Here is a 55,882-nt window from a genome sequence, read left to right as displayed (position 1 = left end):
CGTTTTGATGTTCTGATTGTTCAAGTGCACGTTGAATATCGCGAATGGAATATCCAAACGTCATTTCTAGATGAGGATAGTCGACAAAATGATTCCAATCTCCACCCCACACAAATCCTAGGTCTTTTGCCATATCTGCAACTTCAAACCAATCGGATTCGCCATTTTGATTGCCATCATACTCGATATCCCAAATCGGTTGACCATCGCTATTTAACAACGCATAATCAACAGCTAAACCGAAATTATGGAAAGACTCGCCTCCTGAAACATTGGTGACGATATTTCCGCTTGAAGATCGACCTTGTTGATAAAGCTCATCTTGCTCTTCAAAACTTCGAAATCCATCTGTAATAATGATATCTATGCCATTATCAGCGGCTTGTTCAATTAATGTTTCGGTTTTATCTGCGACTTTTGGATGAAGTTCTTCTGCGTATATCACTTCTTCAATGGGTACTTCCGGCTCCTGAACTACATATTTATCTGCCAATGTCCCTTCAGCATGATCTATAGTAAAAAAGAATCGATCGTTCATTAAGGCATAGTAAGAAATAATGAAACCAAGTGTAAGGAGACAAGTAAAAATAAGTAAGAATGATTTCTTAAATTGTCGCACATAAACCTCCCTTAATCATGATACGACAAATTTGTAGAATGTTATCGTAATTCATCGTTTTTCATTACTCTCCATCTTACTTGTTCTAACGTATGATTTCAATTATTAAGTCGATGCAAATTTTTTCCTGCGAAAAATGAAATAAAGAAGACCGAGTAACATCCAGCTAACGCCAATAATAAGCGCATTCGTTTCGATTGAGTACAATAAGAACAAACAAAACAGAGCACCTAAGAGCGGAATGAGCAAATTTAAAATGATTCCTTTTAAAGAACGTTGCTTTTGTCGAATAAAATAATGAGCGATAACGGAAGCATTCACGCTCGTGAAGCCAATTAAAGCACCAAAACTTATAAAGGAATAGATGATTTCTAGTTCACCGAAGATGGCTGTTAACGATAAGGCTCCAATAAGAACAATGTTAAATACAGGTGTTTTAAATCTCGGGTGCAAATAACCGAAAAAACGCTTTGGTAATGTTTGGTCTCTTCCCATTGCAAATAAGAGTCGAGAGGCACTTGCGTGAGAAGACATAGACGATGACACAACAGCTACCATCGTTCCGGCAAGGAATAAAGAGTAAAGAAATGCGCCGCCAACATAATGGGCAATCTCTAATGATGCAGCTTCAGCAGATACAAACGTTTCATAGTTTGGGTAGACAAGCTGCATGAGATAGGATACACCTACAAACAGTCCCCCACCAATCAACACTACTAAAATAATCGCAAGTGGTACTGTTCTTTTTGGGTTTTTTGTTTCTTCAGAAAGGGTCGAAATCGCATCAAATCCGAGAAAAGAAAAGCAGAGAATGGCTGCACCAGTAAAAATGGTCGTCATTTCCAAAGAAGTGCTGTAAAACGGCATCATGGATAAAAGTTCGCCAGTCCCGAACCCATTATTTAAACCGCGGACAATAAAGAATACAAATATGCCAGCAACGAGAATTTGGAACGCGACAAAAAGTCCTGTAACGTTTGCAGTGAGACGAATGCCAAGAATATTAATTGTGGTAATCGCTGTAGCTAAAAGAACAACCCAAATAAATGCAGGAATCTGTGGAAAAGCAGCTTGTAAATAAACCATGCCAATGGCGAAGTTAACCATTGGTAAGAATAAATAATCGAGCAAGAGCGTCCAGCCAGCTGCAAATCCGACGTTAGGATGAATGCTTTTTTGAGCGTACGTATACGCTGACCCCGCTTTTGGAAAAGCCTGAACCATTCTGCCGTAGCTATAGGCTGTTAAGAGAAGTGCAGCAATGGTAAATAAATAAGCTGTTGCGACATGTCCCTCGGTTAATTGAGCGACAATGCCATACGTATCAAAAACGACTAACGGGTCCATATAGGCTAAGCCAATGACTAAAAGCGGTACCAGCGTAAGCGTACGTTTCAGTTTTGTTTCATGTTCTTTCTCCAAGTGAACCACCCCCATAAAATATAAATTTTATTTTAATGTTTTCAGAAAGCTGTCGCAATATGTAGTTTAAAAAAGGACAAAAAACGAGGACTTTCTATCGATATAATTTGCGCATTCTGTCTATCCATACTATAATTTGAATGTAATTGAAAATCTTTATCAATAAAGAGAGGGATAAACAAATGAATTGGTTTAATAAATGGTCGCTCGGTGCGGTCGCGTTTAGTACGATGGCGTTAGCTGCTTGTGGCAATGGGGAACAGGATAATACGGGTTCAGAAGCAGATGAAAATGGAGAAGCAACGGAAGAAACCATTTCATATGAGGCGATGAATGGCATGCAGGAAGTGCCTGCTAATCCAGAGCGTGTTGTCTTATTAGCAGATGTTTATTACGGTTACTTACAAGAATTAGGAATTGATGTAGCGGCAACGACTGACTATGTGTTTGAAAGTCCTTTTCTAGAGGAGCACACAGACGGTGTTGAAAATCTAGGTGACGCAAGCTCTGTTTCTATCGAGCAAATTGTTGAGCTTGATCCTGATTTAATTATTGCTTACGGCTCTTCTGAAATCCTTGATCAATTAGAAAGTGTTGCCACAACTGTAGCGGTTGATTATGCCTCGTTAGGATATAAAGAGCAATTAATGGAATTTGGTGAAATGTTCGGAAGAGAAGATGCAGCACAAAGCTGGATCGATAGTTGGGATGAGCAAGTAGAATCGTTAAAACCAGAAGTACAAGAAGCAGTGGGTGAAGACACGATTTCAATCCTACAGCCAACTGATAGCGATGTTTACTTATATGGAAGCGGCTGGGGTCGTGGTGGCGAGATTATGTACGAGGAATTCGAACTAAATATGCCAGATGCAGCGGTTGAATCCGTTGGAACAGATGGCTTTAACAACCTAGCATTAGAAGCGGTTCCAGAGCATGCTGGAGATTATATATTAACAGCACCTTGGACTGTGAACCTAGATGGAAACTTCCTGTATGAAAGCTCAATCTGGGAAGGACTTGATGCGGTAGAAGATGAGCGAGTGTTTGAAATGGACCCGATTGGCTATTACTTTAACGATCCCATTTCAGTAGAACAACATCTTGATGAAATTTCTAATTTTTTACTAAACAACTAAGGATTGATTCGAAGCTTGCTACTCTCATCAAGAATCCGGTGAAGGTGGCAAGTTTTTTATGTGTACACTCAAACGTTAAGGAGGAAGAAAAATGATTATATCTGTTGATACCCTTAAAAAGTGGTTAGATGAAAAGAAAGAGTTCGTTTTAGTAGATGCACGGCATGATTTAAAAGATGAACAAAAAGGGAGACGTCAATATGAAGAAAGCCATATTCCGAACGCAATTTTTGTTGATATGGCTAATGACCTTGCAGACCGCTCTTTAAAGCAAGGCGGACGTTATCCGATGCCGCGCCCTGAACAAATTGCGGAAATGGCGGAAAAAAAAGGGATCAATGAAAACAGCGTCGTCGTGATTTATGATGAAGGAAGCGGGGGTATGGCTGCAGGCAGAGCATGGTGGATGCTTACGTACATCGGAAATGAATCCGTCTACCTTTTAGATGGAGGCTTGCAACAATGGAAAAAACGTGGCTATGAAACAACTGCCACCCAACAAAATCCGAAACCAAAGACATTTCATCCACAGTTAAATAGGAATATGCTCGTGACGCATGAAGACGTTCATCAGCGACATCCTCGCACATCGTTACTTGATGCACGGTCGTATGATCGATTTCTTGGTGAAAACGAAGAACTTGATGCAAAGGCAGGCCATATTCCTGGTGCCACGAGTTTCTTCTGGAAACATGTGTTGCAAGAGAATGGACTGTGGAAAGATCAACAGAAACTAGCAGAAATGTTTGAATCAATAGGTTCCAAGGAAGATGAAGTCATTGTCTATTGCGGCTCTGGGATTTCGGCATGCCCTCTTTTTGCAGGGTTAAAGCAGGCTGGTTTTAAAGATGTAAAATTGTATCCAGGTTCTTGGAGTGATTGGATCACCCATGATTATCCGACAGAAAAAGGGGAATAGGAGAGAAGCGTGTTGCAAAAAAAGCAATGCGCTTTTTTACTACGTATTAGAGGAGCGAATAACATGGCTGTTCACATTGTGTGGTTTCGAAGAGATTTACGCTTGAGCGATCATCAAGCGCTGGCAAAGGCAATTGAAAATGCGGATCAAGCGGGTGATACGATTTTAGGAGTCTTTCATATTCATCCAGCACTCACGGATTCGTTCACCGTTCGGCATGATTACTTTTATGAAACATTAAAAGCGTTTGTCGACCACACGAACCGCATCAAGTTCCAGGTCGTGTTTTTATATGGTGAGCTAGAGGAGAGTTTTGATCAACTTCTTTCTTCTATAGATAACGTAAAGGGCATTTATTTTAATAAAGACGAAACAGGTTTTGGCAAAACCCGTGATGACGCATTTGAATCATGGGCTGAGCAAGCGAGCATTCAGACATATTCCTTCATTGATCATCACTTACATGGGGCGTATGAGCTGTTAAAGGGCGATGGCGAGCATTATAAAGTATTTACACCATATTATAAGAAATGGCGCCAATTAGGTAAACCTGAAGCATGTTCCATTGATGAAGACGTATTAACGAAGCGAAGTGCCACACAAAGTAGCGTTCACGAAGCGGGTGATGAAGCGTATAAACGAATCATGCAGCAGAAAACAGGAAAATGGAAAGACGAGGCTGGTGAAAAAGCAGCCCATGATTATTTGGCGACCTTTTTAGACGACCGTATAGAAGCCTATGAAAAAGACAGAGATTTTCCTGAGTACGATGGGACAAGCCAGTTGTCGAAATTTTTAAGGACGGGCGCACTTTCTATACGAACAGTTTTTCATGCCGTGCAGGAAAAAAGAGACCAGATGCATAACGATGCAGGCGCGGAGACCTTTATCCAGGAGTTAGCGTGGCGTGATTTTTACAATATGATCTATGCCCACTACCCTAGTAGTCACGATAAAGAAATTAAAGAGCAGTACCAAGGCATTGAATGGCGAACGGATGAAGAACAGTTGGAGGCATGGAAAGAAGGAAAAACAGGCTACCCACTAGTAGATGCCGCTATGCGTCAACTTAATACAACGGGGTGGATGCACAATCGTTTGAGAATGGTCGTGGCATCGTTTTTAACGAAGCATTTGCTAATCGATTGGCGCTTAGGCGAACACTATTTTGCGGAGCGGCTTATTGACTATGATCCAGCATCGAACATTGGTGGCTGGCAATGGGCGGCTTCAACTGGAACGGATGCGGTTCCGTATTTTCGGGTTTTTAACCCATATCGTCAGGCAGAGCGGTTCGACCCTCATGGTCGTTTTATTCGCTCGTACGTTGAAGAGTTGAGGGATGTACCAACGGCATCGATTCATAAACCTTATGAAATGGATAAGGATAAGCAAAAAGAGTACGGCTCTGATGGCTATCCTGCACCTATTGTCGATCACCAGCGTGCACGTCAACGAGCATTAGAAGCGTTCGGCGGGTCATAATTCGTGCCGAGAGGAAGGCGGAAGTTTGCTATACTTAGGAGAAGGAACTAAAGAGAAAGTAGGGTTAGCTATGTCCGATGCATATAAACAATTTCTAAATCAGACCCATAGCCATTTAGATTCGTTCGCAGAAAGTTTAGGAAAACTCCTCGCTTGCCCCATTACGATTGAAAACAAACATCACCATCTATTGGCATATTCGGAACACGGTGAAGGAACGGATTCCGCTCGAGTCTCGACCATTATTGGCAGAAAAGTTCCTGATAAACTGATTCATCGTTTTTGGAAAGATGGAATTATGACAGCATTAAATCAATCACCAGAACCACTCGTTATTGCCGGAATTGAAGAATTTGGACTTGGACGGCGTGTCGCCTTATCGATCCGGGATGGGGCGAATGGTGTGATTGGCTATATATGGGTTTCAGAAACGATTCGTTCATTAACGGTATTTGAGCAACAATGGTTAAAAAAAGTTGCTGTTAAAGCAAGTGGTTATTTTTCTATATACGACCGCGAGCATTTAAAGCCGACTAAAGAAGAGAAGCTGTGGAAAATCATTACGAATACCTATACGACAACGGATTTGCCAGCATCATGGTTAAGTGCAGATACAGAGAAATGCATTCTTATGGTTGATTTGCAGAATTTTGCAGAAAATCTAATAAAAGTAGAACAATTGATTCAGTCTTTCAGTTCGATATATATGTTCGATGGGCGTTATTTCATTGCTATTTTTGTTCATTCAACTGTGGCGGAACCAGTTGGGAAGGTACATCAATCTTTACATAACGAGATTCCAGTTGCATGTGGGAACCCATTTACGCAATTCGAAAGCATGGCAAAATCGTATGAACAGGCAAAAATGATGCTCGCACTAAAAAAACGTTTCAAAGATGAATTAAGTAAAGAGCTATTTTATTTTCAAGCAGGAGCAATGCGGTATATTGTCCCTTACGAGGAAAAAGCGTACGTCATGAGCAAGCATCCTGCTTTGCGCGTATTGGAGAAGTATGATGAACAAAATCAAACCTACTTACTAAAAACGTTAGACGAATTTTTGAAGAAAGATGGGCATCTTGCCATGACGGCAAAAGCACTTCATATTCATTCAAATTCTTTACAGTATCGGATGAAGCGGATTTCTGAATTAACGAATCTTGATTTAAAAAAGCCAAATGAGCGCATTGGGTTATATTTAGACTTGCGAAATCAAGGAGAGTAAAAAGAATTATCAAATCATTTGTGTTATTTGCACAAATGAAGAGGGGAATTTTTAGCTAACTAAAATGAAGAGAATCGCGCTATTTGTGGATATACTACAAATAGAATCGGTCGTAGGAGGTTAGAAACCATGATAATTGGTGTTCCGAAAGAGATAAAAAGCTACGAAAATCGTGTCGCGATTACACCTGCTGGGGTCATGACGTTAACGGTAAGCGGGCATTCTGTCATTGTTGAATCTGGTGCAGGAGACGGCAGTGGGTTTACAGATGAAGAATATCAGCAAGCTGGTGCACGAATGGAAGCGAAAGCAGTTGATGTATGGAAGAATGCGGATATGATTATGAAAGTGAAGGAGCCGTTAGAGCCTGAATTTGCTTATTTTCGTGAAGGATTAATCTTATTTACGTATTTACATTTAGCCGCAGAGCGTTCTTTGACGGAAGCGCTCATTACTAAAAAAGTCACAGCTGTTGCTTATGAAACGGTGGAACAGTGGGGGACTCTCCCTCTTTTAACACCAATGAGTGAAGTTGCGGGGAGAATGGCTACACAGATGGGCGCTCGCTTTTTAGAAAAAACAAATGGAGGAAAAGGGATTCTTTTATCTGGTGTACCCGGAGTGAAAAGAGCAAAAGTAGCGATTGTCGGTGGTGGAGTCGTAGGGACGAACGCAGCAAAAATGGCGATCGGTTTAGGGGCACAAGTTACACTACTTGATGTAAGCGCAGAGCGATTGCGTCAGCTTGATGATCAGTTCGGCAACGATATTCAGACGATGATGTCGAATCCACTTAATATTGCTGTTGCTGTAGAAGAAGCAGACCTCGTCATTGGGGCTGTTCTCATACCAGGAGCGAAAGCGCCAAAACTTGTTACGGAAGAAATGATCAAAGCGATGAAAGAAGGAAGCGTAGTGGTTGATGTAGCAGTTGATCAGGGAGGAATTATTGAGACAGCTGACCAAGTGACAACACACGATCAACCGACCTATGTAAAACATGGCATTATTCATTATGCTGTAGCAAATATGCCAGGTGCGGTTCCTCGAACGTCAACGATTGCTTTAACAAATGTAACCATTCCGTACGCGAAGCAGATTGCAGATCAAGGAATTAAGCAGGCGCTAAGTAGAAATCCTGCTTTAGCAAAAGGATTAAATACAGCTGCTGGCTTTGTAACGTACGAAGCGGTCGCTCGAGATTTAGCGTTTGACTACAAACCTACCGAAGAAAGCTTACTGCTCATATAAAAAAAGAAGCGCTGAAGAACTTATCTCAGCGCTTTTCTGTATTCTTTATTAAATAGAATCTTGTACAAAAACAACACAAACGGGATAAGGGACCGGGATGTCTTTTTCAATTAAAGTCAAATGCCCTGATGATTGATTACGTTCATACATTGTCATGTTGCCAGATTCTTGGTTAGATGCAATCAAAAAGCTACCGGACGGATCGAGTTGAAAATCACGAGGCCAGTTTCCTTCCGTACTGATGATTTCAACTAGTGTGAGCTCGCCAGAAAGTTCGTTCACAGCAAAACTTGCAATTGAGTTATGACCGCGATTGGCTACGTATACGAATTTCCCGTCACTTGAAAGGTGAATCGCGCTACCATAGCTTTCCTCAACAAAGCCTTCTGGAAGAGTAGAAATCGTTTGAACTTCAGTAAGTTCACCAAGTGACGCATTGTATTCGCACACAATCACTTCATTCGATAGCTCTGTCATAATATAGGCATACGCTTCGTGAGGGTGAAAAGCGATGTGTCTAGGGCCTGCTCCCGGCGCAACGTTTAATGTGAAGTGACGCTCTAACTGACCTTTCTCGTTTTTATAAAGAATCACTTCGTCTGTTCCTAAATCAACAGCCACAGCAAACTGTTCGTCTGGCGTGAATCCTGAAAAGTGAGCGTGTGCTTTTTCTTGACGGTCTTTATTTGGCCCGCTTCCCTCGTGGGTTACGCTGGAAAGAATCTCGCCTACTGACCCATCTTCTTTTAGTTGATAAGAGAAAATGGAACCACTATGGTAGTTTGCGGACAAGGCGTTTAAGTTGTCTGAACGAACTGCAACATGACAAGGGCCGCCATCTGACGTAATGTTTCTGTTTAACGGTGTGAGCGATCCGCTTTTAGGATCGAGGTCAAACGCGTGAATACCACCTTCTGAACCCTCTTTCATTACAGCATAAAGTTTATTTGTATTCGTAACCGCTACAAAAGTTGGATCTTTCAATTCTGCCGCTACGTCCAACTGTTGCAGGCTTTTCGCTTCGGTATCTAAAGTAAACGTATAGACGCCTTTGCTATCTCCTTTTGAATACGTACCGATATAGCCACGATAGGTTGTCACGTTTTATCATTCCTTTCCATTCGTTTGTCATTGCTAGTATACATGAAACGTCGTCATCGTTCATGTAATCGGGCATGTTTTGATTTTTTACGTTGTGAAAATTTTGAGGAGGTAAATGTAATAAGTCCAATCCAAATAAAGAAAAATGCAAGAAACTGGACATACGAGAATGGTTCTTCAAACACGAATATGCCGAGAATTAACATAGAAGTTGGCGCAATATATTGTAGAAAGCCAACTAAGGAAAACGGAATATGTTTGGCGCCATAGGAAAATAACATCAAAGGCACCGCTGTAAAAATGCCTGCACCTGCAAGTAAAAGCAGTGTTGAAGGTGTAAATTCACTAAATGCATAAGACGTAAACAGAAATAAATATAGAAGTGCAATCGGTGTAACTAATAATGTTTCAATAAAAAGACCTGCAGTAGCAGATATGGAAACGGAACGCTTTATAAAGCCGTAAAAACAAAAGCTTAACGCCATCCCAAAAGCTGCCCAAGGAATGGTGCCGTTAAAGAGAATTAAGGTAAGCACGCCAATACCTGCGGCGGATACAGCAAATTTTTCAGCAGTGCTTAGCTTTTCTTTAATAATTATGGTTGCCAATACGACATTAAGAAGAGGGTTAATATAATAAGCAAGACTCGCTTCTAGTACCATATTGCTGCTGACAGCAAAAATAAATAAAAACCAGTTTATACTAATAAACACTGCTGCGAAAATCATTGGAATCAGCTGTTTCGACTGACTAAAGACCGTTTTAATCTCGCGTATGTATAAGGTTTTCTTTTTAGCGAAAATGAGGAGTGCGATCATAAAAAGGAAAGCGAATAATATTCGATACATTAATACATCTAAAGCGGGAATAAATGAGAGCAATGCCCAATAGAGTGGAAGCAAGCCCCAAATTAAATAGGATATAAGCGTTGTTGTAACACCGGTACGAAAATTTTGCTCATTTTGCATAAATCATTCTCCAATTCATAATAGTAGCTTTATTTTAGACGATTTAGCCTAAATAGAAAACGAATCCGACTTTCACTCCAAGAATTATATAAAAAGACAGAATGTAAGGAAAGTTGACAATTTTTATGATTCACTTCTTCTTTTCAGCAGGAAAACTGGCAACCGTTACGAATAAGTAAAGATACATCATGATTTGTAAAGGAGCGTAAAGAAGATGAAGATTTATGCATCCGTTGATATGGAAGGCATTACCGGTTTAGTTGATCATCAGTTTGTGACGCCTGGCGAACGTTTTTACCCAAGGGGACAAATGTTAATGACACAAGAAGTCAATCATGTTGCAGAAGCCGCATTTAAACATGGTTGTAAGACCTTTGTGGCAAACGATTCACATGGAAAAATGAATAATTTACTTATTGAAGCACTACACGACGAGATTCAGCTTATCTCTGGCGAAGTAAAGCCATATTCGATGATGCAAGGCTTGGATGATACATATCAAAGTGTCTTCTTCATCGGCTATCATGCACGAGCCTCTATGCCGGGTGTCATGAGTCATACGATGATTTTTGGTGTCCGTAATATGTGGTTAGATGGTGTCTTAATCGGTGAACTTGGGTTAAATGCGTTTCTTGCAGGCTATTATGACGTGCCGGTGGCGTTTGTAGCTGGGGATGAAGGCGCTTGCAGAGAGGCGGAAGCGCTTCTTCCAGGAGTGGTGACGGCTTCGGTTAAAGTAGCTCAGTCTCGATCTTCTGCTTTATGTTTATCGCCGAGTGAAAGTCAAAAGCTGCTTCAGGAAAAAACGCATTTAGCGTTACGAACACCGACAGCCTCTCCGTTAAAACGAAAAGGAGCACCGACCTTACATATTGAATTTGCGAACTATGGCCAAGCTGAGTGGGCAGCGCTAATGCCAGGCGCATTTATTGAAACGGGGACAACGGTAGGATTTAAAGCGAAAGATGTAAAAGAGGCATATCAAGCAATGCTGGTGATGACGGAGCTGGCTATGCAGACGACGTTTTGTTAAAGAGAGGCGATATTCATGCTTAAATATGTCAGTCGTCGCTTTTTAGCGATGGTCATGACGCTATGGATTATTATTACGGCGACATTTTTTCTAATGCATAGTGTGCCTGGTTCGCCATTAAATGGCGAGCACAATACAAGTGAAGCGGTTCAAGCAAATCTTGAAGCGTATTATGGTTTAGATCGTCCAGTTCTCCTGCAATACGTTGATTATTTAGGCTCAATCATCCAGTTTGATTTTGGCCCATCGATCTCTCAACCGGCCGTATCCGTTAACGATTTAATTTCAAGAGGATTTCCTGTTTCGCTTGAACTAGGCTTATATGCGTTAGGGTTTGCTCTTATTTCAGGTGTGACCTTAGGCGTACTTGCTGCTTTAAGAAGAAATGGCATGATTGATTATCTATTAATGACATTAGCGGTTTTAGGGTTATCCGTACCAAATTTCATTTTAGCCGCTTTGCTTATTCAGTCGTTTAAAGACTACCTACCGGTTGCTTTATGGCACGATTGGACACATATGATCTTACCTGTTTTTGCTTTAGCAACATCACCGATGGCAATCATAGCACGGTTAACCCGCTCGACAATGGTGGATGTGCTCACTCAAGATTACATACGAACGGCTCAAGCGAAAGGACTTTCACCTTTTGTTGTCGTGACAAAACATGCGTTAAGAAATGGATTAATGCCAGTGGTCACGATTATGGGAACGCTCGTTGCTGGGGTTTTAACAGGGAGTTTTGTAATTGAAAAGATTTTTGCTATTCCTGGAATCGGTCGTTATTTCGTTGAAGGCATTAACAATCGAGATTACGCCGTCATTATGGGTACAACCATTTTTTACAGTGCGATCTTGCTCGTTATGCTGCTCATTGTTGATATTATCTATGGCTTCCTCGATCCAAGAATTCGCCTGGACAAGAAGGAGGCAAAATAATGGCTTTGCTCGATTCAAATGGTCAATCAGTGAAAGACGAATTGTTTCAACGGAATACAGAACAGATAAATGCTGAACAAGTATCAAGGCCATCTCTTTCTTATTGGCGCTCGGTCTGGATGCGACTAAAACAAAATAAGCTTGCTATGTTTGGTTTGGTTACGATGATCGGTTTAACCATTATGGCGATTATTGGACCGTGGATCTCACCACACTCAATCGCATCACCCAATTATACGATGGTCAATCAACCTCCATCGAGTGAATATTGGTTTGGCACAGACGCTCTAGGACGAGATATGTTTGCAAGAACCTGGTATGGTGCGCGCATTTCGCTATTTGTTGGATTAGTAGCGGCATTAATTGATTGTATGGTCGGCATTATTTACGGTGGCGTTTCTGGCTATAAAGGTGGAAGAACCGATTCATTTATGATGAGAATTGTCGAGATTTTATACGGTCTACCTTACTTACTCGTCGTCATTCTACTAATGGTTATTATGGGTCCAGGCTTACTAACGATCATTATTGCATTAACCATTACCGGTTGGGTTGGCATGGCACGAATTGTGCGAGGGCAAGTGCTTTCGTTAAAACAAAATGAGTATGTACTTGCTTCTAAAGTTTTTGGGGCGAGCACAAGTCATATTATTCGAAAAAGCCTACTCCCAAATACAATGGGACCCATCATTATTCAAATGACACTAACGGTACCTACAGCTATTTTTGCGGAAGCATTTTTAAGTTTTCTTGGCTTAGGCATTTCCGCACCTTATGCTTCATGGGGATCGCTTGCAGAGGACGGCCTTTCTTCCATCTTAACAGGGAACTGGTGGCGTTTATTCTTTCCTGCATTTTTTATCTCGCTAACGATGTACGCGTTTAACGTATTTGGTGATGGTCTACAAGATGCCATTGATCCGAAGACGAGGGGGAACTAACATGTCGCTATTGGAAATTAACGATTTACATATAAATTTTAAAACGTATGGTGGAGAAGTCCAAGCTGTTCGGGGTGTGAATTTAAAACTTGAAAAAGGAGAAACCCTTGCCATTGTAGGAGAAAGTGGTTGTGGGAAAAGCGTAACGGCACAAAGCATCATGCGCCTGCTTCCAAAAGGAATTTCTAAAGTGAAGCAAGGCGAAGTTTGGTTCAATGGAACGAATTTGCTTACGTTGTCAGATAAAAAAATGAGAAAAATACAAGGAAATGATATCTCAATGATTTTCCAAGATCCGATGACGTCTTTAAACCCGACACTTAGCATCGGAACTCAGCTAACAGAAGGCATTCGCAAGCATACATCCATTTCCGCATCAGCAGCCAAAGCAAAGGCGTTGGAAATGTTGACAATCGTCGGCATTTCAAATGGAGAAGATCGCTTAAAGCAATATCCACATGAATTTAGTGGCGGTATGCGTCAGCGTCTTATGATTGCGATGGCGCTTATTTGTGAACCGGACATTTTAATTGCTGATGAGCCAACCACAGCACTAGATGTCACGATTCAAGCGCAAATCCTATCGCTCTTTAAAGAAATTCAACGTAAAACAGGCGTCGCCATTATCTTAATTACCCATGATCTTGGGGTTGTCGCTCAATTAGCGGATCGCGTTCACGTGATGTATGCAGGAAAAGTAATTGAATTAAGCGATCGTCGGGGGCTTTTCTATCAGTCCGCTCATCCTTACACAAAAGGGCTGTTACGTTCTATTCCCCGATTAGACGATGCAAAAGAGGAACTTGTGCCAATTTCCGGGACACCACCAGATTTGTTTTCACCACCAACAGGCTGTCCGTTTGCGGCTCGTTGTCACTATGCGATGGATGTTTGTCGTCATCACATGCCTGAGATGACAAAAGTGTCCGAGACTCATCAAGCGGCATGTTGGTTGCTTGATGAAAGGTCAAAGCAAGTATTTAAAGAATTAGCATAAAAAAAGGGGGAAACAAAATGAAAAAGAAATGGTTTTTAGGAACTGTTGCGGCCACGATGATGCTAAGTGCTTGTACAACAGGTACGTCAAATGATAACGAGCCAAACGAGAACGAGGGAACCGAAGAAAATGAAACGGGTGACAACGTGCTAATTGTGAACAATGGTGCTGAACCAGTTAGCTTGGATCCACAAATTGCGTTCGAAACAGTTTCGAGTGCACCGTTAAATAATATTATGGAAGGGTTAATGCGACTAAATGCAGATCATCAGCCTGAAGAGGCAGTGGCAGAGCGGTACGAGGTATCAGACGATGGGTTAACCTACACGTTTCACCTTCGAGAAAATGCAAACTGGTCGAATGGAGATCCTGTGACAGCTGAAGATTTTGAGTATGCCTGGAAACGACTTGTTAATCCAGATACAGGTTCGCCAGCTGCTTTTTTAGCAAATTTGATTGATGGCGCAAATGAATTTTATGAAGGTGAAGGTTCTGAAGATGACGTGATGGTGACGGCTGTTGATGAAAAGACGTTAGAAGTTGTTCTCAATAGTCCGCAACAATACTTTTTAAACTTAGTAACCAATCCTTCTTTCTTTCCCGTTCATAAAGCGACTGTAGAGGAAAATGATTCATGGCATCAAGAAGCAGATACGTACATTAGCAATGGACCATTCGAATTAACTGGCTGGGATCATAATACGGAACTACGAATGACTCGTAATGAAGAATACTGGGATGCAGATTCTGTTGCCCTTGATGGAGCGACTTGGCTCATGGTAGAAGATCAAAATACGGCCTACAGTTTATTTGAGCAAGGCGGACTTCATTCAACAACGCCTCCAGCAGATTTGGCAGAAGAGTTAATTGCTAGTGGAGAAGTAGATTTATATGATCAAGCGGGAACGTATTTTTATCGATTCTTAACGACAGAAGAACCATTTCAAAATAAAAAAATTCGGAAAGCATTTGCTAAATCTGTTGATCGACAAACGATCGTGGATAGCGTAATTCGTCAAAACCAAAATGTTGCAAATGGCTTTGTGTCCTATGGATTTCCGGAACCTTCTGGTGAAGATTTTAGAGAGGTAGGCGGTGACTTATTTGCATACGATGTAGAAGAGGCAAAGCAGCTCCTTGCTGAAGGAATGGAAGAAGAAGGGTATGATGAGCTTCCATCTATTACAATTTCGTATAGTTCTGGACCTCCTGAACATGAGCGGATTGCAGAAAGCTTACAGCAGATGTATGCCGAAAATCTTGAGGTTGATGTAGATCTAGAAGTAGTAGAAGCGAGTGTATTTTTAGATCGGCAACGTGGGTTAGAAATGCAAATGTCTCGTTCCTCTTTTGTGGCAGACTATGCTGACCCGATTAACTTTTTAGAAAGCTTTTTGACAGATAGCTCCATGAATCGCACAGCCTGGTCAAACGAAGAGTATGACCAATTAATTGCTGATTCTAAAGCTGAAGGAGATGAAGAGCGGAGATTTGAACTTCTGCACGAAGCGGAAGCATTAGTATTAGAAGAAATGCCGTTCTTTCCACTTTATTTTTATAACCAGCCAGTATTGGAAAATGAAGCCGTTTCAGGCATTGTTCGCCACCCAGTTGGGTATACAGAGCTAAAGTGGGCAGATGTAAATGAATAAATCATTAGGGGGAGAAGTTTTAGCTCTCTCCCTTTTTCCATTTGGAGGGTGACATGAAGACCATTTATCCGAAGGCATTACAAAAAGGCGATACAATTGGAGTAATCGCGCCAGCTAGTAAGCCACTTCAAGCAAATATTGAGAAGGCTATGAAAATATATGAAGAGATGGGGTTACAAGTACTCCTATCTGAACATTTAACAGATGGTTTTGGGTATTTAAGTGCAGAAGACTCCCATCGTATTAAAGCGTTAGAAGAAATGTTTTTAAATGATGAGGTAAAAGGCATTTTTTGCGCGTGCGGTGGCTACGGAACACCAAGAATAGTCGATCAAATTCGGTACGATCTCATCAAGGAAAACCCAAAAGTTTTTTGGGGCTATAGCGACATCACGTGTCTGCACACAGCGATTTACCAGCAAACAGGTCTCGTAACCTTTCACGGACCGATGATGAGCTCTGATTTAGCAAATGAAGTTGATTCCTTAACAATGGCAGGATTAAAACAAATTATGTCCCCTACAGCACTTACGTTGGAGGAGCAAGATCAACCAGTAACGAGTTTGCAAGATGGCTACGTGAAAGGACCTCTTATTGGAGGTAATCTTACTTTGTTATCCAGTTTAATTGGTAGCCCTTACGAAATAAATGCGAAAGGTGCTCTTTTGTTTCTTGAAGAAATTGAAGAGGAGCCATACCGGATTGATCGAATGTTAAATCAGCTAAGACTTGCAGGCATACTTGATGATGCAGCTGGTTTCGTAATCGGTGATTTTAATCAATGTACTCCTAAAAAGCGTCATCGGTCTCTTCGTTTAGAAGACGTATTCGATCACTATTTAAATCGTAGTGGAAAACCATGCATAAGAGGGTTTCCAATTGGTCATTGCATGCCAGTGTACTCCATACCGTACGGGGCTCAAGCAACCCTTGATACACATAAAAAAACAGTAACGATAGAAGCGGGAACGAGGGAGTGAGAATATGATAGAAAAGCGCGTAAGTGTGCCGGTATCAACAGTTTGGACGACAAACACATCCCCACGACCAATTGATCAACTGATTACAGAAGAGCCTTATCGAATAGATGTGTATTTAGCTACTATGTCATATGAAGACCGTCTGCAGCTGTGCACAGATAATCTCGCACAGACACAACTTTTATTTAACGATCGAGTCGAAGTGTTAAATGAAGAAAACGGCTGGTCCGAAATTATCATCCCTGATCAACCGACAGTGAAGCATGTAAATGGATACCCAGGTTGGGTGCCAAGCCGTCATCTTGCTGCTTCAAACCATGTCAACAGTGAGCAAAGCGTACTGATTACGAGTCAAACTGCTTGGCTTTATACGCTACAAAAACAGCGTTGGCTCCACCTTAGCTTTGGAACAACGTTTGAAGTAACAACCGCTGAAGATGACTGGATTCGTGTGCGCACGCCACTTGGAGAAGGGTATATGGAGAGGATGGAGGTTTCGTTTCAGCAATTTGAAAAGAATGGAACGGCCTTCTTAACAAATGCAAGGCGGTTTCTCGGTCTTCCTTATCTCTGGGCAGGCATGAGCGGTTTTGGGTTTGATTGTTCAGGTTTTGTTTATCGAATGTATAAAAGTAGCGGCATCATTCTTCCTAGAGATGCATCGAATCAATTTCAAACAGGGATTGTGATTAATGAAAAGGAGATGGAGCAAGGGGACCTGCTTTATTTTGCTTATGACGAAGGGGCAGGTGGCGTCCATCACGTAGCGATGTACGCTGGAAACGGAAAGATCATTCACGCACCTAAAACGGGGAAAAACGTTGAAGAGATTGCGCTAAGCGGGACGATTTATGATAAAGAATTGTGTGGCGTTAGAAGATTTAGTAGTTCCTCATTATGGGAGGTGAATGCGTCATGAAAAAAGATGAGATGATGATAGAATTACGAGATGTGAAGAAACATTTTCATATACGAAAAAATCAAACGCTTAAGGCAGTGGACGGCGTTTCATTTTCAATAAAAAAAGGTGAAATGTTTGGCTTAGTTGGTGAATCGGGATGTGGAAAGTCGACATTAGGACGGACGATATTAAGACTCTATGAACCGACAGACGGATCGATTACGTTCAAGGATCAAATTGTTCATCAAGCAAATGCCAAGCAGAAGAAAGAACTGGACCGAAGCATGCAAATGATTTTTCAAGATCCGTATGCCTCGTTAAACCCTCGGTCAATGGTGATGGATATTATTGCTGAGGGGCTGGATGTTCACCGGCACTTAAGAGGCAAGGAAAGAAAGGAACGGGTATGGGAGCTGTTAGAAACAGTAGGTTTAAATAAAGAACATGCCAATCGGTATCCACATGAATTTAGTGGAGGACAGCGTCAGCGTATTGGAATTGCACGGGCACTTGCTTTACAGCCAGAGTTTATTGTAGCAGACGAACCGATTTCGGCACTAGATGTATCCATTCAAGCACAAGTCGTAAATCTTTTGCAAAAGCTTCAGCGGGAGCAAGGACTAACGTTTTTGTTCATTGCTCATGACCTTTCGATGGTACGCCATATTAGTGATCGAATTGGTGTGATGTATCTAGGGAAATTAGTTGAATTAACAACAAGCGAACAACTTTATAAAAGACCGCTTCATCCTTATACGGAAGCGTTATTATCGGCGATCCCTATTCCAGACCCTGATCTTGAAGATGAACGCGAACCGATTCTACTAAAAGGAGAGATTCCTAGTCCTATATCACCACCTAGCGGATGTGTGTTTCGGACAAGATGTCCCAAAGTAATGGAAAAATGTGCTATGATGGTACCAGAAATAAAGGAGTATGAACCTGGTCATTATGCCGCATGTCACTTGTACGATGAGAGATCGAACTGGGACCACGATGAAGTAGCGATGACTAGAGATTAGCGTTGGAAGGGGAAACTTGAATGAAGCGAACCACTCCTACTTTTGGTTTTATCGCTGTCCTTTTTTTTATGACTGGTTGCGACTCAGGAGTAGAGGCGACTTCAACGGAAATGACGTCTTTAGGAAAAATGGAGTATGTTGAAGGAATGGAGCGAACCGCACAAGCGAACCGCTTTTACCAAACCACAACAATACGTGCAGTAGGCGATATATTAATCCATGATCGTGTTTATGACGATGCTAGAATAGAAGATGGCTTTGATTTTACGCCGATGTTAGAAGACGTCGCTCCTTATTTACAAGAGGCAGACGTAACCATTGCGAATCAAGAAACGATGATTGGTGGTGAAGAAATCGGATTATCTGGATACCCTGCTTTTAATTCTCCGTTTGAAGTCGGAGATGCGTTAAAAGAAGCAGGTGTTGATGTTGTTACATTAGCAAATAATCATACGCTAGACCGTGGGCCTCAGTCCATCATGAATGCGCTTCAATACTGGGATGAACTAGATATGGTATACATAGGATCATTTCGAGATGAAGAAGATGCAAGCGAATTACGGATTGTTGAAAGTGAAGGCATATCGATTGCTGTATTAAGTTATACATATGGGACAAATGGAATTCCTGTTCCGGATGGAAGGGACTATCTTGTTAATCTTGCTGATCCCTCTCTTATGGCAACCCAAATAGCAGATGCTAGCGAGAAGGCGGATGCCGTTCTTGTTGCTTTACATGCAGGAGATGAATATGTAGACTATCCTAATCAACAACAACGAGATTGGGTACAAATTGCTGCGGATAATGGAGCAACAGCCGTAATTGGTCATCATCCACATGTTCTTCAACCTGCAGAATGGATTGAAGGGAAACATAAACACGAGATGCTTGTTGTCTATTCACTTGGGAATTTTTTATCTGGTCAATATGACCACCCGAGACGTGTTGGTGGCATCTTTCACTTTGAGCTAGAGATGGTTGAAGGTGAAAAAGCTAGAGCTGTAAACCCTGCCCTTCTCCCTACTTATGTTCAATTTGAAGAAGGTGATCGCAATTATCGTGTGACGCCTATGAAAGACTTAACTGATCGTGAATTACCAGATGTTAATACACATCTTGAAGATGTCGAAGCGCATATGAGCCAATGGCTACCAGAGTTAGACGTCATGACAGAATAGGAGTAATTGGCTATGTTACGAGTTATTGGACTGTATGTATTTGCCCTATTGTTTTTTATGGCAGGTATTGGTCATTTTGTTATTGATTCATTTTTCATTGAAGCGATGCCTGAATGGGTTCCGTTTCGCCCATTTATTGTTTATGCTTCTGGGATTGTTGAGATGGCACTCGCCGTCTTACTTGTGTATAAGCCGACTCGTTCAAGAGCCGGTATATGGACAACGATCTTTTTAATCCTTGTTTTCCCAGTCAATCTTTATATGGCATTTGTTCCAGAACAATTTAGTTTGCCTACTTATGCTTTATGGTTAAGACTGCCATTACAGTTTTTGTTAATTTGGTGGGTTTTAAAAGTAACGAAACCGTAATTATGAAACGTATACGAACAGATTGAAAAGACGATTGATCCACTAGGATCAATCGTCTTCTTTTCTTGCATTGAGCCTCTTTTATTGCTCTTTCGTCTGCGGGAACATGAGGTCTAAATGTTTAATATGATTCGATCCCCAACTGTGCATTGCATCAAGAATCGGTTTTAGACTTTCACCGTAAGGCGTCATAGAGTATTCAACTTTTGGCGGGATTTGTGGATAAACTTCACGCTGAATAATGTCGTTTTGTTCAAGTTCACGTAGTTGCGATGTAAGCATTTTTTGTGTAATACCAGGAATTGCTCGTTTTAACTCATTAAACCGCATCACATCTTGGTGTAACAACTGAAACAAAATTTTATGCTTCCATTTGCCAACTAAAATTTCAAGAGCCGTATCTACTTGACAAGAATTCTCCATATCATCCACCTCGTATTTAGTATCTTTTTATATACTATAGTACAAATAAGTGCGTACTTCCAATAATTAAATTGACCGTATACAATTTTCTTAACGTTGTATTCTATAAAACAAGGAGGCATCTATAGTGATGTATGAACGAATGAGCTTAGGTGAAGTGGAGTTAACTGTAACAAATTTGGAAGAGTCTTTGGATTTTTACCGTGACATAATTGGGTTTAAAGAAATAAAGGTGGAAGGACAAAGGGCAGAACTTTTTACGAACGAAGGAGCCAGTCTTTTAATTTTAAATGAAAACCGTGATGCTAAAAAGAACCCAGGTCAACTTTATGTAGGTCTGTATCATTTTGCTTTATTGTACCCTGACCGTGCTTCGCTTGGGGCCCAGCTTCTCCATCTACAAAAAAAACAAATCGAAATCGGTGGTGCTGACCATTTAGTGAGTGAAGCAATTTATCTAAATGATCCAGATGGAAATGGGATTGAACTTTATTGCGATCGCCCCCGAAACAGTTGGACGTATTCAGAGGACGGGTCTATTCGGATGGATACGATTCAACTGAATGCACAGAGTCTCCTTGATCTAGCTGAGGACTGGAACGGTATACCGAATGGATTAACAATGGGCCATGTTCATATGCATGTAAAAGATTTAGCAGAAACGGAACAATTTTATAAAGACGTACTCCAATTTGATACAATGACGCATTTTGGGCAGCAGGCACTCTTCATGTCAGGGGCAGGCTATCATCACCATTTTGGATTTAACACGTGGGTAAGAAATAAAATCACCGCGCCAGAACCATTTGTTGGGATGAGTCGGTATACGATAAGAATGCTCGACGAGAAAGAGTTCTATGCTATACGAGAGACGCCAGCTGTTAAAGCTGTTTTAATTGAAGAGGATGAGACATCGTTTACAATACAAGATCCTTCTGAGATGTTCATAAAATTTACACAAGAATAAGAAGGCCGTTTTCTTGAGATCTCTATGTGCGCTCTGTAAACTAAGTAATTAGAAGTACAGATTGAAAGGGGAAGTGCTATGACAACTTTTTTTGAAGCGATTCAAAATCGACAGGCGTATGTAGATCTTTCTGCCGAAGCGGTTGTGCCAAAAGAACGTATTATTGAAGTGATTGAACATGCGATTAAATATGTACCCACACCGTTTAATTCTCAGTCAAGTAGAGTGTGGCTCATCACAGGTGAGCGGCACGAGCAATTTTGGACGCATGTGAAACAATTGGAGACCATTAGTGAGGAAGAACGTAAACAGGTGTATCAGTATGAAAAAGGATACGGTACTGTGCTCTTTTTTGAAGATTACGCAGCCATTTCAGAGGCACAAAGAAAGAACCCAAAATACCTTGAATATTTTCCGACTTGGTCAAATCAATCGTCGGGCATGCTCCAGTTTACGGTGTGGAATGCACTACAGGTTGAAGGATTTGGTGGAAATTTAACACATTACGAGGCATGGACCACTGAATCGGAAAAAGGTAAATGGTCCATTCCAGCTACATGGGAACTAAAAGCACAGCTTCCATTCGGAAAACCAAATGGAGAAGCTTTAAATAAAGTAGAAATCGATATGGAGAAGCAATTTAAATCGTTTGGATCATAAAATGAAAAGCGCAAAGGATGGGCTATACGATAAACCATCTTTTGCGCTTTTTTCATTATTTCTGCAGCTTTTCTTCTTTTAGAGTCGGATAAATTTTCGTCGGCTCCGTTACACGATCGTCTGTAATGTGCACTTGAATCATTTTGTTGTGCTTCATAAATTTAAAGATCCCGTTATTGAAATCTGTGCCGGTTTCTTTAAAGAAGATGCCTTCATACTTTGCCGTACTTGAGTGTGAAAACATGAGTGCATAGCCTTCCTCGTCTTCTACGAGATACGCGCGAACTCCTTTTTCAAAATGACCTTCCAGCCCTTTAATGGCGCGATCACAAGATACAACGTGGAAATCAACAAATGGAATTTCTCTTAATAAGACATTCATAAACGAGCCTTTTGTAATTTCTTCCCATCTACTCTTAGCTGTTTGACCAATAATAATTTGAGTAATATGGTGTTCTCGAGCAATTTCTGCGATGACTTTTACAGACGGTTTCTTTTCATTGTCACGAACAATAAATTCTTCCGCATCGCATTCTTCCGCAAGTTCCTTCCAACGATCAACGTAAGCTGATTTTTCAGCATCTAATTCATCGTAAGGTAGTGCATCTACCGTTAATATATAGAGTGGACAGTCTAGCATTGTAGCGATTTTTGCGCCTCGTCTAATAAGGCGTTCGCCGTTTGGACCATAATAGACGCAAACTAAAATGCTCTCATCCATACGTCCTTTAGCTTTTTTCATGAAAGAGTTCACCTCAGCTTAATAATATAATTCTAAGAACATAGAAATTGTGAATATGACGGATCGTAGTCACTCCCTCAGCTGCTCTTAGCGACTGAGGCATTGTTGAAACTAGGTTATTATATAACGTGATTCCATAAATTTCAATTGCTTTCCGAAAAAAGTTTGAACTATTTTTCATCTATATAAGATGCCGCGAATTCAATTTTGATTGGACGCTTTAAAATGTGACGATTTGGACACAACTATTAAAAGTGGAAGCATATTCGGTGCATCGCAACTAAAAATAGTATATACTTTTCTATAGAAAGTAATCATTTACTTAGGCATGTGATCGATTCCCTTCAATAAAAACCCTCCTAAATAACGATGATGGATGTACAATGCACTCGTCTACATAGATTTTAATCGATACGGTTTGGCGCGCAGTCAGGTTGCAAAGCTGCGCGATTTTGGTTTGTCATACCGTTTTCAATAAGTCATTGTCCCCATCTTACACCCACATAATACGAAGCACAAGCATTGGTTAGCATTGTTTTCTAAGGGTAAACTTGTAAGGATTTATTAAAGCGATATGTATGTTTTTATAGATGATTCGATGCTGTTGTAGAGGAGGTTTTTGTGTACATGTTAAATCTTGCTATTGTTTTACCATTTATTGTAGCGCTCATTGTGCCGTTATTATATAAAACACTAAAGCGCGTACATACAGGTTGGTTTGTTTTACTCGTGCCAATTGTACTTTTTATTTACCTTGTCCAATTTATTCCTAATGTTGCTAGGGGCGAAGTGCACTTAAGCGAAGTTCCTTGGATTCCGTCATTAGGGATTAACTTTACGGCCTATTTAGATGGTCTAAGTTTGATTTTGGCTTTACTTATTACTGGAGTAGGGAGTCTTGTAGTCCTGTATTCCATTTATTACTTATCGAAAGAACGTGAGTCGTTAGGTCATTTCTACGTGTACCTCCTTATGTTTATGGGGGCTATGCTAGGCGTTGTCTTTTCAGATAATTTAATGGTGCTCTATCTATTTTGGGAATTAACGAGTATTTCATCGTTTCTTTTGATTGCGTATTGGTATCATCGACGTCAATCACGTTATGGTGCACAAAAGTCAATGTTAATCACCGTAACAGGTGGAATTGGGATGTTAGCCGGTTTTATTATGCTCTCCACGATGATGGATACGTTTAGTATACGAGAAATTATCGCAAACGTTTCACAATATACCGATCACACGTTATTCATTCCAGCCATGTTATTAGTGTTATTAGGCGCATTTACGAAATCAGCCCAATTTCCGTTTCATATTTGGTTGCCAGACGCGATGGAAGCACCGACGCCTGTTAGTGCGTATCTTCACTCTGCGACTATGGTTAAAGCAGGGATCTACTTAGTTGCGCGGTTCACCCCGGTTTTCGGTGGTGATGCAGTGTGGTTCTGGGTTGTAAGTATTGTTGGGATTGTTACGTTATTCTGGGGTTCCTTTAATGCTGTAAGGCAAACGGATTTAAAAGCGCTTTTAGCATACTCCACGATTAGCCAATTAGGCTTAATTATGAGTTTGCTCGGAATTGGTTCAGCAGCGATGTACTTTGATGTTGCAAACGCTGAATCAGCTGTTTATTCAATGGCTATTTTTACCGCTTTGTTTCATTTAGTGAACCATTCCACTTTTAAAGGTGCACTCTTTATGGTCGTTGGAATTGTCGACCATGAAACAGGGACACGTGACATCCGAAAACTTGGTGGCTTAATGGCAATTATGCCAGTTACCTTTACGCTTGCAGTCGTTGGAAGTTTTGCGATGGCTGGTTTACCCCCGTTTAATGGTTTCCTAAGTAAAGAAATGTTTTTCACAGGCGTACTTGATGTGACACAGCTATCGTTTTTCTCTATTGATACATGGGGAATGTTGTTCCCGGTTATAGCTTGGATTGCCAGTGTCTTTACATTTGTATATAGCATGATTCTCGTCTTCAAAACGTTTCTTGGCAAACATCAGCCAGAAAAACTGGAAAAAACAGCCCACGAGGCTCCAATAGGTATGTTAATTTCCCCAGTTATTTTAGCAAGTTTAGTCGTGGTGTTCTTCTTTTTCCCGAACGTCATCGGGGACTATCTCATTCAACCAGGCTATGCAGCCGTCATGCCTGCATTTGTTGGTGTTGAAGGTACAGAAACCATGTTTAATATCTCTGCTTGGCACGGAGTGAATACAGAGTTACTCATGACGTTAGGTGTAATTGGTTTTGGTATAGTGCTGTATCAGCTATGGCCAAAATGGCAGGGCGTTTACGCATTGTTCCCGAGAAAGTTAACGCTAGACAATTTATACAATTATTCATTGATTACGGTTGAAAACCAATCAACAAAAATGACAAATCGCTACATGACAGGAAACATGTATCATTACATGGTATATATTTTCATTGCGATTATTGTCGTCGTGACAGGTGCTGTTGCCTACACTGGTGCCATTCAAATTGATATATCTGACAATGCACCGATTAGCATTTACGAAGGATTTTTAGCAGTTGTTATGGCGGTTACAGCTTTAGCGATTCCGTTTGCAAAATCAAGGTTAACTGGAATTCTGTTAAATGGTGTATTAGGGTACTTGCTTGCATTATTCTTTGTGTTTTTCCGTGCTCCAGACTTGGCGTTAACTCAGTTAGTTGTTGAAACCGTTTCGGCAGCACTATTCTTATTATGTTTCTATTTCTTACCAGAATGGGAGAAAGAAAAACGTAGACCACGAATTAAAGTGATGAATGCCATTATTGCGGTGTCAGTAGGAACATTAGTAACGGTATTAGCGCTTTCTGTGCAAAGCAATCGTTTCTTTGAATCAATCTCGTCCTTTTATGAAAATGCGTATGAGCTTGCTGGCGCGCAAAATATTGTCAATGCGATATTAGGTGATTTTAGAGCATTTGACACAATGCTAGAAGTGGTTGTCCTTCTTATTGCTGGTCTTGGCGTATATGTATTAATCAAGTTGAAGCCGAAAAAAGATGAGAGGGGGCAGGACGTTGAAGGCGAATGACGTAATTGTTCAGACCGTTTCTAAAATAGCCGTATTTATTATTTTAACGTACGGTGTCCATTTGTTTCTTGCTGGTCACTATGAGCCTGGTGGGGGCTTTGTCGGTGGATTAGTCCTCGCCTCAGCATTTGTTTTATTGTTGCTTGCATTTGATATTGATACGGTTCGAAAAGGGATGCCGATTGATTTTAAAGTACTAGCGGCAGTAGGGGCGTTTCTCTCAGTCGGAACGGGCTTAGCCGCACTTGCCTTTGGTGTTCCATTCTTAAGCCAAACGGAAGTATCTGCTACGTTACCAATCCTAGGAGAAATCCCCTTGGCTTCCGTTGTCTTATTTGAAGCCGGCGTGGCGTTAGCTGTTATTGGGACCGTAGTAACGATTATTATTAGTATAAGTGAGGATGTATAGCTTATGGAAACGATGATGTCGATCTTAGTTGGGATCTTAGTCACTGTCGCAACGTACTTAATCCTCTCTAAAAGCTTACTACGAGTCATTTTAGGAACAGCTATTATGTCTCACGCAGTCCATATGTTGATTCTCATAATGGGCGGCTTTTCTAGAGATTCGAGTGCACCTTTACTTGGAGAAGATGCTGCATCGTATACAGATGCATTGCCACAAGCATTGATTTTAACAGCGATTGTCATTAGCTTTGGCGTAACCTCTTTTTTCCTCGTATTGGCATATAGAACGTATAAAGAGTTAAAAACAGATGATCTCACAAAATTGAGGGGACATGATAATGATGAGTAATTTATTAGTAATTCCAATGGTCCTCCCATTGTTTGTAGGAATCATATTAATCTTTTTAAGACCTTTCGTAAAAACTCAAAGAGTGATCAGCCTTATTACAATGGTTGTCACTTTTGGTGTGAGTACGTATTTATTGATTGACGCGCAGGCGAACGGTATCCAAACGTTAGATTTTGGTGGCTGGGCTGCGCCTTATGGGATTACGTTTGTAGGGGATAGCTTCTCGTTGTTGCTTACTGCAACAGCTTACTTTATCGCAGCAGTCGTATTAATCTATGTGTTTTCAACAATCGGTGAAGACAAAGAAAAAATGTTTGTCTATCCGTTAATTCTCTTGCTTCTTGCAGGGGTTGCATGTTCATTCTTAACCGGTGATCTATTCAACTTATATGTTGGGTTTGAAGTGATGCTTCTTGCTTCATATGCGTTAATCGTTTTAGGAGGAGAAAAAGGACAACTACGAGAGTCCATTAAATATGTATTGGTAAACGTATTCTCGTCTTTCGTCTTCTTAATTGCGATTGCTTATATGTATGGCGCACTGGGTACCCTTAATTTTGCGCAATTGTCGTTACGTATCGCAGAAGCAGGTCAACCGGCATTGTTAACAACCATTGCAATAATCCTTTTATTGGTATTTAGCTTGAAAGCAGGTCTTCTTCTGTACTTCTGGTTACCAGGTTCTTATGGTGCACCTCCAATGGGCATTGCGGCTTTATTCGGAGCGCTTTTAACAAAGGTTGGGATTTACGCGTTATTTCGTGTGTTTACACTCTTGTTCTATCACGAACCGACGATTACGCACTCGTTAATTGGAATCATGGCAATTTTAACGATGATTGGCGGGTCGATTGGAGCGATTGCGTACAATGATCTTCGGAAAATTATTGCTTATAATGTCGTCATTGCGGTAGGTTTCATCTTGAGTGGCTTAGCGATTTTTAATCAAGCTGCTGTTGAAGGGGCTATTTACTACCTGATTCATGACATGATTGTGAAGGCATTGCTCTTCTTATTAATTGGTGTAACGATTTATTTAGCCAACACCGGTAGGCTTGATCGAGTAAGCGGCATGATTCGTCATTACCCATTACTTGGCTGGCTGTTCTTTATCACGATGATTGCCTTAGCAGGGATTCCTCCGTTAAGTGGCTTTATTGGAAAAGTGTACGTCGCCCAAGGAGCTGTAGAAGCTGGGGCTTACGTTTTACTGGCATTCACTCTTATTTCAAGTATCTTTGTTTTATACTCGTTGCTACGTATCTTTAAAAACGTGTTCTTTGGTGAAACGACCATTAGTAAAGATCGCGCGCTACCAATGAAAAAAGGTATGATCATTCCATGTGCGTTGTTTGCAGTTGCTTCTCTGGCACTTGGTTTGGGCGTAGAAGGAATTGCAGGAATTGTAGGCGATGCTGCTGAAACATTAATGAACCCGGATATCTACATTGATGCAGTGTTAGATCAAGGAGGGGCTTAGTATGAATCAAGCTTTCAATAGAAAAGGGGGGAATCAACAATGTTTGGTCAACTCCTATTAAATATATTAATTGCCTTCCTATGGGTCTTACTACAAGATGAAGATTCATTCGAATTCTCGACGCTATTTGCTGGTTTTCTAATTGGTATGGGGATTATTTATGTAATGAGACGGTTTTTCTTTAAAGAATTTTACTTAAAGCGAGCGTACTCGGCATTTAAATTGTTGCTCATTTTTATAAGAGAATTGCTAAGTTCAAGCATCCTTATTATCCGGCAAATTTTATCACCAAAACTTAATCTAACACCGGGTATCTTTACGTACGAAACGAAATTAAAAGGGGATTGGGAAGTAACCGCATTGGCCTTACTGTTAATGCTGACTCCTGGTTCTGTTGTACTAGAGATTTCCCCTTCGAATAATGTCTTTTATATACATGCTATGGATATACCAGACTCCAAAAACGCTGTTTTACGAGCAATGACAAAGTTTGAAAAGGCGATCATGGAGGTGACACGATAATGTTCCAAACGATGTTAATTATTGCGCTGTTTCTTTTTGCTACGGCAATTGGGATTGCTGCTTATCGGATTATAAAAGGACCAAGTATGCCTGATCGGGTTGTTGCATTAGATGCCATTGGGGTAAACCTTATTTCAGTTGCCGCTGTGGTATCAATCGTGTTAAATACAAGTGCTTTTCTAGAAGTGATATTAATTATTGGGATCTTAGCGTTTATAAGTACGATTGCTTTCTCTAAATTCATCGAGAGGGGTGTTATCATTGAGCGCAAGCGTAACAGGTGAAGCCCTAGGTGCGATTTTCATTTTAGCAGGTGCGATTATGGCTGTTATTAGTGCCATCGGGATTATCAGGCTGCCAGATGTATATACCCGTTCTCACGCTGGAACAAAAAGTGCGACTCTAGCCGTTTTATTAACGTTAACAGGGACCTTCTTTTATTTTTGGCTGACCGATCAATATGTAAGCATCCGATTAATTTTGGGGATTGTGTTTGTCTTCCTAACAGCACCAGTAGCAGGTCACTTAATTGCACGAGCTGCTTATCGTTCGAAAGTTCCTTTAACGGATACGAGTGTGGAAGATGAACTAAAAGACGTGCTGGAACAAAAAGATTATCATGACCCTTCGAAAAGTCCAGGGGAAGAAGAAAAAGAAGAAGGCCGTTAGCCTTCTTCTTTTTTTCGTTCCCAATAAGGAGTCAACTGATAATGAGCAAACAACGCTTTTTCAGTCTCGGCCGTGATGGTTTGTTCTGTTGTATATTCTTCCGCTTCTTCGATTTTTTCCTTATCCAAGTCAATGATTAAACTGTTGTCAAACCAAGTAACTTCTTTAACCGTTTGCATAGGAACAATAACAGGTTCTTTTTGCATAAATCCTCCAACGTCGACGATCATATAACGAACGCTCCAATTTTCGGTTTTTAGGTTTTTATCAAAGTGCAGGACAAAATCTAACACTTTACCTACTTCGCCGCCTTTTGCATGAACGTGATACCCTTTTAGTTCATCAAGGCTAAATAAATGAACGTGTTGTTGAAACTTCTCTTCTATCTTTTGTTCTTCTGCACCAGTTCGCATCGCTGCTTTTGTATCTTCAGTAGTCTCGGTAGGACTTGGCGTGTACACTGGCGGGATGAGTGGCGCACCTGCTGCAGTCGTTGTGCCGTAACCGGAGGCAGCTGGAACTGCTGGGACAGACCAATACGCAGGCCATCCATAGTGTTCACTTAACTCTTGTTCATAAAAACGATTAATCGGTGCAGCGTCATCTGGTTTAGGACTGTCTTTAATTTGTTCTTTTGTAGCGTTAACCGATATGTGTTCTTTATCAGGATCAATGTCTGTAAAAGCATCAACATTTAATAGAACCTTTCCTCCGAAGAACCACGTCCTTGTATCACCGACAAAATACCGAACGTTTAATGAATGAGAGTCTATATAGAAATCATCTAGCTGTCCAAGCTCACCATCTGTTGCATTCATATTAAACTTACTTAATGACTTCGCATGAATTAACATTGTCATTCCTCCATTGTCATGATAATAATGCTATAACCGTTTTAAAAAAACTAAAACCACGAAGATGAGTGGTTTTGAATAACGAAAATGAAGGAATAAAAATAGCAAGGAGGCGCTAAGATGAAAATTGCAGCAGTAACAGGAGCCAACTCAGGCATGGGGCAAAGTATTTCACTTGTACTCGCAAACAGTGGAATGCACGTCATTCTTTTGTGTCGTAATGAGAAAAGAGGAAAAGAAGCACTTGCCAATATCGAAAAACAGAAACAGAACGGCAGTGTTGAACTGCAGCTTTGTGATCTTGGTTCATTGGAAAGCGTTAAACGAGCTGCCGAAGCGATTAAAGCAAAGCATAAAACCATTGATATTTTAATTAATAATGCCGGAGTCGTAACCCCTAAAAGGCAAGAAACAGAAGACGGTTTTGAAATGCAAATTGGGGTTAATCACTTAGGTCATTTTTTGCTGACAAATCTGCTGTTAGACGCTATAAAGCGTGCCGACGATGGAAGAATTATTGTCGTCTCTTCAGGAGCACATGAATGGGGTAACTTTTATGAAAAAGACCCTCATCTTCACGAGCACTACAATGTGTTAAAAGGCTACGGGCAGTCAAAATTGTGCAATTTGCTTTTTGCTCAAGCGTTATCAAAAAAATTAGCTGAAACGAATGTATCTGTTTTTGCGATGCACCCAGGCGCTGTGTCGACCAACCTTGGCGTAGATCGTGATTCGGGTTTTGGCGCGACCATCCACAAGCTACTACGTCCATTTTTCCAAACGCCGAGGGAAGGTGCGGATACGACTTTATACTTAGCACTGTCAGAGAAAGTAAAGGCAGACGCAGGGAAGTATTTTGTGAATCGGAAAGTAACGAAGACCGCTAAGCAAGCGCAAGATGTTCAACTGGCTCAGAAATGTTGGGAATGGAGCGAGAAACAAACAGGTCTTCAAACGTTATGAGAGCGGCTTAGGCTGTTTTCATAACTTTTTTTAAAAAAAGGGTTAAAATCTTAAAGCAAAAGCAGTACAATAAAGAGGAACTTTCATAACATAATATGAAATCGATCTCATAGGAGGAACTAAAATGAAACTTGGTGTCTTTACCGTTTTATTTTCGGAAAAACCTTTTGAAGAAATGCTCGATCATGTAAAGAGTCTCGGGTTAGAAACAGTAGAAATTGGAACTGGTGGCTATCCTGGGACGGCTCATTGTGATCCTGCCGAACTTTTAGCTGATGAAGCAAAAATGAAAGCGTTTAAAAAAGCGGTGGACGATCGTGGGTTGACCATTTCAAGTTTAAGCTGTCATGGAAACGCCATTTCTCCGGATGAAGCTTTTGCAAAAGCTTCACACGAGTCGTTTGTGGATACAGTAAAACTAGCAAAAAAATTAAATGTGTCTACTGTAACAACGTTTTCAGGCACCCCGGGCGCATATGAAGGCGACAAACAGCCAAATTGGCCTGTTGCAGCTTGGCCGAATGAATACAGTGATATTTTAAAATGGCAGTGGGAAGAAAAGCTGATTCCTTACTGGAAGGAAATGGCGGCGTTTGCAGAAAAACATGACGTAAAGATTGCTTTAGAACTTCACGGTGGTTTTCTCGTTCATTCGCCAGCAACGTTGTTGAAGTTACGTGAAGCGTGTGGTCCAGCAATCGGAGCGAATGTCGATCCAAGTCATTTATGGTGGCAAGGGATTGATCCAGTAGCAGCAATAAAGATTCTTGGAAAAAAAGATGCCATCCATTTCTTCCACGCGAAAGATACGTATTTAGATCAAGAAAATATGAATATGCACGGTGTGCTTGATATGCAGTCATATGCAAACCTCCAAGATCGTGCGTGGTATTTTAGATCAGTTGGATATGGGCACGACTTAAAAACGTGGGCTGATATGATTAGCGCTCTACGTCTAGTTGGCTATGACGGTGCCATTAGCATTGAACATGAAGATGGGCTTATGTCCATTGATGAAGGGTTTCAAAAAGCAGTAAGCAATTTACAACAAGTCTTAATGAAAGAGCCAGCTCCTGAGATGTGGTGGCTTTAAGGAGGAAAACAACATGAGTAAAGTAAAAGTGGCTGTAGTAGGCTGTGGGTCGATTGCGATTCATCGTCATGTTCCAGAGTACGCAGCAAATCCCAACGTTGAGCTCGTTGCTTTTTGTGATTTAAATCAAGAAGTTGCCCAGCAAATGGCAGATCGCTACGGGGTAACGAATGTGTATACATCACATAAAGATCTTTTAGCTGAAGTTGATGTTGATGCCGTGAGCGTCTGTACACAGAATGTTGATCATGCAAGTGTCTCTATTGATGCGGCAAATGCTGGTTGTCATGTCCTATGCGAAAAACCGATGGCTACTTCTCTGGAAGAAGCGAGAGCGATGATTGAAGCGGCTACGAACAATGGCGTAAAGCTCATGATTGGTCATAATCAACGATTAATGCCTCCGCATATAAAGGCAAAGGAAATTTTATCATCTGGAAAAATTGGCAAGCCGCTAACGTTTAAAACAACCTTTGGCCACGGTGGCGCTGATTCTTGGAGTATTCAAGGAAAAGATACGTGGTTCCTTAAAAAGGACAAAGCCTTTGTTGGAGCAATGGGCGATTTAGGTGTTCACAAGATTGATCTTATGCGCTGGTTATTAGATGAGGAAGTAGATGAGGTAGCAGCTTTCGTCAATACGCTTCATAAGCAAGCAGATGTGGATGATAATGCAACCACGCTTTTGAAAATGGAAAGTGGTGCGATTGGTACGATGGCTGCGAGCTGGACGTATTACAAAGGTGAAGATAATACAACCACTGTTTATGGAGAAAAAGGTGTGCTAGAAATTCACGATCATCCGGATGTACAGGTCGTTGTGAAATTAATAGACGGCAGTGTAGAACAATATTCGGTTGGAGCTATCGCAACAAATGAAGCTGGTGGTCAAGTAGCAAGTGGAGTTATTGATGAATTTATCTCATCTATTACCGAAGATCGTACCCCTTCTATCAGTGGAGAAGAAGGAATGAAATCACTCCAAGTAGTATTAGCAGCATTAAAGTCATCAGAATCAAAGTCGTTTGTTACTGTAAAATCAGTTAATTAAGGAGGACGATCCGATGAATGTAGGGCTTGCGTTGTATACGTTACGAGATGATATGGATAAAGATTTTAAAGGAACGTTACAAAAAGTAAAAGAAATCGGTTATACAGGTGTTGAATTTGCGGGATTTAGCAGTTATTCTTCTAAAGAAGTAAAAGCGATGCTGGATGAAATTGGTCTTGAACCATGGTCGAGTCATGTTCCGCTTGAAAAATTGCGGAATGAACTTCAAGATGTCATTACGTACCATAAAGAGTTAGGTGTGCATTATATCGTTTGCCCTTATCTAACTGAAGACGAACGAGGAACAAAAACCGATTACTTTAATCTAGCAGAAGAACTGGAAACGATCGGCAATGAAATCAGAGAAGCTGGAATGCTCTTGCTTTACCATAATCACGACTTCGAACTTGAATCATTTGATGAAGAATTGGCGTTAGACCTCTTGTTACGTAACACAAGGACATGTAATATGGCGCTGGAATGCGATACATTCTGGGTTGAATATGCAGGTCATAAAGCGACTGATTACTTAGCGAAGCATAAAGACCGTGTACCTGTTATTCACGTTAAAGATAAGAAAGACGGAGATATTCCTTTTGCTGAGGTAGGCGAAGGGACGTTAAATATTAAAGAAATTATTGAGGCGGCTAAAAGCGTGGGGACACACTATTTTATTGTGGAACAAGACGTTAGTGAGCGTACGCCACTTGAGAGTATTGCCATTAGCTATAAAAATATTAAGGCAATGGCATAGCAATAAAGGCGAGTGAGGGAATTCAAATCCTTACTCGTCTTTTTTGTTTTTATCAGAATAAAAACGGGAACTAGAGAGCTAGTAAAGGAGGATTTCACGTGAAATCATATGATGTCATTATTATAGGTAGCGGTCCTGCTGCAATGGCTGCAGCATTTCCATTGGCCGAAGCAAATAAAAAAGTTGCGGTTATTGAAGGGAAACGCTTTGGAGGGACGTGTCCAAATTTTGGATGTGACCCGAAAAAAATCCTCTATACGAGAAGTGAAGCGGTTTGGCAAGCGCAAAAGCTGACTGGTACAGGTGTAAGTGGTGAGATCGAATTTAATTGGGAAGATGCGATGCAAGAGAAAAATTGCTATACTGAATCGGTTTATTCAGATATTGAACAATCGATGAAGGATTCAGGCATTGACACGTATGTAGGCTATGCGACGTTTATAGGAGAAGAGACGATTCAAGTAAACGACCAGCACATGAAAGCCGATTATTTTATTATTGCGACAGGATTAACGCCGTCTGATTTGCCGTTTTCTGGTTCAGACCAATTGCTTACTCATGAAGACTTCTTACATTTATCGGCGTTACCAGCAACGATTGCATTCATTGGAGCTGGCTATATTTCGTTTGAATTTGCTCACCTTGCTGCAAGAGCAGGTGTTGACGTTCACATTATCGATGCTGGAGATCGACCTTTAAAAGCGTTTGATCAAGATCATGTGCACGAACTTGTCAAACAATCAGAGCAGCTAGGGATAACCTTTCATTGGAATGCGTCCATTCAGTCAGTTACTGCGAACGGCGATCAATACGTAATTAAAACAGAAGAAGAAACCGTAACCGTGAATAAAGTTGTCCATGGTGCTGGTAGAAAGCCAAATATCGCGAAATTGAATTTAGATCAAGCAGGGGTTGAAACAGGAGAGGGTGGCATCATTGTCGACAACACGCTTAGAAGTGTCTCGAATCCAAAGGTGTATGCAGCTGGGGATGTGTCGTCCACCCAATCATTACCGTTAACGCCACTTTCTGGACAAGAAGGCGGGCTCGTGGTAAAAAATATTCTGAATGACAAAAAACAAGAGCTCGATCAAGGTGCGATGCCATCAGTCGTATTTACGATTCCGAAACTAGCAAGAGTTGGATACACAAAAGAAGAATTAGACAAGCAGCAAGTGGCATACGATTTGCATGATGTTGAGATGACAGAGTGGTTAACATATACCATGATTAAAGAAGACAAAGCGTTAGGAAAGGTTTATATTGATCAGAAAACAAATCAAGTGCTCGGTGCAGAGTTTCTGACCGTTTATGCCGATCAATGGGTAAACTATTTCTCAACGGCCATTCAACTCGGTTTAAAAACAGATGCACTGTCTTCTGTTCATTTTACTTATCCGTCTGTTCTAGGTGATAGTAGTAACTTAATTTAACGTTAAAATGAGAAGGTGTCAGCGTACATGGGAAAACAAAAATATGAAAATCCAAACGGGGTCCGGAACACGCATCGGATGAAAGATTTTTTTCAATGGTACCGGGAACGAGTAAGTAAAAGTAAAGATTTGCAAACAACCATTCCAATCCAAACGAAGCCAGATTATCAGCTCTTTCATAATATGAACGTCGATAGCTTAACGTGGATTGGTCATGCCACATTTTTATTGCGTATGAACGGGGTTACCGTATTGACTGACCCTGTTTGGGCTAATTTTATGGGTACAACGAAGAGAGGTGTACCCATAACAATTCCTGTTCATTCGTTACCGCCAGTTGATTTTGTTGTCATTTCGCATGGACATTATGATCATCTAAATTTTCAAACGTTAAAAAAACTGCCAGGAGATCCTGTTTTTCTTGTGCCGAAAGGATTAAAATCGCTTTTTTTAACGAAACGATTTTTAAGCGACCGTGTGATAGAGCTCGAGTGGTGGGAACAATGGTCTAGTCAGTCCCTTTCGTTTACGTTTGTTCCCGCCCAACACTGGGTGAAAAGAGGTTTATTCGATACAAATACTTCGAAATGGGGAGGCTGGGTGATCGAAGCACCACCGAAACGGTCTGTTTATTTTGTAGGGGATAGTGGTTACTTTGATGGCTTTACGCAAGTAGGGCAAGAAAAGCCAGAAATCGATTATGCGATTTTTCCGATTGGAGCATACGAACCCGAATGGTTTATGGAACTTGACCATATGACGCCTGAACAAGCGGTTCAAGGCTTTCGAGATGTAGGTGCAAAGCACTTTGTGCCGATGCATTATGGAACCTTTCGATTAGCAGATGATACCGGACCTGAAGCCCTAGAACGTTTTGAGCAATCTTGGCGTGAGCAAGGGATGTTAGAAGAGCAAAAAAGTGTCCTCCCAATAGGGGGAACACTTCGATTGGATTCAAAAACATAATTAGGCTGCTTGGCTTTTTTGTCTTTCTTCATTGCGTACAAACCCTGTATGAGAAAACCACATGAGTAGGAAAACAGGAATGGAGACGCCGAAGAAAGGCAAGACGCCAGGAAATTGAAACATAAGAAAAACAGAGGCAACAAAGCTTGTCATCATACCAACGCTTAAAAACGGGCGAACCACTGTATGTAGCGCAGCATGTTTTAGTAGTTTAAAAACAGGTAACTCATAATGAACAAACGCGCTGAATGCATAAAAACAAGTTAATGCGTAAATGAGCGTTAAAATGAGCAGAGGAAACGTTAATAGCTGTACGAATGAATTTGTCGATTGGTAAATAAACAAAAGATCAATATAGAGAATAAACCCAATCAATGTTAATGAAAAGCCCATTATTTGAACTTTCCAATAATCTTTCTTGAAATAATGCAAGAAGGTTTTGAAAATAGGTAAATCGGTTTCTCCACGTATCCATTGTCTAGTCATTGCAAAAGTGGCTTGAGTAGCCGGAAATAATCCACCTACAATTAATCCGCCTACTGTAAAAGCGATCCAAAGCAAATTAATGGCTGCTAAGCGCATAATCCATTCTGTTATACGATAGACGCCACCCATAAGTCCGTTCATTTCCATCTGAATGATCACCTCTTTAAATGAAAGCGTTATCGTAATTGTACCATAAAAAAGAGCGTATCCGTTGCATTTTTCACAACGAACACGCTCTTTTTTTGTTGCTATTTTAAATCTTTGACCACATCTTTTGTTTCAATCGTTCCAAGATCATAGATGATCGTGTAGAGTTCTTGTAACTCATTGTCTGTTGTTTCTTTATCTTCATCAGCTTTTCCTTCTTGGAAGGGTCTTTGAAAGATTTCTTCTTGCCGGAAATCTTCTGACTTTATTTGTTCGATCAACGCGCTAATTTTGTCAACTTCTTCATTGTTCGCATAAATTTCATACTGAATTGTATTATCTGGAATCTTCGTATCGGAAATTTTCATCATAGACATATCAATGGTTACATAGTAGCGCTCACGGTTCATTATTTCTTCACCTCTCTATGAGTTAATGTATGTATCCGTTCCCCATTTTCTTTAAGCTTACACATCTAATTAGGTTTATGTCTTTTTTATAGGGGTATTTGAATAATTAAACAATTCCCTGAATCTGGTTGAATGACCATTGTTATCACCTTCATAAAGATGTTTCCTTATGCATATCCTAAATAGACTATAATGGTGGACAAGAGTAAAAAAGCAAAGAAGTTCTTTTCAACAGGTAAAAAAATAGGTACTATTAGACGGTAAGAAAAAAGAGCAAGGATGATCAGTATGAAAAAATATATAGTTCCTTCTATTATCGTTAGTCTTTTTATTGTCGGGTGTTCAACTGCAGATACGGAAGATGAAGAGAACCGCCAATATGAAGAAGAACCTGTCGATGAAGAAGGTATTGAGGAAGCCAATGATGTAATAGAATTCAATGATGTTATTACCGTTCAAGGTGAGCCCATTATACAGAATCCAGAGAACATTGAGGCGAACGTCAATTTAGTGAACCGTTTACCTGTTGATTATGAACCAAACGATTTAGTTGTACCAGATGTTCGCAGACCTTACGAAGGCATCCAAGAACGCTCTTACTTACGAGAAGAAGCGGCAGATGCATTAGAGCAATTATTTTATGAGGCCGAGCTAGAGGGCCATATTTTATATGCAAATTCTGGGTTTCGCTCATTTGAACGCCAGTACGAGTTATTTAAGAACCAACAAATTCAAAGCGGGATGGACCAAACGTTAGTTGCTCAACCTGGATTTAGTGAACATCAAACAGGCCTAGCAATGGATGTGTCATCTTCTAGCGTAAACTTTGGCTTAACGGAAGAATTTGGCCAAACAGAAGAAGGGCTATGGATTGAAGAACATGCCCATTTGTTTGGATTTATCATTCGCTATCCAGAAGGGAAAGAAGACATCACAGGCTACAGCTATGAGCCATGGCATTTAAGGTATGTTGGCACGATCGCAAATGATATGTATGAACAATCTGTGACGTACGAGGAATTTATTGAAAATGTAAAGAAAATGTAAAACCAGTGTGAAAGTTCATTATGTCAGTGGAACGGTATTCAAGGGAACCAATTTTTGATAAACTTTATCTTTGTAGAACCCACGAGATAAACAAATAGATAAAAATAGGGTCACACTCGTGTTATGAGAGGAGACTAGCGATATGACCAAAATTAAAGCTGGCTTTAGGCGGTTAAAGTTCTTTTGGCTTGCCGTCGCGTTATTGTCACTTACGACGTATATTCTCTATAAAGTGTCGTTTACGATTCCAGCAGAGAATATGATGCAAGAATTTTTACTGTTCATAAATCCAATTAGTTCATCCATACTGCTTTTAGCAATTGCGTTATTATTTAAGAATCGTGCTCGGAACGTTATGATTATCGTTCTATCCTTTATTGGATCGTTTATTTTGTACGGGAATTTATTGTTCTATCGATTCTATTCAGACTTCTTGACCATCCCTGTCTTGTTTCAAACGAACAATATGCAAGACTTGTCGTCAAGTGTCATTGAGTTAATGACGATTTGGGATGTATTCATTTTCTCAAACGTATTGATTTTAGCCTTTTTAGTATTTAAACAAAAAGTACCAGTAGTTGGTCGTTTAAAGAGGGAGCCAATTCTTTTGTTTTCGCTATCCATTTTGCTTTTCTTAGGAAACTTGGCTTTAGCGCAAACAGAACGTCCGCAGCTTTTGACCCGTTCATTTGACAGGGATATGTTAGTGAAAAATATTGGCGTGTTTAATTTTCATTTGTATGATGTCTTTTTGCAATCACAGTCAAGAGCGCAGCGTGTGTTAGCTGACAGCTCAGACATTGTTGAAGTACAAAACTATGTACAAGCAAATCATAAAGAGCCAGATCCAGAAATGTTTGGCGTTGCAGAAGGAAAAAATGTTTTTATGATTTCATTAGAATCGATTCAGTCGTTTGTCATTGACAATGATCTGGATGGCGAAGTGATTACACCGTTTTTAAATGAATTAAAAGAGAACAGTTATTACTTCGAGAATTTCTATCATCAAACCGAACAAGGGAAAACGTCTGATTCAGAATTTATTGTAGCGAATTCCATGTTTGGGCGTAGTAGTGGTGCGGTATTCTTTACACACGCACAAAACGAATACAACGCGACACCACAAATTCTTGGTGAAAATGGGTATTACACATCAGTTATGCACGCCAACAATCGTTCTTTCTGGAACCGAGATGTGGTTTATGAGACCCTCGGTTACGATAAGTTTTACGATGTTGAGTATTATGATGTGACAGAAGAAAACTCAGTTGGGTGGGGCTTAAAAGATAAAGAGTTTTTTGAGCAGTCAATTGATCACTTGCAAGAACAACCAGAGCCTTTCTACACCACGTTCATAACCCTTACCAATCATTTTCCTTTTGAATTAGAAGAAGAAGATAAAATGATTTCAGAAGGTGAGTTCAGTAGTGGAACGCTAAACCGATTCTTCCCAACTGTTCGTTATATGGATTATGCAGTTGAACAGTTCTTTGAAGAAATTAAAGAAGCTGGGATGTACGAAGACTCAATCTTTATTCTGTATGGAGATCATTACGGCATCTCGACCAATCATAATGGGTCAATGGCGGACTACTTAGACAAAGAAGAAATTACACCTTATGATACGGTACAGCTTCAACGTGTTCCGATGTTTATTCACATCCCGGGTCATGAAGGGGAAGTCATTGATACCGTTAGTGGACAAATTGATATTCAACCGACGTTAATGCATTTACTCGGTATGAGTACGAAAGAAGATATTCAATTTGGTTCCGATTTATTTGCTCCAGAACGTGATTCTTTTGCTGTTCTACGTAATGGTTCGTTTATAACGGACGACGTGGTTTGGACCAATAATACATGCTTTAACAAAGAAACAGGTGAACCATTTGAAGAGGAAGAAGATGCAAATGCATGCGGCGAGTATGCGCAACGTGCCGCTTCTGATTTAGAGTATTCCGATAAGCTTATTTACGGTGACTTGCTTCGTTTCTTTGAACCAAACAACGAAAACCTTATGAATGAAGATGAAGATAACAACGATCGTGAAGAAGAATAAAAAAAGCCGTCGCAATTGCGACGGCTTTTTTGTACAATGTGGTTGAAAAGAGGTGTAGGGAATGAAGAAAAGTAACCGATTTTGGTTCATTTTAATTGCGAGTATTGCCGTCGTGTACGGTGCCTTGTACTGGATTTTTTCAGGAGATTTATACATGCCCTAAACACTTAAAGGTGGTCTTGGATGAGCATTCACGCCACCGACTGCTGTAATAACAGTTGTGGCAAAGCCAGTTGCAATAACAGCAATGGTAGAAAGGATAATTTCATCAAAGGTAATAACTGGGATACCTGCTACAACGGCAGCTAAATCAAAACCAACAATAAGGACACCGACATTCCAAGTCGTTTTTGCTGAAATCATTTGAGCGAGAAGATCGAAACCGCCTGTACTAATATCGAGTAAAAACATGATACCGGCACCGACCCCTAACATTAAGCCGCCAATAACCGCACTTGCTAATGGACCAAGTATAGGGGTTTCTGGAATGAAAGCAGCAAAAAAGTCAATCATTATAGAGGATACAATAACACCGGCTAGAGAATTAAAAAAGAACGGTCGATAGTAAATCCATGCGAAGATATAAATAGGGATGCTAACAACGATAATCGTCATCCCAACAGGTACATTCCATAAATAGTGTGCAATTAAGCCGACACCTATAATGCCTCCATCTAACAAATGATAAGAAACGAAGAAGAAGTTAATCCCGACACTAATAAGTAGACAGCCTAAAAATAAAATTAGTACGTAGCGCAATCCTTTTCCCACTTTATCACCCTCACACAACAATTAGCTAAGCTTGGTTATACATATGCGGACAACTCTTTAACTATGCTGACATGCTTTATGAGGGAGGAAAGCTTTACTGTGGAATGGATTGTAAAAAGACAAATCCCAAAAATAAAAGAACAGCAACGACGATCAACGCAATTTTAATCTTTTTGTTTCGTTCTCGATTTTTCCAACGGTCTGGATTAAACGACACTTCGTCTTCGTCAATATAAGCTTTGCGTGTCCGTGTTCGATAGACGAATGGGGTTGTGGCGCCAATTAAAAACAGTGGAGCAAGTAAGCCGCCTGAAACGAGACCGAAGATATGACCAGTAATACTAATGCCTGGATTGATGAACGTCATAATGACACCTATAATCACAAGAGGAACGATGATTTGCGATGTTTGTCTGCTAATGAGATCATTACGGTATAAATAAATGTACAAATAAACACCAAATAAACCATAGATAGAACCTGACGCACCAAGGTGTAGGTAAAAAGGATCTTGAAGGAAGAATGTGACGATATTAGCAAGTACACCTGGTAACAAGTATAGGAGAACAAATTTCCACTTTTTAATCATCGACTCAACAGCAGGGCCGAAAATCAAAAGTGCGCCCATGTTAAAGGCAAGGTGAAACAGATCGCTATGGAGAAAAATTGGTGTTACCAGCCTCCAATACTCCCCATAAGAAATTGCTAAGTTAAAGCCGATCCCAGCTTCACGAATAACGGGAAAAAGAGTCATTAACACAAAGATCACGACGTTTAGCGCAATAATAGTGGAGACGATAGGGTAATTTCTTATATAAGAAGAAAACGTCTCATTTCGAAAAAACATAAGCAAGCTCCTTTTACATAAAGTGATCATTTATTCTATTCGTATTATAACAGTTCCATACCGCGAGACATACTAAGAAAGGGTGAGGAGATGATTGCTGGAACCGGTATTGATATCATTGAAATTGACCGCATCAAAAAAGTGCTCTTGCGCAAGCCAGAACGATTTATTGCGCGGGTTCTAACAACAAAAGAGTTTTCTCGTATTGCGTCAGCTGAACATTCGCGGCAAGTAGAGTACATTGCTGGACGTTTTGCCGCAAAAGAAGCTTATGCGAAAGCAACAGGAACTGGAATTGGTGCCCACCTTTCTTTTCAAGACATTGAAATTCTAGCTGACCAGATGGGAAAGCCAGAAATTTGGATTAAAGGAGAAAAAAATTTTTTAAGTCATTTATCCATTACACACTCAAAGGAATACGCATTTGCGCAGGTAATTATTGAGCAACCCTGAAAACTTGTCACGACTTGTCTGCATATTGCTTGGACCCCGCTCATATAGTTTACAGCAACAGGGGTATTGGATTTTGTCCAATCGCCGAATGTGAGCTGAAGGGGTGAAGAGTAAGATGAAAAAAAAGGTGTGGCTTTCGCTAGTCGCTGCTTTATTAGTCGTGATTTTAGTAGGGTGTGGCGAGAAATCGCAAGAAGACGTGTTAAATGATGTAGAAAAGGCACTTGAAGAAACAACAAGCTACAAGTCAAAAGCAACGATGCAGTTAGCTACAGGTCAAGAACCGCAAACGTATGACGTTGACGTTATGCAAAAAGATCAAACGTATTATAAAGTGGATTTAAAGAATACATCAAACGACCAGAGCCAAATCATTTTAAAGAATGACGAAGGGGTCTTTGTTCTTACACCTGCATTGAATAAAGTCTTTCGTTTCCAAAGTGACTGGCCAAAAACAAGCAGCCAAGCTTATCTCTATGAGTCTTTACTGAAAGATATTAGCTTAGGTGCTGATATGGAATTTACTCAAGATGATGACTTTTATACGTTTACAACAGCGACGATGTACCAAAACAAAAATTTAAATAGCCAAGAAATCCGTTTACACAAAAAAGATTTAAAACCAGCTTCTGTTAAAATTATGGATGCAGACGAAAATGTGCTAGTCGATCTTACGTTTACAGAGTTTGAAAAGAATCCTGAAGTCGCGGCAGAGGAATTTGAAACAGAAAAGGTTATGACAGGAGCGCAAATGTCTGAACCGACAATGGCGGATCCTGAAGAGGAATTAAATGAAGAATTTCGTATTTATTACCCTGAGTTTGTTCCGGATGGTGTGAATGATCAGCCACAAGAAGATCAAGTGGAAACAGGGGACCGTACGACGTATGTGCAGCAATACTCAGGTGATAAGTCATTCACACTTATTCAAGAACAAGCACAAGCGGTTCCAGCATCTGCACCGCAAAATTTAGTGTCAGCTGAAATTGTTGATTTAGGCTTTGCCGTGGGTATCCAGATGAATGATACGATTATGTGGTCGCACAATGGCTCTGACTTCTCCTTGTTATCGCAAGACATGGAAACAGAAGAATTAATTGAAGTCGCGCGTTCAGTTGTGGCAGTAGGGGAAAAATAACAGTGTAATGGTCTATCGTTCGTTTGAAAATGAAACCGGTCATGGTGAACCCGTGCCCGGTTCTTCTTATTAAGAGTGGGCGTTGCAACATATAAAGAATTGAGAACCACGTTTATGACAGTTAAACCAAAAGAACACAACTAAATAAAATCGAAGTTGCATAGATTAACAAGAGTAGGTAAAACTAGGATTCGAGACAACGTTTGTGCCAAATAACTTAATCAATTCGGGCAAAATTATTTTTTAAAAAGAGGCTTTGCAATGTTAGGTGTAGAATGCTATGATGAAACATGTAGAACATGTATATATGAACGGACTAATTCGGCGTCTAGGCCATACACACTGAATGAATGAGGTGGACACTGTGCTTGAACAAGAAAAATGGAATGATCCAAGACTAAAAGACCGTGCTGAACTGAAGGCTGAAATTCGCGAATCGATGCAACAAGGCTATATGGAAATGGCAAAAATTAACCTAACGATTGCATCAGAAGCCTTTCTTGCTGAGGAGGAAGCTAATCATACGCTGACACGTCTTGTTAGCGGGGTGTAGCCTTTGATAGTGAAACGCGGAGATGTCTATTTTGCTGATCTATCTCCAGTTGTAGGATCAGAACAAGGTGGGGTACGACCAGTGCTCATCATTCAAAATAACATTGGAAATCGGTTTAGTCCTACTGTTATTGTTGCAGCGATTACGGCTCAAATTCAAAAAGCAAAATTACCTACACATGTAGAAATAAACGCTAGCAAGTATGGATTTGATCGAGATTCTGTTATTTTACTTGAGCAGCTACGAACAATCGACAAACAAAGACTGACAGACAAGATTACTCATCTCGATGAAAAGATGATGCATTCAGTTGACAAAGCATTGACAATCAGTTTAGGATTGATTGACTTTTAACCCCTTGGCGTTGATTAGGGGTTTTTTTGTGTCCAAATGGCGACTAACAAAAATTAGTATCGTGTTCAAACACATAATCCTTTGCAACGAACCGAAACTCGTGGAATAATAGGGGGAAGGATGTTCTTAGTGGGAGGAGGAGACAAATCAATGCAGTCCTATATTGTCTCGTACTTGAAAAAGAATAGGGATAAGCTACTAGACGAGTGGGGTAAGAAGCTAACGGAACTTCGATCTGAAAACTACCTACAATCATTAACAGATCAATCATTCGAAAAAACAAACCAAGAGTTTTTGGATTTAATGCTTGAAACCGCAGACGAACGAAGTGAAAAACTCAATAAAAAAATAAATGATTATGTGCACCGCTATATTCAAAATGGAGGTACCCTTCATTTCCTATCACATTCCATTCATCTTTTGCGTAAATCGTGTCAGCAGCTTGTGCTGGATTCAGATTTTGAAAAGAAGGAAGCGTTGGAATTTCTTATAGAGTTAGACGAGTGGATTGATAAACGAATGAACCGGATTGTTAAAGACTATTCGGAGGCTTGGGAAGAAACCATTGAACTGCAGAAGTTGTCTCTATTAGAGCTATCTGCGCCACTAATCCCTGTTTTTGAAGGGATTACCGTCATGCCGTTAATTGGCAGCATCGATACAGCACGGGCCAGATTAATAATGGAGAATTTATTAGAAGGTGTCATTGAAAATCGCTCTAAAGTCGTATTAATTGATATTACAGGTGTCCCGGTTGTGGATACAATGGTTGCTCATCATATTATTGAAGCATCTGAAGCTGTACGACTTGTAGGGACTAAGTGTATACTAGTAGGAATTAGACCTGAAATTGCACAAACGATTGTTAATTTAGGCATAGATTTAACAAAATTTCCAACGAAAAGTACTTTACGAAAGGGCGTTGTCACAGCCCTTGAAATCACAGGAAAACAATTAACGGATATGTAATTGGAAGGAGAAATGGAATATGAGAATTCCAATTCTGAAATTAAATCAGTATTTGTTAATCAGCATACAAACCGAGCTTGACGACCAAACGGCTCTTCAATTCCAAGAAGATTTGTTAGGGAAAATTCATGAAGAAGGTTCCAATGGGGTTGTTATTGATTTAACAAGTGTTGATATGATTGACTCTTTTATTGCAAAAGTTTTAGGTGATGTCGTTGATATGTCGAGTTTAATGGGGGCGAGAGTTGTATTGACTGGCATTCGACCAGCCGTTGCTATTACGCTAATCGACATGGGCATAAAATTAGAGGGTGTATCAACTGCTCTAGACCTTGAACAAGGACTCGCAAGTTTGCAACAGGAATTGGAGGGTTAATTATGGATAATCTCCAATCCGCTGTTGAAGTGAATAATGAGTGGGGGATCGTTGCGGCTAGACAAGCAGGTCGTGATCTATCTCGTCAAATTGGTTTTGGGAATGTCGATCAAGCGCGCATCACAACAGCCATCTCAGAACTTGCACGGAATATTTATTTGTATGCAAACCGAGGAGAAATTCGTCTGGAGGTTGTAGAAGATACGAATAACCCTAGAGCTCGCAGAGGTATTCGGGTTATAGCAAAAGACGAAGGACCAGGGATTCAAAATATAAGACAAGTTATGGTCGATGGGTTTACAACATCTAGTGGGTTAGGTGCTGGTTTACCTGGTGTAAAACGATTGATGGATGAATTCACCATCGATTCTGAAGTAGGAGTGGGAACAACAATTACCGCAACGAAATGGACAAGGTAAGGAGGGGCGTGAATGTCATTGACCGACCATAAATTACAACTCTCCTATAAGCGAATTTTAAAAGATTTCCTCGAGAATCAATCAGAGGAAAGTCTTTATGAGGCGCAAAAGATCAGCAAATTTCTTCTGGAGCAACAAATCTCTCCAGAAGAGTTTGTGAGCATTCATTTTAAGTTACTAACTGAATTGTTACCCGCCGTCGATAAAAAGGTAAAGGATTCGTTTGATTTATTACTTGAGGTTATGATGGGTTATGGCTTAGCGTATCAAGAGCACCAAATATTAAGAAATCGACAGCAAGAATTAGAATCGGAAATCGATGTTGCTGCAAACATGCAGCAAACGTTGATGCCGCAAGAGAAGCCAAATGCCAACTTTCTTGATGTCGGCGTTGTTTCGGTTCCTGCTAAAAAAATGAGCGGGGACTATTATCATTATGTACATGATGATAATAGAGGACTCGGAATGGCGATTGCGGACATTATTGGAAAAGGTGTTCCAGCTGCTTTATGTATGTCGATGATCAAATATGCGATGGATAGCTTGCCGTCTGAACAACAATTACAACCGTCTGTTTTATTAGAAAATTTAAATCGTGTCGTCGAGCAAAATGTTGACGATAGTATGTTTATTACGATGATGTATGGTTACTATAATAGAACAACTTCTGATTTTCACTACTCTGGAGCTGGTCATGAACCAGGCTTTTTTTACAGTGACGATAAAGATTGTTTTGAAGAGCTACGAGCCAAAGGGCTTGTATTAGGTGTATCGCGGAAAACAACGTACCGTGAATACATACGTCATTTAAATATAGGTGACTTTGTTGTTCTTTTATCAGATGGTGTAACGGAATGCAGAGTTGGTGACGACTTTATAGAGAGAGATGAAATTACAAATCTGATACGCAAATATATGCATTTATCAGCTCAGGAGATGGTTGATCATGTATATAATGAGTTAATGAAGTTACAAGATTTCACGTTGAGGGATGACTTTACATTAATTATTTTGCGAAGAAAGGTTTAAAGTAAATCATTACGTGGTAAGAGAGTACAATGGAACTGAAATGGTCTTTTAGGAGGAGTAACAAGTATGAACCTTTCAATAAAGTCTGAACAAGTGGAGTCCACTTATCATATACACCTTTCGGGAGAAATTGATGCCTATACGGCACCTCAATTAAGAGAATCATTACTTCCTTTAGCTGAAAAAGAAAATCAACAAATTAACATTCATTTTGATGAAGTAGAATATATAGATAGTACAGGTTTAGGTGTATTTGTTGGTGTTTTAAAAGCAACAGATGCAACAAACAGTGAATTAACGTTATTAGGAATGTCTAGTCGAATCAAACGATTATTCTCAATTACTGGTCTTGATGAAGTCATTTCGATTAAAGAGAAGGAGGGACAAGGGTGATGGAACAAAATGATCGGATCCATCTAGAACTCCCTGCAAAGCCGGAATTTGTTAGTATTGCACGTCTAACAGTTTCAGGTATAGCGAATCGTTTAGGTTTTTCATATGACGACATTGAAGATTTGAAAATTGCGGTAGCTGAAGCGTGTACGAATGTAGTTGAGCACGCATACTCAGAAGACGGATTTATTTCATTAGCTTGTTATATCTTTGAAGATCGAATTCAAATCGTTGTTGCGGACCAAGGAAAAAGTTTTGACATAGCGGAAGTGGAAAGCCGTCTTGGCCCAGTTGACGCCAAGAAGCCTGTTGGAGATTTAAAGGAAGGAGGGCTTGGCTTATTCCTCATTAGTACGTTAATGGATAAAGTAGAAATTAATGAAGACAACGGCGTGATGCTCGTTATGACAAAGTACCTTTACGAGAGTGGGGTGAAGGAAAGTGTCGACGGAATCTCTTCCTTACAATCAGAATAAGGATGAAATTTATCAGTGGATAGAGGAATATCAACGCACAAAAAATGAAGAGGTTCAAGTCCGCCTTGTGAAACATTTTGAGGCACTCGTCCGTTCTTTATCTCGAAAATTTTCAAAGGGAAGAGAATACGATGAAGATCTCTTTCAAGTTGGAATGGTAGGATTACTTGCGGCTTTAAACCGCTATAACGAAGAATACGGAAGAAGTTTCGAATCTTTTGCCGTGCCCACTATTGTAGGGGAAATCAAGCGTTTTATCCGTGATAAAACGTGGAGTGTCCATGTTCCACGAAGAATTAAAGAACTTGGCCCTAAGATAAAGAAAGCTGCTGATGCGCTAACGATTGAGCTTCAGCGTTCTCCTTATGTTCATGAGATTGCCCAATACCTCGAAGTTGGCGAAGAAGAAGTACTCGAAACAATGGAGATGAGCAAGAGTTACCAAGCTCTTTCTGTAAATCGTTCGCTAGAAGCAGATCAAGAAGGTGGAGAAGTTACGCTCCTTGATCTAGTAGGGAATGATGATGATGGTTATGAACAAGCCGATCAAAAAATGTTGCTAGAAAAAGCATTCCAGGTTTTAAATGAACGTGAAAAAGAAATTTTGCAATGCACGTATTATGAGAATCTTAGCCAAAAAGAAACGGGAGAAAAATTAGGAATTTCACAAATGCACGTATCCCGTTTGCAACGTCGCGCGTTACAAAAACTTCGCGATTCCATTCGAATAGAGCCAACGGAGATTTTCTAATGGTCACATATTATAAAGATCATCATATTGATGTGGCAACCGTACAAAAAACAAAGCCCGGAAATACTGTTTGTGGCGATGGCCATATTGTCATACAGACAGATGGCTATACCATCTGTGCTGTGGTTGATGGTCTTGGGAGCGGAAAGGGCGCTCACCTTTCAGCGGAGAAGGCGATTCGTGCCATTCAAGATCACCAAGGCGAAGAAGCACAACAGATTCTCGAGCATTGCAATCAGTATCTTACGAATGAAAGAGGCGCGGTGATTACGCTACTTAGAATTGACTACGAAGCCTCAACTTTAACGTATTCAAATTTTGGCAACATTGGGTTTATCCTGTATCAACCGGATGGAACGGTTGTTCAACCATTACCAAAAAGAGGATACTTGTGTGGACGCGTACAAAAGTTAAGTAGTGAACAGTTTAGTTATAAACCAGGTTCAAGGTTTGTTATGTACTCTGATGGAATTGAGCAAGTACCTAAACTGCATGAGTACAAAGTGCCTTCCTGTTCAGTTAGTGATAATTTATTGCACGGTGATTTTTACAGTAACAAAGATGATGCTACACTTATGGTAGGTAATTTAAAATAAGCAGGGATTGCATAAATCAGCTGCTTATTTTTTTATGTTATGATAAATGATGCAAGTGGAAAAAAGGAGGAGAGCACGATGGAACAATGGATTAATCAAACCGTTAAAAAAACAAATTTATCAGTGAAGCAAGTTCAAAATGTCGTCTCCTTGTTGCAAGAAGGGAATACTGTTCCTTTTATTGCGCGCTATCGTAAGGAACAAACAGGTGCGTTAGACGAAGTTCAAATTAAATTAATTGCTGATACATACGACTATGAAAAAAATCTCTCGGAACGAAAAGATGAAGTCATTCGATTAATTGCAGAGCAAGATAAATTAACAACGGAATTAGAAAAGAAAATAGCAAATGCAACACAGCTTCAACAAGTAGAGGATTTATATCGTCCGTATCGTCAAAAAAGACGGACGAAGGCGACGATTGCAAAAGAGAAAGGCTTAGAACCATTAGCCACGACAATTTTGACATACCCAAGCTCGTTTCAAATCGAAAAAGAAGCGCAAACTTATATAGATGTAGAACAAGAGCTGAATACGGTTGAGGATGTCCTTGCAGGCGTAAATGATATTATTGCCGAAATCGTTGCTGAAGACCCAAAAGTAAGAGAGGCATTAAGAGGCGCAGCAATGAAAGAGGGCCTTATTACAGCTGAATTGAAGAAGGGTGCTGAAGACGAGAAAGGTGTGTTTAGCCATTACTATGAGTATCAAGAGTCCGTCAAAACGATAGTGCCACATCGAACGTTAGCGTTAAATCGTGGTGAAAAAGAAAACGTGCTTAAAGTGGGCTTAACTTTTCCAAAAGAAGCGTTTATCGGAAAAGTGGAACGTTTGTTTATCCAAAAACACGGCTCTCCAGTTGTTCCGTTAATTGAAACGGCAATAACAGATGCTTACACAAGATTAATTGAACCTTCTATTGAAAGGGAAGTTCGAAATCGATTAACTGAAGTAGCGGAAGAGCAAGCCATTTCAATTTTTGCAGAGAATTTAAAGCAATTATTGCTGCAACCCCCAATGAAAGAGCAAGTCATACTTGGAATCGATCCCGCTTTTCGGACAGGTTGCAAATGGGCGGTTATTGATGACACAGGCAAACCCCTAGATATTGGCGTTATCTATCCGACGGCGCCGCATCATAAAGAAAAAGAAGCAGCAGAGGTCGTTCGAAACCTAATTACAAAATATCAGGTCAAAATGGTTGCAATTGGAAATGGTACAGCCTCAAGGGAAACGGAACAATTTGTCGCTAGTGTATTGAAGGATGTAAAAGAGAGCGTTTTTTATGTCATCGTAAATGAAGCCGGGGCAAGCGTCTACTCCGCTTCCGAATTAGCGCGTAATGAGTTTCCAAACCTGCAAGTGGAGCAAAGGAGTGCAATTTCAATAGCACGGAGGCTTCAGGATCCGCTAGCAGAGTTAGTGAAAATTGACCCAAAATCTGTTGGAGTTGGTCAATATCAACACGACGTGACGCAAAAGAAGTTAAATGAATCTCTTCGATTTATTGTAGAAACGGTGGTAAACCGGGTCGGTGTCAATGTGAATACAGCTTCGGCTGCGTTACTGTCTTATGTATCAGGATTAAATAAAACGCAAGCAACAAATATCGCAAATTACCGTAATGAGAATGGGGCATTTGTGAGTCGAGTGGAATTAAAGAAAGTTCCTAGGTTAGGAAAAAAATCGTTAGAGCAAGCAGTTGGGTTTTTACGCATTGCTGGTGGGAAAAATCCGCTCGATGCAACAGCGATCCACCCTGAAAGTTATTCAGAAGCAAAAACAATTTTAGAGACACTTAAAGCAACCGTTCATGAGATTGGAAGCAATGATTTAAAAGAAAAAGTGGGCGGAGTACAAAAAAAGGAATTACAACAAGCGCTGGATATTGGACAACATACGCTTGAAGATTTATTAGATGCGTTTATCCGTCCGAATCGAGATCCGAGAGACGAAGTAACGGCGCCCCAGCTAAAGCAAGATGTTTTAAAAATGGAAGATCTAGAAAAAGGAATGGAACTACAGGGGACTGTCCGAAATATCGTCGATTTTGGTGCTTTTATCGATATCGGGGTTAAACAAGATGGACTTGTTCACATCTCTAAATTAGCCAATCGTTTCGTGAAACATCCGTTAGATGTTGTATCCATAGGAGAAATTGTGACAGTGTGGGTTGAGACCATCGATTATGAGAAAGAACGAATTGGACTTACGATGAAGCAACCATAAAATGAATGGGGAGAGCATGACGGCTCTCCTTTTTTGTGGTACCATTTAAATGGTTTTTTTATTCGTGAAGCGGCTTTGCGCCGTCGATCTATAATAAAACCAGCACTGATTAAGTACTTTAATTTGGTGACGATTTTTTTCATTATATGCTTTTTTTAACTGATTTTGAAGCCAAGTTGGCAAAACGAAATCGCTCCTTTCGCTTTTCGAATAGTATATGCCTGCGGGTTTGTCAGTGTTGATGATTATTTTTAGGAGGCGTTATGACAAACGAAGAATTACAGCGATTAACTGAAGAATTGTCTCAATCCTATTTTGGTCTTCCTTTTAAACATAAGGCGATGTTTAATGGGCGATTACGCACAACAGGAGGACGCTATTTACTCTCAAGCCACCATATTGAATTAAACGAAAAACACTATTTGAAGTATGGAAAAGAAGAGCTTATCGGCATTATCAAGCACGAACTATGCCATTATCACCTACATTTGTTAGGCAAGGGCTATCGCCACGGCGACAAAAATTTTAAACAGCTGCTAAAAAAAGTTGGTGCGCCGCGATTTTGTCGTTCGGTGAAAGAAGAGAAAGCCCAATCTTTTTTAGTGTATCAATGTATGTCGTGTACACAGAAATATTATAGAAAAAGAAAAGTAAATCAATCTAAATATGTATGTGGAGTATGTAAAGGAAAACTTGAATTTTTATCGTAAAAAAGTCTTGCACTTAATTAGTGGCTTATGATATATTATAGAAGTCGCTAAGGAGACAAGCAATTTTTACATATTCCACAGTAGCTCAGTGGTAGAGCTATCGGCTGTTAACCGATCGGTCGCAGGTTCGAATCCTGCCTGTGGAGCCATGGAGAAGTACCCAAGTGGCTGAAGGGGCGCCCCTGCTAAGGGTGTAGGTCGTGTAAGCGGCGCGAGGGTTCAAATCCCTCCTTCTCCGCCATTTTTTATAAATGGCCCGTTGGTCAAGCGGTTAAGACACCGCCCTTTCACGGCGGTAACACGGGTTCGAATCCCGTACGGGTCACCAAACGATTGTTTTAGTAAATTACATTAGATAAACTTGAAGGTTATCTAAAGTCGAAAATTGACAAAGAGAATTGAGTAGATTGAAGACAAGAAATGCTTGAAGGAGAGAGTGTACAATTGTACATGACTGACTGAGAGGCATGAATTGGACAAAAAAATACGAAGGTTATCTAAAGTCATATTTGGAGGATTAGCTCAGCTGGGAGAGCACCTGCCTTACAAGCAGGGGGTCGGCGGTTCGATCCCGTCATCCTCCACCATTTATAATGGTCCGGTAGTTCAGTTGGTTAGAATGCCTGCCTGTCACGCAGGAGGTCGCGGGTTCGAGTCCCGTCCGGACCGCCATTATATTATTTTGTTTTTCGCGGGTGTGGCGGAATTGGCAGACGCGCTAGACTTAGGATCTAGTGTCTTTATGACGTGGGGGTTCAAGTCCCTTCACCCGCACTTTTAAAAAGTGCTTTTTTTATTCAACGAGCGGTTGTGGCGGAATGGCAGACGCGCTAGGTTGAGGGCCTAGTGGGAGTTAAATCCCGTGGAAGTTCGAGTCTTCTCAACCGCATAATAGTTAAAGTTACGAGTACCAAGACAATTTGTCCTGGTACTTTTTTTGTATTATAGTTCTGAGGATAAAGGTTGTATACGATTAAGTAAGTTTTAACATACAAAGATAGGGAATACGGGCTCAACGGTACACACCTTCGCATAGAGTATGATAAATGAAAAGGAGTGATAAAAATTGAGCAATCCTTATTACCATCGTGGCTACATGTACCATATGCCAATGAGAACATTACCGGCCATTGATACGACTACGTTATCTCAGTCGGTTCATCAGTTTGAATACTTATTAAAACAAAGCCAATTATTAATGTCGAGACTTGAAGATAAGCAATTTTCTTATCAATTAATGGATGCTGCTCAGAAAAGCAATCAACCTCTTGTTGATCAATTGATTAAATCCATTCCTGGTTTGACCGTAGTGACGAATATACAATACTCCCCCACAGGAGTTGTGTTTCAAATGCAGTCCCCTGGTATGAATGAAGGGGAGAGTTGTTGTTCCTTGTCCGTTGTTTTAAAGTGGGGGTGAGATGTTTTACTTTAACGGGTGGTCGCTAAGGCTAACAAAAGAATAGCCTTGGTCGAGTAATTGAGGAATGGCTTCTTTTAGTCCCTCGGCGGTTCCGCTATTCGGCTGATTCATATGTAGCAAAGCAATTGAGCCTGGTTCAGCCTGATTAACGAGTGCGTCAGTCACTTGATTTGACGTGTAAGTAGCACCTGCATCACCTAATACGGAATAGTTAACTGGTGTTATGTTTAAATCATAGAGCATGCGAACACTAATATCGTCAAAATAAGCTGTGCCAGGACGGAACATAGTCGGCTCCTTGCCAGTCTTTTCAGTAATGAGCTGATGATTGTTCATGACTTCTTGATAAGCTTCTTCTATAGAATGTGTTCCCTCGATACCCCAAGCTACCTCCCCATTAACGGAAAGAGGTCTATGTTCTGTACCGTGATTCTCAATTTGAAACAATGGATCGTTTGCTAACTTTAGAAATTGATCGGAGTTATGATTAATCCAGCGTGCATTAATAAATAAGGTTGCAGGAATGCTATGATCAATTAAATAATTGATTAATTCCTCATCATATTGACTACCGTGTTCACCTCCACAAGCATCAAGTGTTAAGGCGATGACCTTTTCAGATGTATCTAGTTTTGTTTTGACCCCTGGAATAAATTCTCCCCATGCAGTAGGTGCTTGATCGTGATAAGAATCTAGAACAAGTTGATTTCTATCTAGACTATGTAAAAAAGAAGGAGTGACTGTACTCCTTTCGATAATTGTTGGGGATTTAACCGAGAGAGAAGTCACTTGAGTGTTGTCTATGTCGGAAGTGCAACTTGCGAATAGTAAAGAAGATATTGTGAGTGTAATTAATTTAATATCATTCATAGGTTAATCCTTTCATTCTGGTATATGGTTATTTTAATTGCTTCATGGCGTATAGACAACTCCGAAACGGGTCTATAATAAGGGTTAGAGGTAATGATTAAATCAGGGGGAAGATTCTGTCTTTAATTTTCTTTTAAAAAACTATTGTCGGGTTCAAGTATTTATGATATATTTCTATTTGTCGTCAGCGAGACGGTAAAGCAAACAATAAGCGCCCGTAGCTCAATTGGATAGAGTACTTGACTACGAATCAAGCGGTTAGAGGTTCGACTCCTCTCGGGCGCGCCATTACGGGAAGTAGCTCAGCTTGGTAGAGCACTTGGTTTGGGACCAAGGGGTCGCAGGTTCAAATCCTGTCTTCCCGACTTTTTTCTTTAAAATATATATGCGGGTGTAGTTTAGTGGTAAAACCTCAGCCTTCCAAGCTGATGATGTGAGTTCGATTCTCATCACCCGCTCCATAATATAGTAACATAAGTTTATGGGCCTGTAGCTCAGCTGGTTAGAGCGCACGCCTGATAAACGTGAGGTCGGTGGTTCGAGTCCACTCAGGCCCACCATGAAAAAAGTTATTGACAATTTTCCTTTCAGTTATTATGATAGAAAAGTTGCTAAAACAAAACGAGTTCTTTGAAAACTGAACAAAAGCCAAGCGTAAAAGAGATACAAGGTATCTCGTCAATGAAGTTAGACACAGCTTTTAAAAAATGTGCAAATGAGCAAGTCAAACACTTTTAACGGAGAGTTTGATCCTGGCTCAGGACGAACGCTGGCGGCGTGCCTAATACATGCAAGTCGAGCGGACAGAAGGGAGCTTGCTCCCGGAAGTTAGCGGCGGACGGGTGAGTAACAC

At 40.4% G+C, this 55,882-nt stretch carries 60 protein-coding genes, 11 tRNA genes and 1 rRNA gene (1 of these 72 cut by a window edge); 59 read left to right on the top strand and 13 right to left on the bottom strand.

Going from position 1 to position 55,882, the window contains the following annotated elements:
• Both ACE1TH_RS14190 and ACE1TH_RS14185 read right to left on the bottom strand, forming a co-directional pair.
• Nucleotides 1–538, bottom strand: partial view of a M15 family metallopeptidase gene (locus ACE1TH_RS14190; protein WP_375079662.1) — the 5' portion only. 17 nt of this gene lie to the left of the window's left edge; 538 of the gene's 555 nt are visible here — the first part of the coding sequence; it begins with the start codon at nt 536–538; the stop codon falls past the left edge of the window.
• Between the two features lie 186 nt (nt 539–724).
• Nucleotides 725–2,056, bottom strand: coding sequence for an APC family permease (locus ACE1TH_RS14185; protein WP_375079316.1), 1,332 nt, complete (start codon nt 2,054–2,056; stop codon nt 725–727).
• A gap of 167 nt (nt 2,057–2,223) precedes the next feature.
• Here ACE1TH_RS14185 and ACE1TH_RS14180 point away from each other — a divergent pair, with 167 nt between their 5' ends.
• The 5 genes from ACE1TH_RS14180 (at nt 2,224) to ald (ending at nt 8,057) form a co-directional block, all read left to right on the top strand.
• A complete protein-coding gene (locus ACE1TH_RS14180) occupies nt 2,224–3,177 on the top strand; it encodes an ABC transporter substrate-binding protein (protein WP_375079315.1) in 954 nt (317 codons plus the stop codon).
• Between the two features lie 91 nt (nt 3,178–3,268).
• Nucleotides 3,269–4,096, top strand: a complete 828-nt coding sequence (locus tag ACE1TH_RS14175) for a sulfurtransferase (protein WP_375079314.1) — start codon at nt 3,269–3,271, stop codon at nt 4,094–4,096.
• Between the two features lie 63 nt (nt 4,097–4,159).
• Entirely contained in the window at nt 4,160–5,581 is a 1,422-nt protein-coding gene (locus ACE1TH_RS14170; RefSeq protein WP_375079313.1) for a cryptochrome/photolyase family protein, read from the top strand.
• A 70-nt stretch (nt 5,582–5,651) separates the two neighbouring features.
• Nucleotides 5,652–6,806, top strand: coding sequence for a PucR family transcriptional regulator (locus tag ACE1TH_RS14165; protein ID WP_255223871.1), 1,155 nt, complete (start codon nt 5,652–5,654; stop codon nt 6,804–6,806).
• A 129-nt stretch (nt 6,807–6,935) separates the two neighbouring features.
• Nucleotides 6,936–8,057 (top strand): alanine dehydrogenase, encoded by a 1,122-nt coding sequence (gene ald / locus ACE1TH_RS14160; RefSeq protein WP_255223870.1) that lies wholly within the window; start codon nt 6,936–6,938, stop codon nt 8,055–8,057.
• 48 nt (nt 8,058–8,105) lie between these two features.
• On the opposite strand, the gene ACE1TH_RS14155 is transcribed toward ald, so the two are convergent.
• Together ACE1TH_RS14155 and rarD are read right to left on the bottom strand one after the other, a co-directional pair.
• Complete coding sequence (locus ACE1TH_RS14155; RefSeq protein ID WP_375079312.1) at nt 8,106–9,158, bottom strand: lactonase family protein; 1,053 nt, start codon at nt 9,156–9,158, stop codon at nt 8,106–8,108.
• A 53-nt stretch (nt 9,159–9,211) separates the two neighbouring features.
• Nucleotides 9,212–10,126: an EamA family transporter RarD gene (gene rarD / locus ACE1TH_RS14150; protein WP_375079311.1), complete on the bottom strand. Its 915-nt coding sequence runs from the start codon at nt 10,124–10,126 to the stop codon at nt 9,212–9,214.
• A 214-nt stretch (nt 10,127–10,340) separates the two neighbouring features.
• Here rarD and ACE1TH_RS14145 point away from each other — a divergent pair, with 214 nt between their 5' ends.
• From ACE1TH_RS14145 to ACE1TH_RS14100, 10 genes are read left to right on the top strand one after another with little or no spacing between them, the layout of a single operon-like run.
• Nucleotides 10,341–11,159, top strand: a complete 819-nt coding sequence (locus ACE1TH_RS14145; RefSeq protein ID WP_099303593.1) for a M55 family metallopeptidase — start codon at nt 10,341–10,343, stop codon at nt 11,157–11,159.
• 15 nt (nt 11,160–11,174) lie between these two features.
• A complete protein-coding gene (locus ACE1TH_RS14140; RefSeq protein WP_099303591.1) occupies nt 11,175–12,098 on the top strand; it encodes an ABC transporter permease in 924 nt (307 codons plus the stop codon).
• Nucleotides 12,098–13,039 (top strand): ABC transporter permease, encoded by a 942-nt coding sequence (locus ACE1TH_RS14135; RefSeq protein ID WP_375079310.1) that lies wholly within the window; start codon nt 12,098–12,100, stop codon nt 13,037–13,039. Before ACE1TH_RS14140 ends, ACE1TH_RS14135 begins: the two co-directional genes overlap by 1 nt.
• Before the next feature lies 1 nt (nt 13,040).
• Nucleotides 13,041–14,036, top strand: coding sequence for an ABC transporter ATP-binding protein (locus tag ACE1TH_RS14130; protein ID WP_255223867.1), 996 nt, complete (start codon nt 13,041–13,043; stop codon nt 14,034–14,036).
• A 17-nt stretch (nt 14,037–14,053) separates the two neighbouring features.
• On the top strand, nt 14,054–15,688 hold the full coding sequence (locus ACE1TH_RS14125) for a peptide ABC transporter substrate-binding protein (protein WP_375079309.1): 1,635 nt from the start codon (nt 14,054–14,056) through the stop codon (nt 15,686–15,688).
• 53 nt (nt 15,689–15,741) lie between these two features.
• Nucleotides 15,742–16,668 (top strand): S66 peptidase family protein, encoded by a 927-nt coding sequence (locus ACE1TH_RS14120; RefSeq protein WP_375079308.1) that lies wholly within the window; start codon nt 15,742–15,744, stop codon nt 16,666–16,668.
• A 4-nt stretch (nt 16,669–16,672) separates the two neighbouring features.
• Nucleotides 16,673–17,587 (top strand): C40 family peptidase, encoded by a 915-nt coding sequence (locus ACE1TH_RS14115; protein WP_375079307.1) that lies wholly within the window; start codon nt 16,673–16,675, stop codon nt 17,585–17,587.
• Complete coding sequence (locus ACE1TH_RS14110; protein WP_375079306.1) at nt 17,584–18,591, top strand: ABC transporter ATP-binding protein; 1,008 nt, start codon at nt 17,584–17,586, stop codon at nt 18,589–18,591. The genes ACE1TH_RS14115 and ACE1TH_RS14110 overlap by 4 nt, the downstream gene beginning before the upstream one ends.
• A gap of 20 nt (nt 18,592–18,611) precedes the next feature.
• The gene (locus ACE1TH_RS14105) at nt 18,612–19,769 is read left to right on the top strand and encodes a CapA family protein (protein WP_375079305.1); all 1,158 of its coding nucleotides are present in this window, start codon (nt 18,612–18,614) and stop codon (nt 19,767–19,769) included.
• Nucleotides 19,770–19,781: 12 nt separating this feature from the next.
• The gene (locus ACE1TH_RS14100; RefSeq protein WP_099303575.1) at nt 19,782–20,138 is read left to right on the top strand and encodes a DoxX family protein; all 357 of its coding nucleotides are present in this window, start codon (nt 19,782–19,784) and stop codon (nt 20,136–20,138) included.
• Nucleotides 20,139–20,219: 81 nt separating this feature from the next.
• Here the strand turns inward: ACE1TH_RS14100 and ACE1TH_RS14095 are convergent, their stop codons facing one another.
• The gene (locus ACE1TH_RS14095) at nt 20,220–20,561 is read right to left on the bottom strand and encodes a winged helix-turn-helix transcriptional regulator (RefSeq protein ID WP_099303573.1); all 342 of its coding nucleotides are present in this window, start codon (nt 20,559–20,561) and stop codon (nt 20,220–20,222) included.
• A 130-nt stretch (nt 20,562–20,691) separates the two neighbouring features.
• Here ACE1TH_RS14095 and ACE1TH_RS14090 point away from each other — a divergent pair, with 130 nt between their 5' ends.
• Nucleotides 20,692–21,528, top strand: a complete 837-nt coding sequence (locus ACE1TH_RS14090; protein WP_375079661.1) for a VOC family protein — start codon at nt 20,692–20,694, stop codon at nt 21,526–21,528.
• Between the two features lie 78 nt (nt 21,529–21,606).
• Nucleotides 21,607–22,188, top strand: a complete 582-nt coding sequence (locus tag ACE1TH_RS14085) for a nitroreductase family protein (protein WP_375079304.1) — start codon at nt 21,607–21,609, stop codon at nt 22,186–22,188.
• A gap of 55 nt (nt 22,189–22,243) precedes the next feature.
• Here the strand turns inward: ACE1TH_RS14085 and ACE1TH_RS14080 are convergent, their stop codons facing one another.
• On the bottom strand, nt 22,244–22,930 hold the full coding sequence (locus ACE1TH_RS14080) for a universal stress protein (RefSeq protein ID WP_099303567.1): 687 nt from the start codon (nt 22,928–22,930) through the stop codon (nt 22,244–22,246).
• Nucleotides 22,931–23,551: 621 nt separating this feature from the next.
• On the opposite strand from ACE1TH_RS14080, the gene ACE1TH_RS14075 reads away from it, so the two are divergent.
• The 7 genes from ACE1TH_RS14075 to ACE1TH_RS14045 are packed head-to-tail and all read left to right on the top strand — an operon-like array spanning nt 23,552 to nt 29,409.
• Entirely contained in the window at nt 23,552–25,981 is a 2,430-nt protein-coding gene (locus ACE1TH_RS14075; RefSeq protein WP_375079303.1) for a Na+/H+ antiporter subunit A, read from the top strand.
• Complete coding sequence (locus ACE1TH_RS14070) at nt 25,968–26,390, top strand: Na(+)/H(+) antiporter subunit B (RefSeq protein WP_099303563.1); 423 nt, start codon at nt 25,968–25,970, stop codon at nt 26,388–26,390. The genes ACE1TH_RS14075 and ACE1TH_RS14070 overlap by 14 nt, the downstream gene beginning before the upstream one ends.
• 3 nt (nt 26,391–26,393) lie before the next feature.
• Nucleotides 26,394–26,738 carry a Na(+)/H(+) antiporter subunit C gene (locus ACE1TH_RS14065; RefSeq protein ID WP_099303561.1) on the top strand — a complete coding sequence of 115 codons (345 nt, stop codon included), beginning with the start codon at nt 26,394–26,396 and terminating at the stop codon, nt 26,736–26,738.
• Nucleotides 26,731–28,218: a Na+/H+ antiporter subunit D gene (locus ACE1TH_RS14060; RefSeq protein ID WP_099304233.1), complete on the top strand. Its 1,488-nt coding sequence runs from the start codon at nt 26,731–26,733 to the stop codon at nt 28,216–28,218. The genes ACE1TH_RS14065 and ACE1TH_RS14060 overlap by 8 nt, the downstream gene beginning before the upstream one ends.
• A gap of 39 nt (nt 28,219–28,257) precedes the next feature.
• The gene (locus ACE1TH_RS14055) at nt 28,258–28,740 is read left to right on the top strand and encodes a Na+/H+ antiporter subunit E (RefSeq protein WP_099303559.1); all 483 of its coding nucleotides are present in this window, start codon (nt 28,258–28,260) and stop codon (nt 28,738–28,740) included.
• Nucleotides 28,740–29,024 carry a Na(+)/H(+) antiporter subunit F1 gene (locus ACE1TH_RS14050; RefSeq protein ID WP_099303557.1) on the top strand — a complete coding sequence of 95 codons (285 nt, stop codon included), beginning with the start codon at nt 28,740–28,742 and terminating at the stop codon, nt 29,022–29,024. The genes ACE1TH_RS14055 and ACE1TH_RS14050 overlap by 1 nt, the downstream gene beginning before the upstream one ends.
• Nucleotides 29,002–29,409, top strand: coding sequence for a Na+/H+ antiporter subunit G (locus tag ACE1TH_RS14045; RefSeq protein ID WP_255223862.1), 408 nt, complete (start codon nt 29,002–29,004; stop codon nt 29,407–29,409). Before ACE1TH_RS14050 ends, ACE1TH_RS14045 begins: the two co-directional genes overlap by 23 nt.
• On the opposite strand, the gene ACE1TH_RS14040 is transcribed toward ACE1TH_RS14045, so the two are convergent.
• Nucleotides 29,406–30,263, bottom strand: a complete 858-nt coding sequence (locus ACE1TH_RS14040; RefSeq protein WP_099303553.1) for a PRC-barrel domain containing protein — start codon at nt 30,261–30,263, stop codon at nt 29,406–29,408. The genes ACE1TH_RS14045 and ACE1TH_RS14040 overlap by 4 nt on opposite strands.
• Before the next feature lie 120 nt (nt 30,264–30,383).
• On the opposite strand from ACE1TH_RS14040, the gene ACE1TH_RS14035 reads away from it, so the two are divergent.
• The 6 genes from ACE1TH_RS14035 (at nt 30,384) to ACE1TH_RS14010 (ending at nt 36,523) form a co-directional block, all read left to right on the top strand.
• Complete coding sequence (locus ACE1TH_RS14035; protein ID WP_099303551.1) at nt 30,384–31,226, top strand: SDR family oxidoreductase; 843 nt, start codon at nt 30,384–30,386, stop codon at nt 31,224–31,226.
• Nucleotides 31,227–31,350: 124 nt separating this feature from the next.
• Nucleotides 31,351–32,319 carry a sugar phosphate isomerase/epimerase family protein gene (locus ACE1TH_RS14030; RefSeq protein WP_375079302.1) on the top strand — a complete coding sequence of 323 codons (969 nt, stop codon included), beginning with the start codon at nt 31,351–31,353 and terminating at the stop codon, nt 32,317–32,319.
• A 13-nt stretch (nt 32,320–32,332) separates the two neighbouring features.
• Nucleotides 32,333–33,370, top strand: a complete 1,038-nt coding sequence (locus tag ACE1TH_RS14025) for a Gfo/Idh/MocA family protein (RefSeq protein ID WP_375079301.1) — start codon at nt 32,333–32,335, stop codon at nt 33,368–33,370.
• Between the two features lie 13 nt (nt 33,371–33,383).
• A complete protein-coding gene (locus tag ACE1TH_RS14020) occupies nt 33,384–34,124 on the top strand; it encodes a sugar phosphate isomerase/epimerase family protein (RefSeq protein WP_375079300.1) in 741 nt (246 codons plus the stop codon).
• A 98-nt stretch (nt 34,125–34,222) separates the two neighbouring features.
• The gene (locus ACE1TH_RS14015; protein WP_375079299.1) at nt 34,223–35,557 is read left to right on the top strand and encodes a dihydrolipoyl dehydrogenase family protein; all 1,335 of its coding nucleotides are present in this window, start codon (nt 34,223–34,225) and stop codon (nt 35,555–35,557) included.
• Nucleotides 35,558–35,584: 27 nt separating this feature from the next.
• Entirely contained in the window at nt 35,585–36,523 is a 939-nt protein-coding gene (locus ACE1TH_RS14010; protein ID WP_375079298.1) for an MBL fold metallo-hydrolase, read from the top strand.
• Here the strand turns inward: ACE1TH_RS14010 and ACE1TH_RS14005 are convergent, their stop codons facing one another.
• Both ACE1TH_RS14005 and ACE1TH_RS14000 read right to left on the bottom strand, forming a co-directional pair.
• On the bottom strand, nt 36,524–37,156 hold the full coding sequence (locus ACE1TH_RS14005) for a YesL family protein (RefSeq protein ID WP_099303539.1): 633 nt from the start codon (nt 37,154–37,156) through the stop codon (nt 36,524–36,526).
• 101 nt (nt 37,157–37,257) lie between these two features.
• Nucleotides 37,258–37,566, bottom strand: a complete 309-nt coding sequence (locus ACE1TH_RS14000) for a hypothetical protein (RefSeq protein WP_375079297.1) — start codon at nt 37,564–37,566, stop codon at nt 37,258–37,260.
• 288 nt (nt 37,567–37,854) lie between these two features.
• Here ACE1TH_RS14000 and ACE1TH_RS13995 point away from each other — a divergent pair, with 288 nt between their 5' ends.
• Both ACE1TH_RS13995 and ACE1TH_RS13990 read left to right on the top strand, forming a co-directional pair.
• Nucleotides 37,855–38,613: a M15 family metallopeptidase gene (locus ACE1TH_RS13995; RefSeq protein ID WP_375079296.1), complete on the top strand. Its 759-nt coding sequence runs from the start codon at nt 37,855–37,857 to the stop codon at nt 38,611–38,613.
• A 142-nt stretch (nt 38,614–38,755) separates the two neighbouring features.
• Nucleotides 38,756–40,672, top strand: a complete 1,917-nt coding sequence (locus ACE1TH_RS13990; RefSeq protein ID WP_099303533.1) for an LTA synthase family protein — start codon at nt 38,756–38,758, stop codon at nt 40,670–40,672.
• 159 nt (nt 40,673–40,831) lie between these two features.
• On the opposite strand, the gene ACE1TH_RS13985 is transcribed toward ACE1TH_RS13990, so the two are convergent.
• Together ACE1TH_RS13985 and ACE1TH_RS13980 are read right to left on the bottom strand one after the other, a co-directional pair.
• Nucleotides 40,832–41,431, bottom strand: a complete 600-nt coding sequence (locus ACE1TH_RS13985; protein WP_375079295.1) for a YitT family protein — start codon at nt 41,429–41,431, stop codon at nt 40,832–40,834.
• 106 nt (nt 41,432–41,537) lie between these two features.
• Nucleotides 41,538–42,290 carry a rhomboid family intramembrane serine protease gene (locus ACE1TH_RS13980; protein ID WP_255223853.1) on the bottom strand — a complete coding sequence of 251 codons (753 nt, stop codon included), beginning with the start codon at nt 42,288–42,290 and terminating at the stop codon, nt 41,538–41,540.
• Between the two features lie 90 nt (nt 42,291–42,380).
• Here ACE1TH_RS13980 and acpS point away from each other — a divergent pair, with 90 nt between their 5' ends.
• The 13 genes from acpS to ACE1TH_RS13915 all read left to right on the top strand — a co-directional run bounded on the left by acpS (nt 42,381) and on the right by ACE1TH_RS13915 (nt 52,026).
• A complete protein-coding gene (acpS, locus tag ACE1TH_RS13975) occupies nt 42,381–42,743 on the top strand; it encodes a holo-ACP synthase (RefSeq protein WP_099303528.1) in 363 nt (120 codons plus the stop codon).
• Nucleotides 42,744–42,858: 115 nt separating this feature from the next.
• A complete protein-coding gene (locus ACE1TH_RS13970) occupies nt 42,859–43,881 on the top strand; it encodes a LolA family protein (protein ID WP_099303526.1) in 1,023 nt (340 codons plus the stop codon).
• Between the two features lie 346 nt (nt 43,882–44,227).
• Complete coding sequence (locus tag ACE1TH_RS13965; RefSeq protein ID WP_099303524.1) at nt 44,228–44,434, top strand: antitoxin; 207 nt, start codon at nt 44,228–44,230, stop codon at nt 44,432–44,434.
• A gap of 3 nt (nt 44,435–44,437) precedes the next feature.
• Nucleotides 44,438–44,788 (top strand): type II toxin-antitoxin system PemK/MazF family toxin, encoded by a 351-nt coding sequence (locus tag ACE1TH_RS13960; RefSeq protein ID WP_099303522.1) that lies wholly within the window; start codon nt 44,438–44,440, stop codon nt 44,786–44,788.
• Nucleotides 44,789–44,938: 150 nt separating this feature from the next.
• Complete coding sequence (locus ACE1TH_RS13955; protein ID WP_099303520.1) at nt 44,939–45,757, top strand: STAS domain-containing protein; 819 nt, start codon at nt 44,939–44,941, stop codon at nt 45,755–45,757.
• Between the two features lie 19 nt (nt 45,758–45,776).
• Nucleotides 45,777–46,133, top strand: a complete 357-nt coding sequence (locus ACE1TH_RS13950) for an STAS domain-containing protein (protein ID WP_035398810.1) — start codon at nt 45,777–45,779, stop codon at nt 46,131–46,133.
• Between the two features lie 2 nt (nt 46,134–46,135).
• Nucleotides 46,136–46,552 carry an anti-sigma regulatory factor gene (locus ACE1TH_RS13945; RefSeq protein ID WP_099303518.1) on the top strand — a complete coding sequence of 139 codons (417 nt, stop codon included), beginning with the start codon at nt 46,136–46,138 and terminating at the stop codon, nt 46,550–46,552.
• A 12-nt stretch (nt 46,553–46,564) separates the two neighbouring features.
• Nucleotides 46,565–47,581 (top strand): PP2C family protein-serine/threonine phosphatase, encoded by a 1,017-nt coding sequence (locus ACE1TH_RS13940; protein WP_099303516.1) that lies wholly within the window; start codon nt 46,565–46,567, stop codon nt 47,579–47,581.
• A 66-nt stretch (nt 47,582–47,647) separates the two neighbouring features.
• Complete coding sequence (locus tag ACE1TH_RS13935; RefSeq protein ID WP_099303514.1) at nt 47,648–47,974, top strand: STAS domain-containing protein; 327 nt, start codon at nt 47,648–47,650, stop codon at nt 47,972–47,974.
• The gene (gene rsbW, locus ACE1TH_RS13930; protein WP_099303511.1) at nt 47,971–48,450 is read left to right on the top strand and encodes an anti-sigma B factor RsbW; all 480 of its coding nucleotides are present in this window, start codon (nt 47,971–47,973) and stop codon (nt 48,448–48,450) included. Before ACE1TH_RS13935 ends, rsbW begins: the two co-directional genes overlap by 4 nt.
• Nucleotides 48,416–49,201 (top strand): RNA polymerase sigma factor SigB, encoded by a 786-nt coding sequence (sigB, locus tag ACE1TH_RS13925; RefSeq protein ID WP_099303509.1) that lies wholly within the window; start codon nt 48,416–48,418, stop codon nt 49,199–49,201. The genes rsbW and sigB overlap by 35 nt, the downstream gene beginning before the upstream one ends.
• Nucleotides 49,201–49,797, top strand: coding sequence for a PP2C family serine/threonine-protein phosphatase (locus ACE1TH_RS13920; protein ID WP_099303507.1), 597 nt, complete (start codon nt 49,201–49,203; stop codon nt 49,795–49,797). The genes sigB and ACE1TH_RS13920 overlap by 1 nt, the downstream gene beginning before the upstream one ends.
• A gap of 78 nt (nt 49,798–49,875) precedes the next feature.
• Nucleotides 49,876–52,026, top strand: coding sequence for a Tex family protein (locus ACE1TH_RS13915; protein WP_375079294.1), 2,151 nt, complete (start codon nt 49,876–49,878; stop codon nt 52,024–52,026).
• Between the two features lie 45 nt (nt 52,027–52,071).
• Here ACE1TH_RS13915 and cmpA read toward each other — a convergent pair whose 3' ends face one another.
• Nucleotides 52,072–52,209: a cortex morphogenetic protein CmpA gene (gene cmpA, locus ACE1TH_RS13910; protein WP_099303503.1), complete on the bottom strand. Its 138-nt coding sequence runs from the start codon at nt 52,207–52,209 to the stop codon at nt 52,072–52,074.
• A gap of 80 nt (nt 52,210–52,289) precedes the next feature.
• On the opposite strand from cmpA, the gene ACE1TH_RS13905 reads away from it, so the two are divergent.
• The 9 genes from ACE1TH_RS13905 (at nt 52,290) to ACE1TH_RS13865 (ending at nt 54,156) form a co-directional block, all read left to right on the top strand.
• Complete coding sequence (locus tag ACE1TH_RS13905; RefSeq protein WP_375079293.1) at nt 52,290–52,736, top strand: SprT family protein; 447 nt, start codon at nt 52,290–52,292, stop codon at nt 52,734–52,736.
• A 74-nt stretch (nt 52,737–52,810) separates the two neighbouring features.
• Nucleotides 52,811–52,885 (top strand) — tRNA-Asn (locus tag ACE1TH_RS13900).
• Nucleotide 52,886: 1 nt separating this feature from the next.
• Nucleotides 52,887–52,977, top strand: a tRNA-Ser gene (locus ACE1TH_RS13895).
• Nucleotides 52,978–52,989: 12 nt separating this feature from the next.
• Nucleotides 52,990–53,064 (top strand) — tRNA-Glu (locus ACE1TH_RS13890).
• A 183-nt stretch (nt 53,065–53,247) separates the two neighbouring features.
• Nucleotides 53,248–53,323: transfer RNA gene (locus tag ACE1TH_RS13885), tRNA-Val, on the top strand.
• A gap of 8 nt (nt 53,324–53,331) precedes the next feature.
• Nucleotides 53,332–53,408: transfer RNA gene (locus ACE1TH_RS13880), tRNA-Asp, on the top strand.
• Between the two features lie 19 nt (nt 53,409–53,427).
• Nucleotides 53,428–53,510: transfer RNA gene (locus ACE1TH_RS13875), tRNA-Leu, on the top strand.
• A 30-nt stretch (nt 53,511–53,540) separates the two neighbouring features.
• Nucleotides 53,541–53,625: transfer RNA gene (locus tag ACE1TH_RS13870), tRNA-Leu, on the top strand.
• 177 nt (nt 53,626–53,802) lie between these two features.
• A complete protein-coding gene (locus tag ACE1TH_RS13865; RefSeq protein ID WP_099303499.1) occupies nt 53,803–54,156 on the top strand; it encodes a YuzC family spore coat inner layer protein in 354 nt (117 codons plus the stop codon).
• A 6-nt stretch (nt 54,157–54,162) separates the two neighbouring features.
• Here the strand turns inward: ACE1TH_RS13865 and ACE1TH_RS13860 are convergent, their stop codons facing one another.
• The gene (locus ACE1TH_RS13860) at nt 54,163–55,029 is read right to left on the bottom strand and encodes a polysaccharide deacetylase family protein (protein ID WP_375079292.1); all 867 of its coding nucleotides are present in this window, start codon (nt 55,027–55,029) and stop codon (nt 54,163–54,165) included.
• Between the two features lie 211 nt (nt 55,030–55,240).
• Here ACE1TH_RS13860 and ACE1TH_RS13855 point away from each other — a divergent pair.
• The 5 genes from ACE1TH_RS13855 to ACE1TH_RS13835 all read left to right on the top strand — a co-directional run.
• Nucleotides 55,241–55,317, top strand: a tRNA-Arg gene (locus tag ACE1TH_RS13855).
• Between the two features lie 3 nt (nt 55,318–55,320).
• A tRNA-Pro gene (locus ACE1TH_RS13850) sits at nt 55,321–55,394 on the top strand.
• A 22-nt stretch (nt 55,395–55,416) separates the two neighbouring features.
• A tRNA-Gly gene (locus ACE1TH_RS13845) sits at nt 55,417–55,490 on the top strand.
• Nucleotides 55,491–55,512: 22 nt separating this feature from the next.
• Nucleotides 55,513–55,589 (top strand) — tRNA-Ile (locus ACE1TH_RS13840).
• Between the two features lie 174 nt (nt 55,590–55,763).
• Nucleotides 55,764–55,882: ribosomal RNA gene (locus ACE1TH_RS13835) — 16S ribosomal RNA — on the top strand; the annotation flags it as partial.

This window comes from Shouchella sp. JSM 1781072, assembly GCF_041949915.1.
Lineage (GTDB): Bacteria > Bacillota > Bacilli > Bacillales > Bacillaceae_D > Shouchella.
This window is presented reverse-complemented; position numbering and strand designations above follow the sequence as displayed.

What these genes read in the sequence shown, in the direction of transcription:
- ACE1TH_RS14185 (WP_375079316.1), bottom strand. Translation starts at nt 2,056, where the DNA reads ATGGGGGTGGTTCACTTGGAGAAAGAACATGAAACAAAACTGAAACGT.
- ACE1TH_RS14180 (WP_375079315.1), top strand. Translation starts at nt 2,224, where the DNA reads ATGAATTGGTTTAATAAATGGTCGCTCGGTGCGGTCGCGTTTAGTACG.
- ACE1TH_RS14175 (WP_375079314.1), top strand. Translation starts at nt 3,269, where the DNA reads ATGATTATATCTGTTGATACCCTTAAAAAGTGGTTAGATGAAAAGAAA.
- ACE1TH_RS14170 (WP_375079313.1), top strand. Translation starts at nt 4,160, where the DNA reads ATGGCTGTTCACATTGTGTGGTTTCGAAGAGATTTACGCTTGAGCGAT.
- ACE1TH_RS14165 (WP_255223871.1), top strand. Translation starts at nt 5,652, where the DNA reads ATGTCCGATGCATATAAACAATTTCTAAATCAGACCCATAGCCATTTA.
- ald (WP_255223870.1), top strand. Translation starts at nt 6,936, where the DNA reads ATGATAATTGGTGTTCCGAAAGAGATAAAAAGCTACGAAAATCGTGTC.
- rarD (WP_375079311.1), bottom strand. Translation starts at nt 10,126, where the DNA reads ATGCAAAATGAGCAAAATTTTCGTACCGGTGTTACAACAACGCTTATA.
- ACE1TH_RS14145 (WP_099303593.1), top strand. Translation starts at nt 10,341, where the DNA reads ATGAAGATTTATGCATCCGTTGATATGGAAGGCATTACCGGTTTAGTT.
- ACE1TH_RS14140 (WP_099303591.1), top strand. Translation starts at nt 11,175, where the DNA reads ATGCTTAAATATGTCAGTCGTCGCTTTTTAGCGATGGTCATGACGCTA.
- ACE1TH_RS14135 (WP_375079310.1), top strand. Translation starts at nt 12,098, where the DNA reads ATGGCTTTGCTCGATTCAAATGGTCAATCAGTGAAAGACGAATTGTTT.
- ACE1TH_RS14130 (WP_255223867.1), top strand. Translation starts at nt 13,041, where the DNA reads ATGTCGCTATTGGAAATTAACGATTTACATATAAATTTTAAAACGTAT.
- ACE1TH_RS14125 (WP_375079309.1), top strand. Translation starts at nt 14,054, where the DNA reads ATGAAAAAGAAATGGTTTTTAGGAACTGTTGCGGCCACGATGATGCTA.
- ACE1TH_RS14120 (WP_375079308.1), top strand. Translation starts at nt 15,742, where the DNA reads ATGAAGACCATTTATCCGAAGGCATTACAAAAAGGCGATACAATTGGA.
- ACE1TH_RS14115 (WP_375079307.1), top strand. Translation starts at nt 16,673, where the DNA reads ATGATAGAAAAGCGCGTAAGTGTGCCGGTATCAACAGTTTGGACGACA.
- ACE1TH_RS14110 (WP_375079306.1), top strand. Translation starts at nt 17,584, where the DNA reads ATGAAAAAAGATGAGATGATGATAGAATTACGAGATGTGAAGAAACAT.
- ACE1TH_RS14105 (WP_375079305.1), top strand. Translation starts at nt 18,612, where the DNA reads ATGAAGCGAACCACTCCTACTTTTGGTTTTATCGCTGTCCTTTTTTTT.
- ACE1TH_RS14100 (WP_099303575.1), top strand. Translation starts at nt 19,782, where the DNA reads ATGTTACGAGTTATTGGACTGTATGTATTTGCCCTATTGTTTTTTATG.
- ACE1TH_RS14095 (WP_099303573.1), bottom strand. Translation starts at nt 20,561, where the DNA reads ATGGAGAATTCTTGTCAAGTAGATACGGCTCTTGAAATTTTAGTTGGC.
- ACE1TH_RS14090 (WP_375079661.1), top strand. Translation starts at nt 20,692, where the DNA reads ATGTATGAACGAATGAGCTTAGGTGAAGTGGAGTTAACTGTAACAAAT.
- ACE1TH_RS14085 (WP_375079304.1), top strand. Translation starts at nt 21,607, where the DNA reads ATGACAACTTTTTTTGAAGCGATTCAAAATCGACAGGCGTATGTAGAT.
- ACE1TH_RS14080 (WP_099303567.1), bottom strand. Translation starts at nt 22,930, where the DNA reads ATGAAAAAAGCTAAAGGACGTATGGATGAGAGCATTTTAGTTTGCGTC.
- ACE1TH_RS14065 (WP_099303561.1), top strand. Translation starts at nt 26,394, where the DNA reads ATGGAAACGATGATGTCGATCTTAGTTGGGATCTTAGTCACTGTCGCA.
- ACE1TH_RS14060 (WP_099304233.1), top strand. Translation starts at nt 26,731, where the DNA reads ATGAGTAATTTATTAGTAATTCCAATGGTCCTCCCATTGTTTGTAGGA.
- ACE1TH_RS14055 (WP_099303559.1), top strand. Translation starts at nt 28,258, where the DNA reads ATGTTTGGTCAACTCCTATTAAATATATTAATTGCCTTCCTATGGGTC.
- ACE1TH_RS14050 (WP_099303557.1), top strand. Translation starts at nt 28,740, where the DNA reads ATGTTCCAAACGATGTTAATTATTGCGCTGTTTCTTTTTGCTACGGCA.
- ACE1TH_RS14040 (WP_099303553.1), bottom strand. Translation starts at nt 30,263, where the DNA reads ATGTTAATTCATGCGAAGTCATTAAGTAAGTTTAATATGAATGCAACA.
- ACE1TH_RS14035 (WP_099303551.1), top strand. Translation starts at nt 30,384, where the DNA reads ATGAAAATTGCAGCAGTAACAGGAGCCAACTCAGGCATGGGGCAAAGT.
- ACE1TH_RS14030 (WP_375079302.1), top strand. Translation starts at nt 31,351, where the DNA reads ATGAAACTTGGTGTCTTTACCGTTTTATTTTCGGAAAAACCTTTTGAA.
- ACE1TH_RS14025 (WP_375079301.1), top strand. Translation starts at nt 32,333, where the DNA reads ATGAGTAAAGTAAAAGTGGCTGTAGTAGGCTGTGGGTCGATTGCGATT.
- ACE1TH_RS14020 (WP_375079300.1), top strand. Translation starts at nt 33,384, where the DNA reads ATGAATGTAGGGCTTGCGTTGTATACGTTACGAGATGATATGGATAAA.
- ACE1TH_RS14010 (WP_375079298.1), top strand. Translation starts at nt 35,585, where the DNA reads ATGGGAAAACAAAAATATGAAAATCCAAACGGGGTCCGGAACACGCAT.
- ACE1TH_RS14005 (WP_099303539.1), bottom strand. Translation starts at nt 37,156, where the DNA reads ATGGAAATGAACGGACTTATGGGTGGCGTCTATCGTATAACAGAATGG.
- ACE1TH_RS14000 (WP_375079297.1), bottom strand. Translation starts at nt 37,566, where the DNA reads ATGAACCGTGAGCGCTACTATGTAACCATTGATATGTCTATGATGAAA.
- ACE1TH_RS13995 (WP_375079296.1), top strand. Translation starts at nt 37,855, where the DNA reads ATGAAAAAATATATAGTTCCTTCTATTATCGTTAGTCTTTTTATTGTC.
- ACE1TH_RS13990 (WP_099303533.1), top strand. Translation starts at nt 38,756, where the DNA reads ATGACCAAAATTAAAGCTGGCTTTAGGCGGTTAAAGTTCTTTTGGCTT.
- ACE1TH_RS13980 (WP_255223853.1), bottom strand. Translation starts at nt 42,290, where the DNA reads ATGTTTTTTCGAAATGAGACGTTTTCTTCTTATATAAGAAATTACCCT.
- acpS (WP_099303528.1), top strand. Translation starts at nt 42,381, where the DNA reads ATGATTGCTGGAACCGGTATTGATATCATTGAAATTGACCGCATCAAA.
- ACE1TH_RS13970 (WP_099303526.1), top strand. Translation starts at nt 42,859, where the DNA reads ATGAAAAAAAAGGTGTGGCTTTCGCTAGTCGCTGCTTTATTAGTCGTG.
- ACE1TH_RS13965 (WP_099303524.1), top strand. Translation starts at nt 44,228, where the DNA reads ATGAATGAGGTGGACACTGTGCTTGAACAAGAAAAATGGAATGATCCA.
- ACE1TH_RS13955 (WP_099303520.1), top strand. Translation starts at nt 44,939, where the DNA reads ATGCAGTCCTATATTGTCTCGTACTTGAAAAAGAATAGGGATAAGCTA.
- ACE1TH_RS13950 (WP_035398810.1), top strand. Translation starts at nt 45,777, where the DNA reads ATGAGAATTCCAATTCTGAAATTAAATCAGTATTTGTTAATCAGCATA.
- ACE1TH_RS13945 (WP_099303518.1), top strand. Translation starts at nt 46,136, where the DNA reads ATGGATAATCTCCAATCCGCTGTTGAAGTGAATAATGAGTGGGGGATC.
- ACE1TH_RS13940 (WP_099303516.1), top strand. Translation starts at nt 46,565, where the DNA reads ATGTCATTGACCGACCATAAATTACAACTCTCCTATAAGCGAATTTTA.
- ACE1TH_RS13935 (WP_099303514.1), top strand. Translation starts at nt 47,648, where the DNA reads ATGAACCTTTCAATAAAGTCTGAACAAGTGGAGTCCACTTATCATATA.
- ACE1TH_RS13920 (WP_099303507.1), top strand. Translation starts at nt 49,201, where the DNA reads ATGGTCACATATTATAAAGATCATCATATTGATGTGGCAACCGTACAA.
- ACE1TH_RS13915 (WP_375079294.1), top strand. Translation starts at nt 49,876, where the DNA reads ATGGAACAATGGATTAATCAAACCGTTAAAAAAACAAATTTATCAGTG.
- ACE1TH_RS13905 (WP_375079293.1), top strand. Translation starts at nt 52,290, where the DNA reads ATGACAAACGAAGAATTACAGCGATTAACTGAAGAATTGTCTCAATCC.
- ACE1TH_RS13860 (WP_375079292.1), bottom strand. Translation starts at nt 55,029, where the DNA reads ATGAATGATATTAAATTAATTACACTCACAATATCTTCTTTACTATTC.